The sequence below is a fragment of the Lachnobacterium bovis DSM 14045 genome (genome assembly GCF_900107245.1).
Taxonomy (GTDB): Bacteria; Bacillota; Clostridia; order Lachnospirales; family Lachnospiraceae; genus Roseburia; species Roseburia bovis.
On sequence record NZ_FNPG01000004.1, the window covers coordinates 115343 to 173013 of the forward strand.

Genomic DNA, 57671 nt, shown 5'->3' on the forward strand with positions numbered 1-57671 from the left:
AGATTTTGTTTTTTCAGCTGTAGATATGACAAAAGAAGAAATTAAAAAAATTGAAGAAGAATATGCAAAAACAGAAACACCTGTAGTTTCAAATAACAGTGCTCATAGATGGACACCAGATGTGCCAATGGTTGTTCCAGAAATCAATCCAGAACATATGGAAGTTATTAAATATCAGAAGGAAAGACTAGGAACAAAGAGAGGTTTTGTAGCCGTTAAACCTAACTGTTCAATTCAAAGTTATGCTCCAGTTTTAACAGCATGGAAAGAGTTTGAACCATACGAAGTTGTAGCAACAACATATCAGGCTATTTCTGGAGCAGGTAAAACATTTAAAGAATGGCCAGAGATGATTGAAAATATCATTCCTTACATCGGTGGAGAGGAAGAAAAATCAGAAAAAGAACCACTTCGTATTTGGGGACATATTGATGATCAGAAGAAACAAATTGTTCCTGCTGAATCACCAAAAATTACATGTCAGTGTATCCGTGTTCCAGTATTAAATGGTCATACTGCTGCTGTTTTTGTTAAATTTAAGAAAAATCCTACAAAAGAGCAATTAGTTGAAGCATTACGTAATTACAAAGGAGTTCCACAGGAATTAGAGTTACCAAGTGCTCCAAAACAGTTTATCCAATATCTTGAAGAAGATAATCGTCCACAAGTTCACATGGATGTTAACTTTGAAAATGGTATGGGTATTTCAGTTGGTAGAATTAGAGAAGATTCAGTTTATGATTGGAAATTTGTTGGATTATCTCATAATACAGTTAGAGGAGCTGCTGGTGGAGCAGTTCTATGTGCAGAACTTCTTAAAGCGCAAGGATATATTACAAAAAAATAATAGTGTAACGTATTTATAAGAAATCTTTTTAAATATTAAAAAGTTGTACCGATCTCTAAAAGTTTGATTTAAAAATCTAACGATTGGAGGTCGGTATTTTTATAAATAAAAAAATTTTTTTACAATAATATGACCAATATAGGAGTTGTCTCACAAATTAAAAAATGATATAATTTTTTCGATGGTAAATATAATTAATTTAGTAAATATAAACAGTAAGGTAGAGGAGGAGTAGAATGGCTGTTAGAACAAACATAATTAAAGAATTGGAAGAACAATACAGTCAAGAAAAAAACAAACTTGTTGTTTTTTATGGAAGTGAGGGATCTTGTAAATTTGATTTAATAAAAGAATTTGTAGGTGATAAAAAGTTCTTTTATTACAGAGCAAGACAGGCATCAGAACTAGAGCAAAGAACTTTAATGGGAAATGAAATTGCGAAGAAATATAGAGTTAAACTTACAAAGGGAACTTATGACGAGTATTTTACTCGAATCAAGAGCGGTGATGCTAGTAAATTAGTCGTTGTCATTGATGAATTTCAATATATCGCCAAAAAGAAAGATTCAAAAATCCTTGATAGTATAATTAAATTAAAAAATAGAAAACTATATCCAGGACCAGTTATGATTATTTTATGCTGTTCGTCTATTTTGTGGGCTGAACAGGACATGGAAAAGTGTTTTGGAGAGACAAATTACAAAAAAATTGATAAGATTATTAAAGTCGACAATTTGGAATTCCTTGACATTGTCAGAATGTTTCCTAAGTATTCTGTAAAAGAATGTATACAGTATTATGGAATATTAGGAGGAGTTTACAAGTATACAAAATTATGGAATCAAGAGTTATCTGTAAAACAAAATATTTGTAATTTAGTTTTAGATAAAAAAGGCGAATTATTTACAGAAGTAGAAAAACTTATCTCATATGAATTGCGAGAATTATCTGTATATAACACAATAGTTTATCATATAGCAAATGGAAAAAATAAATTAAATGATATTTATATTGCAACATCATATTCTAGACCTAAAATTAGTGTATATATGAAAAATTTAAGTCAATTTGACATCCTTGAAAAAGTTGTTTCCTTTGAAACAGGAGGTTGGCAGAATGCCAAAAAAGGAGTTTATCGAATAAAAGATACCTTTATTAATTTCTGGTATAAATTTGTTTTTCCCCATATGTCAGATTTATATATTATGGAGCCGGATGTATTCTATGATACATATATTGAACCGGAATTAGATGAATACTTGGAAAGATATTTTAGAAATGTTTGTATGGAATATCTAAAATTACTTGATCAAATAGGTAAGCTACCTTTCAAAATTCACAAAATCGGAACATGGGTTGGAAAAACAGGTACAATTGATATAATTGCACAAAGTTCTAATAGAGTTAATATTGTAGGAATGTGTAATTGGAATAAAGAATTTATAACAACTGAAATGGTTCAAAATTTGTTCGTTTTAATGGAAAAAGCTAAGATTTATTCAGAACATGTATATTGTTTTTCGGCAAAAGGGTTTTCAAAACAATTGATAGAATTATCTGAACAGGATGGAAGAATTATATTAATAGACATGAATGAATTGTAATTCTATTAATTTTTATAGTAGTCTGTAGTATGTAAATAACACATAATAGTATAATTATATATATTAACATGTATATAAGAAAAAATAATACAGTGTGTTATTAAGAATTATTATGTGATATAATGCTAGATGAAATTATTTTAATACAAGAATAAAAGTTAAAGATAGGAGCAAAATGGGTAAATCATTAATTATAACTGAGAAACCATCGGTTGCTCAGGATTTTGCAAAAGTACTTCATTTTAATTTTCAATCTAGCAGAAAAGATGGGTATTTAGAAAATGATAAATATGTTATAACATGGTGTGTAGGACATTTGGTGCAAATGTCCTACCCTGAGGCTTATGACGAAAGATATAAAACGTGGAGGTTAGAAGACCTCCCTTTTTTGCCAGAAGAGTATAAATATGAAGTAATAACGGATGTAAAAAAACAGTATAGTATTGTTCACAACATGCTGTTTAGAGAAGATATAGATCGAGTTTATTGGGCTGGTGATTCAGGAAAAGAAGGACAGACAATTGAAGAGAACATCCGAAACTATGGTGGTGTGCGTAAAGGCATGCAAGAGCTTAGAGTTTGGATAGATTCTCAAACAGAAGAAGAAATTAAAAGAGGACTTGATGAGGCTAAGCCTATGTCGAATTATAAAAATCTTGGTAAATCAGGAATAATGAGAACAATTGAAGACTATTCAATTGGAATAAATTTTTCAAGAGTAATGTCTGTAAAATATGGAAAATTAATAAATGATGCGGCTGGCAATAAAAAGTATAAGGCAATAGCTGTAGGGCGAGTGATGACTTGTGTATTAGGAATGGTTGTTATTCGAGAAAGAGAAATCAGAAATTTTAAAGAAACTCCATTTTACAGAGTATGTGGAAATTTTAAAAAAGATGATGATTCTGTAAATTTTTATGGTGAATGGAAAGCCATAGAAGGATCAAAATATTTTGAATCACCCGTTCTTTATAAAGAGAATGGATTTAAGAAAAGAGAGACAGCATTAGAACTTATTGATTATTGTCAAAAGGAAGTACCAACAGTTGATAGTATAGATATAAGCACTAGTAAAAAAAGAGCACCTTTGTTGTATAACCTTGCAGAACTTCAAGCGGATTGTACAAAACGTTTTAAAATCAGTCCAGACCAAACATTACAGATTGTACAGACACTATATGAAAAAAAATTAACAACATATCCAAGAACAGATGCAAGAGTTTTGACAACAGCTATTGCAAAAGAGATTTCTAAAAATATATCAAAACTTAAGAATTACGAACCAACTATTAAATTTGTTGAAAGAATTTTAAATGAAAAAAAATATGTAAATATAGCTAAAACACAATACACAGATGATACTAAGGTTACAGATCACTATGCTATAATTCCAACAGGACAAGTTACAGAATTTAACTCTTTGACATCAATTCAAAAACAGGTTTATGATATGATTGTCAGACGATTTTTAAGTATTTTTTATGAACCGGCTGAATTTGAAAACGTAAAATTGAAATTATGTGTAGGTTCTGAAAGCTTTTTTACATCAACAAAGGTTCAAACAAAAAAAGGCTTTTATGAAATAACAGGCCAGATTTATAATAAGAAAAACGATTCTAATGATGATAATAGTGAAATAGATTCAAAAGAGTTAGCAACATTTTTTAAAAAATTAAAAAAAGGCGATGAATTCGAAACTCTTTCATATGAGACAAAAGAGGGAAAAACTTCTCCACCAAAGCGTTATACTACAGGTTCTATGATTCTTGCAATGGAAAATGCAGGACAACTAATAGAAGATGATGAATTACGTGAGCAAATTAAAGGGACAGGTATTGGAACCTCAGCTACACGAGCAAATATTATCGAAAAACTAATTAAAATTAGTTATTTAAATTGTAGTAAGAATCAAGTACTTACACCTTCAAATTTTGGAGAAATGATATTTGAACTTGTAAATCTTACAGTACCTGCATTATTATCGCCTAAGATGAGTGCATCATGGGAAAAGGGACTAGAAGGGATAATAAACGGAAGCGTTTCGTTTGATATTTATCGAAAAAAATTAGAAGATTTTATTCGTAAAGAAACGCAAAAAATGATAGATCAAGATATTAGAACTAATGTTGTAGAAAGAATATCTGATTTTGCTGGAAAAAATGGAAAAGGTGCTGGAGCAAGACGTAAATTAGGTATCAAGTGTCCAATTTGTGGCGGCGAAATTGTAACAACACCGTTTGGTATAGGATGTTCAAATTATAAATCAGATAAAACTGGATGTAATTTTTGCATAGGAGAAATTGCGGGGATTGTTTTAAAAGAAGATGAATTTAAAGAATTATTAACGGAAGGTAAAACAAAAACAATTCGTGGTTTTAAATCAAAATCAGGAAAAAGATTTGATGCATGTTTAAAATTTTATGTAGATGAAAGTGGCAAGGAACATGTTGAATTTGATTTTGATGATGTTGAGCCAGAAATTATAGAAGGTATCAAATGTCCAAATTGTGGAGGTGATATCGTAAAAACACCATTTGGATATGGTTGTTCAAATTATAAGAAGGATAAACCGGATTCTTGTAAATTCAATATTGGTGAAATAGCAGGAAAAACCTTATCAATTGCTCAAATTAAGACTCTTTTAACGGATAAGAAGACAGATATTATTCGAGGCTTCAAATCAAAATCAGGCAAAAAGTTTGATGCTGTCTTAAAATTAATTAATAAATCTGCCGATACAAATGATGGTGTTGTGAATTATTCTGTAGTATTTGATTTTGAAGATATAAAGCCAGAAGAGGTAAAAGGAGCATTGTGTCCAAATTGCGGAGGACAGATTATAAAAACTTCATTTGGATATGGTTGCTCAAATTATAGGAAAGATGATCCAAATTCGTGTCGTTTTAATATTGGTGAAATAGCAGGAAAAATGTTATCAGCTACGAATGTTAGACATTTACTGTCAGATGGCAGAACAGACACTATACGAGGATTTAAGTCAAAATCAGGCAAAAAATTTGATGCAAGAATAGTTTTAAATAAAGATGAAACAACAGGAAAGGTAATAGGATTAAAATTTAGTTTTGATGATATTGAACCACCAAAATTAAAGGGAGTATGCTGTCCTCTTTGTGGAAGTGATATTTATGTCACTCCATTTGGATATCGATGCTCGAAGTACGAAAAAGATAATCCGGAATGTTGTAATTTTTTTATTGGAAAAATTGCCAGTGTAATGTTAAGTCCTACTCAAGTCAAAAAACTTATAACTGACAAAAAGACAGAAATTATTGAAGGATTTGTTGCACGTACAGGTATGAAGTTTGATGCACCTTTGAGACTTAATAAAGAGGGCAAAGTTGAATTTGATTTTCCTGAAAAACCTAAACCTGTAGAAACAGGTATTGAGTGTCCAAATTGTCATAAAAAGCTTTTAAAAACTCAATGGAGATTAGAATGTGAATGCGGATTTAAATTATGGCACACGATAGCAGGAGTGGAATTAAATGAGGAACAATTTACTCAATTGTTTACCGAAGGTAAAACAAAAGAAGTTATTAGTACATTTAAATCTAAATCAGGCAATGAATTTTGTGCTTATTTAGTTTATGATAAAGAAAAGAGAGAAATAGCGTTCGATTTTAATATACCTAAAGATAATAACAATGAGCAGGACACTAGTTTATTTTATGAAGAATTAGAAGAAAATCCGATTGATATTTCAAATTCAAAGTAATATAATATAGTGGTTGTGTTTAATGAAAATTTATTGTATTTTTTATTAAAATAATTACTCTGTTATAGAAAGAAGGAAAAATAGATGAATAATGCAAAAATTGCAAATTTATATAGTTTAGATCAAACTATTGCAAAAGATTTATTCGAAGGAAAACAATATCCTTGGGAAGTGTTACCATTGATTAGCGAATTTATAATTAAGTTAGGTAATACTTTAGATTTAGATAAATTTGAAAAAAGAGGAGAAAATATTTGGGTTGCAAAATCTGCAACTGTTGCTCCATCAGCCTATCTTAATGGTCCATTAATCATTGATGAAGGTGCTGAAATCCGTCATTGTGCATTCATCAGAGGTAATGCAATTGTTGGAAAAAATTCAGTAATTGGTAATTCAACAGAATTAAAAAATGTTGTTATATTCAACAATGTTCAAGTACCACATTACAACTATGTTGGAGACTCAATATTAGGTTATAAATCTCACATGGGTGCAGGTTCAATTACATCTAATGTGAAATCAGATAAAACATTAGTTGTAGTAAAAGATTCTTATGACACAAAAGAAGAAATTGAAACAGGTTTAAAGAAATTTGGAGCAATGCTTGGTGATCACGTAGAGGTCGGATGCAATTCTGTTTTAAATCCAGGAACTGTTCTTGGTAAGAATTGTAGTGTTTATCCTACTTCTAGCGTAAGAGGAGTAATTCCAAATAATTCAATTTTCAAAGATAAAGAGCACGTTATAAAAAAAAGATAAAATTTTTTTGAAAAATTCATGAAAAACACTAGACTAATTGATGATTTTGTGAGAAAATAAATGGCGTGTGTTAAATTGGTAACAATGTTTTTTACATTTAACATTATACAAATTTTTTAAGCGAAAGGAGTCTTAAAATGATTTACACTAAAGAAGTACAAAACATGTGTCCTATAGCTAAGGGCGCAAAACACGAACCAGCTCCTATCCCAGAAGAGGGCAAATGGGTTCACTCAAAAAAAATTGAAGATATTTCAGGATTTACACATGGTGTGGGCTGGTGTGCTCCACAGCAGGGTGCTTGTAAATTAACATTAAATGTTAAAGAAGGTATCATCGAAGAAGCATTAGTTGAAACAATCGGATGTTCAGGTATGACTCACTCAGCAGCTATGGCAGCTGAAATTTTACAAGGAAAAACAATTCTTGAAGCATTAAACACAGACCTTGTTTGTGATGCTATCAATACAGCAATGAGAGAATTATTCTTACAGATCGTTTACGGTCGTACACAGAGTGCATTCTCTGATGATGGTCTTGCAGTTGGTGCAGGTCTTGAGGATTTAGGTAAAGGATTACGTTCTCAAGTTGGTACAATGTACGGAACTAAAGAAAAAGGTGTTCGTTACCTTGAAATGACAGAAGGTTATGTAACAGATTTAGCTATTGACGAAAATAACGAAGTAATTGGTTACAAATACGTTTCTCTTGGAAAAATGACAGATTTCATCAAAAAAGGTGATGATCCTAACACTGCTTGGGAAAAAGCTAAAGGTCAGTATGGTCGTATTGACGATGCAGTTAAATTTATCGACCCACGAGTAGAGTAATAGAAAGGAGAGAAGTATAATGGCATTATTCGAAAATTACGAGGCAAGAATTAACCAAATTACTGCCGCTTTAAATAAATATGGTATTAAAGATATCCAAGAAGCAGAAAAGATTACAAAGGATGCAGGTCTTGATGTATATCACATGGTAGAAGGCATTCAGGGTATCTGCTTTGAAAACGCTAAATGGGCTTATACAGTTGGTGCTGCTATAGCTATTAAAAAAGGTTGTAAACGTGCTGCAGACGCTGCTGCTGCAATCGGAGAAGGATTACAGTCATTCTGTATTCCAGGATCAGTTGCTGATCACCGTAAAGTAGGTCTTGGACATGGTAACCTTGGAAAAATGCTTCTTGAAGAAGAAACAGAATGTTTCGCATTCTTAGCAGGTCACGAATCTTTCGCAGCTGCTGAAGGTGCTATCGGTATCGCTGAAAAAGCTAACAAAGTACGTAAAAAACCATTAAGAGTTATCTTAAACGGTTTAGGAAAAGATGCTGCTCAAATTATTTCACGTATTAACGGATTTACATTCGTTGAAACAAAATTTGATTACAAAGCAAATGAATTAAACATCATCTCTGAAACTCCATATTCTACTGGACTTCGTGCTTCAGTTAAATGTTATGGTGCTGATGATGTTCAGGAAGGTGTTGCTATCATGCATCATGAAAAAGTTGGTGTATCTATCACAGGTAACTCAACAAACCCAACACGTTTCCAACATCCAGTAGCTGGTACATACAAAAAAGAATGTATCGAGCAGGGTAAAAAATACTTCTCAGTTGCTTCAGGTGGTGGTACAGGTCGTACACTTCACCCAGATAACATGGCAGCTGGTCCAGCTTCATACGGTATGACAGATACATTAGGACGTATGCACTCTGATGCACAGTTCGCAGGATCTTCATCAGTTCCAGCTCACGTTGAAATGATGGGTCTTATCGGTGCTGGTAACAACCCAATGGTTGGTATGACAGTAGCTGTAGCTGTATCAGTAGAAGAAGCTGCTAAAGAAGGAAGATTCTAATTAGTTAGAAATATTCTTTAAAATATATTGCACTGAAAGTTAAGTAGGCTTTTAGTGCACGAGACACCATGTATGGTATATGCCGTGCATGGTGTCTTTTTTTGTAATCATTAGATTATAAAAAGTAAGTAGCAGGCAAGTAACAAGCAGGTAACTTACAATTACATTAAATTAAGAAAAAATATCAAGTGATAAAAAATATACTTAGTTGTTTCTGCTTAGAATTTGATTTTTTCTATTTCATTTATCAAATCAGAAATGTTACGGTGTGTATAAGTATTTTCAGTAACATCCGTTATTGCATGGCCAACGATTCTTTTTAGAACATATTCATCTATCTTATAATGTTTTGCAAGAGTAATGAAAGTATGCCTTGTGTCGTGTGGTCGGTGTTTCATTTCTAAAGAGTTCATAATTTTATCAAACCTATGTTTATATTTGTCATAATTCATTGTTTGACCTGTTTGGCTTGATGTGTCAAAGAATAGTGTATATGAATTGATTTCTTTAGATTTATTAAGAGATTCTCTTACGAGAGGGAGTATGCTGTGGTGAATTGGTACAATTCTATTTTTCCCAGCAGTTGTTTTATTACCGCCTATAATATATCGCTCATTTATATGTATGTTGTCTGCCTTCAAGGTTGCTAATTCTTGGGGCCTAAACCCAGTATATATTCCAATTAATATCATATCTACAAAAGGCAAAGATAGATATGTACATTTGGCTAAACATTTTGCTGAGACTGGCTTAAGTGAAAAGTATGTAGATGAAATAATAGATGGAATAGAGAATCCTAAGGAAATTTATTCTACAAAGGATATAAATGGTGCTATATCAAGATGCTATTTTACAGATTACATTGACCAAACAAATCCTCAAAAGAAATTGTGCATTTTTGCAAGAAATGATATAATAACTGCATATCATATGGATAATTCAAAGATAAAGAGACTACAGAAGGGTGGAAGATTTATATGGAAAAAATAACAAGAAAAGAAGTATTTTTTGGATATGATGACAGAGAATCATGCGAAGATTCTATTACAATTGAATTCCCAAATGTGTATCTTAGAAAAAGCAGTTGGTGTGAATATGAAGAGAATAAACATATGGATGAATATGAAGTAAATATGCAAACGGAAGATGAACATTTTAAAGGGTTGCCTTCATGGATGGAAATTGTAGATTATCCAGGATTAGAGCCATACATAGATGAGCCGGACTGTTTGCCTAACTTTACTTTCAGTTATGAAGGAGACGTGGTAACATTACGAGAATTCATGAAGAAGTATGTGTTTGGTGGATTGATTAGTGAAGCAGATCAAGAAGACCCAAGTTATTGGGAAGATTAAAGATTCCCACTTGCAGTGAATAACCCCAAGATGATAAAAGATATTGTGTAAAAGAATAATGACTCCTTGAAAATAATACTTCTGCCACTGGTGCCTGCTAGTGGTTTTTGATTGTTTTTTAACTCATTTTCCCTCACTTTCTAGTTTTTCTAAGTGACTAGAGTGGTGATACTTTTCCTATTTCTTCCTTATAAGGCTGATATCAGTAGATATTGGCCTTATTTTTTTAAAATTCTCTTTTAAACAAATGTAAGGCTAGTGATATATTGGATATCAATCTGTTAAAGATTATGGTTCGAATCCATGCTAGTCTTTTTTTCGTGTGGTAAACACGTTAAAAATTACCCAAGTAGAATCAACCAAGTGTGGTTGTAAAAAACAAACGAAAGGAAATGAAATAAATGTCTTTAGAAGAAATCTTAAAATCACAAGGCCTTACAGATGAACAGATTCAAAAAGTAGTTGGAGAGATGAAAAAGAACAAAATCTTTACAGCTGGCGAAGAAAATCTAGATATCAGATATTCAAAGCTTAAAGAGAAATACAATGCACTAGCTAACAAGCCTACTAGAGATGATGACACAAGCAATACAACTGTTGTTAATAAAGATTTAGCAGAACTTCAGAAAAATAGGTGGAAGTGCTAAAAATGTGTGTAATTGTCGTTGTGCTTTGCTCCAAAGGGCAAGATGGGCACTAGAATGGGATGAACTTCAAACATTAAAAGAACGCGCAGAGTATTTGGAATTAGACAAAACAAAGAGTTTTGAAGAGTTTAGAAAAAAATATAATGTTGCAGCACTGAAACTAGATTTGCAGATGTTTGCTAGGAAGAATGACACGTATATATCCAAAAGTAAAGTTAAAAAACTCTTAAAAAGAACATACAAAAATATGGTTACTCATATGAAGAGGTTGAACAGTGGAAAGATTATTTCGATAAAGAATTTGCAAAGGGTGTTAAAGACCCGCTATGGAAAATAATCTACAATAGGCAAAGATAGATATGTACATTTGGCTAAACATTTTGCGGAGACTGGTTTAAGTGAAAAGTATATAGATGAGGTAATAGATGGAATAGAGAACCCTAAGGAGATTTATTCAACTAAAGATAGACATGGGGCAGTATCTAGATGTTATTTTACAGATTATCTAAATCCGAAAGACTCAAAAGAAAAATTGTGTATTTTCGCAAGAAATGATATAATAACTGCATATCATATGGATAAATCAAAGATAAAGAGACTACAGAAGGGTGGAAGATTTATATGGAAGAAATAACAAGAAAAGAAGTATGGTTTGGATATGATGACTTGGAGACAACCGAAGATTCTATTACAATTGAATTTCCAAACGTTTCAGGAATGGGGTGGAAAAGTTATGACCATAAGCATCAACAAGAATATGATGTGAATTATGAAATGACAACTAATCATCCTTTCCCCCCATCATGGTTAGAAATTGTTGATTATTCAAATTTAGAACCATACATAGATGAGCCGGACTGCTTACCTAACTTTACTTTCAGCTATGAAGGAGACGTGGTAACACTACGAGAATTCATGAAGAAGTATGTGTTTGGTGGATTGATTAGTGAAGCAGATCAAGAAGACCCAAGTTATTGGGAAGATTAAAGATTCCCCCTTGCAGTGAATAACCCCAAGATGATAAAAGATATTGTGTAAAAGAATAATGACTACTTGAAAATAATACTTCTGCCACTAGTGCCTGCTAGTGGTTTTTCCCAAATTTTAAGCCATGATGTTGTCACATTAAATGTTGAATAGTCTCCTCTGTAATTATTAATAGATAAATATTTTTGCTAGGAACATTGTTTTTTAACTCATTTTCCCTCACTTTCTAGTTTTTCTAAGTGACTAGATTGGTGAGACTTTTCCTATTTCTTCCTTATAAGGCTGATATCAATAGATATTGGCCTTATTTTTTTGAAATTCTCTTTTAAACAAATGAAGAGGTTGAACAATGGAAAGATTATTTCGATAAAGAATTTGCAAAGGGTGTTAAAGACCCATTAGGAAAAACAATCTACAATAGGCAAGATAGATATGTACATTTGCCTAAACATTTTGCGAAGACTGGTTTAAGTGAAAAGTATGTAGATGAAATAATAGATGGAATAGAGAATCCTAAGGAAATTTATTCAACTAAAGATAGACATGGGGCAGTATCTAGATGTTATTTTACAGATTATCTAAATCAGAAAGACTCAAAAGAAATTGTGCATTTTTGCAAGAAATGATATAATAACTGCATATCATATGAAAAAGGATAAAATTAAAAAGTTAAAAGAAGGCGGAAGATTTATATGGAAGAAATAACAAGAAAAGAAGTATATTTTGGATATGATGACTTGGAGACAACCGAAGATTCTATTACAATTGAATTTCCAAACGTAACATATGGTTCTACATGTTGGACAGATTATTTTGAAAATCCACATTCAAATGAATATGATGTGCACTTAGAAACAAAGGATGAACATTTTTATGATGTTCCAGAATGGATGGAAATTGTTGATTATTCAAATTTAGAGCCATACATAGATGAGCTGGACTGTTTGCCTAACTTTACTTTCAGTTATGAAGGAGACGTGGTAACATTACGAGAATTCATGAAGAAGTATGTGTTTGGTGGATTGATTAGTGAAGCAGATCAAGAAGACCCAAGCTATTGGGAAGATTAAAGATTCCCACTTGCAGTGAATAACCCCAAGATGATAAAATATATTGTGTAAAAGAATAATGACTCCTAGGAAATAATACTTCTGCCACTAGTGTCTGCTAGTGGTTTTTGATTGTTTTTTCCAAGTTTTAATCCATGATGTTGTCATATTAAATGTTGAATAGTCTCCTCTGTAATTATTAATAGATAAATATTTTTGCTAGGAACATTGTTTTTTTACTCATTTTCCCTCACTTTCTAGTTTTTGTAAGTGACTAGAGTGGTGAGACTTTTCCTATTTCTTCCATGATAAGGCTGATATCAGTAGATATTGGCCTTATTTTTTTGAAATTCTCTTTTAAACAAATGTAAGGCTAGTGATATATTGGATATCAATCTGTTAAAGATTATGGTTCGAATCCATGCTAGTCTTTTTTTCGTGTGGTAAACACGTTAAAAATTACCCAAGTAGAATCAACCAAGTGTGGTTGTAAAAAACAAACGAAAGGAAATGATAAAAATGTCTTTAGAAGAAATTTTGAAATCGCAAGGCCTTACAGATGAACAGATCCAAAAAGTAGTTGGAGAGATGAAACAGAACAAAATCTTTACAGCTGGCGAAGAAAATCTAGATATCAGATATTCAAAGCTTAAAGAAAAATACAATGCACTAGCTAACAAGCCTACTGGAGATGATGACACAAGCAATACAACTGTTACTGATAAAGAGTTAGCAGAACTTCAGAAAAAAGTGAAAGAATATGAAGCAACAGTAAATGTTCAAACTCAAGCATTAGCAGAAGCTAAAAAAGAAAGTGCGATTAAGATGGCATTAGTTTCATCAAAAGCAAAAACTACAGATATTGACTACTTATGAATTAGTAATTCTTTTTTAATATAATAAAATGGGATAAAGAGTGATTCTTTATTCCATGCACAAGAGGCGTTATGTGTGATGATATATTACACGTAGCGTCTTTTTTTGTATTAAAGTATTTTTCTTATCTACAAGTAATGATATAATAAACTTATATCATTTATTAACTTTACAGGACAATATTTTTTAAAGGTTCTAAATTAATTTTGAACAGGAAAAAGGAGGACATTGGCCTATGAAGAGAGTGGGTATTATAAGACAGGGATTAGCGTTTCTCATATTAGTTTCTATTTTAGTGTTATTAGTGAAATTTGATTGTATTTTTGCAACAAAGGGTACCTCACAAGCAGTTGATACAGGTGCTTCAGAATTAGTAAGCAAGTTAAAAGTAGGTTGGAATCTTGGAAATAGTTTAGATGCTGTTTCAAAGAATCAAGGCTATAAATTAGATACAGAAACACTGTGGGGAAATCCAAAAGTCACAAAAAAGCTTATTCATTCTGTTAAAAAAAATGGTTTTTCATCAATTCGAATTCCTGTAACTTACTACAATCATCTTGATTCAAATGGTAAAATTGATACGAGATGGTTAGCAAGGGTTAAAGAAGTTGTAAATTATGCCTTAGCTGAAAAATTATATGTAATAATCAATGTGCATCATGATGCAGGGCTAAGTGATAAATATAGATGGATTTATTCAGATGAGGTTACATATGACATTGATAAAAATAATTTAATGAATTTATGGTCTCAGATTGCTAAATATTTCAAAAACGAGGGTAGCAGACTACTTTTTGAATCAACGAACGAAATAATGGACAGGGAAAAAAACTGGGCCTGGAGTTATAAACAAAATTTTGGTGTTACAGCAAAACTTCATAATGAATTTATAAAAACTGTACGTGCAACTGGTGGAAAAAATGCTACACGTTATTTTGTTTTACCAACATATGCCGCAAGCTCTGATGAAGAGGAAATAAGGCAGATACTAAATTATGAATACGAAGATACTCAGAAAAATCATCTTATAATGTCGGTTCATTGTTATAAAACAGATATTGATACAATAGCAAAAATAATGAACAGATTAGGAAAATACAGCAAGAAGTATAATGTTCCAGTAATTATGGATGAATTTGGTGTAAAAAATGATATAACAAGTTCAAAAGGTTTGTCACTTGTGAAAAAGTATCGAGAAAAAGCACTAGAAAATGGAGTAGTTTTGTTTTGGTGGGATAATGGAAGTGAATATGGATTATTTGATAGAACAACAGGAGAAGTTAAAAACAAGAAAGTAATTGATATATTAACAAAATAGGATTAAAACGTGAATTCTCATGAAAACATGCAACAAATTGACTACTATATTGCGATGAAATGACAAATTGGTAATTTTTCGAAAAAGATTCTTTTTTAAGTAAAGAATAAATTTTCGCTAGAAACTACGGAAATTAAAAAAACATTTTCTATTAGTCAATGAATTGCACAAGAAGAATTAAATGATAATTTCCAGTATAGACAAATACTGACGGTAATTATAACAAAAAATCACTCTTATATGAGTGATTTTTTTGTTAAAAACATGGATTTTAGTAAAAACATATAGCAATATAAAAAATATATGATATAATTTTGCATGTTGTAAGATTTGTTACCAATTTTACAATTATAAAATGGGATATAGAGTTATGTATAGCATGGGGATATTTTACAATTATATAAAGTACGCTCATAGGCGTAGTTATATTTTCATCGACTATAATTAGTTTGAAACTTTTTAAGTCGATTTTTTTATACATACTAAATACAAGTAAGGGGAAATTATGAAGTTAAAAAAGAATATTTGTTTAGTGCTTATATGCACGGTTCTTATTGGAATGTTCTTTTCGGAAAGAATTGAAGATTTGATTACTCCTTCAGAGCAAAGTGATCAGCTGCAGGTAACTCGTAAGCAGCAACATATTGAAGCAATGAAAAACGGAGCTAATCCAAATCTTGGACCAACAACTATTCCAAAAGATTACAAAATAGATAAGAATTTTGAAAGTCATCTACCTCTTATAGTTATTGATATTGGTAAAAAAGAAATACCAGTAACTAAAAGTTTTAAAAAGGTAGTTGATAAGGATGGGAATGAAGATGTAGTCATTACCAAAACCAAACAAGACCCATATGTAGAGGGTAATATTTCCATAATTGATAATAAAGATTACCATAATTCGTTGGCAGATGAACCTACGGAAGTTTCTAAAATGAAAATAAAGTATAGAGGTAATTCTTCAATCAAGTACAAGAAAAAGCAGTTTGGAATAAAATTACTTGATGAGAACGGCAAAAAAAGAAACGTTAACTGCCTCGGAATGGGAGCAGATAACGAATGGATTTTAAACATTTCAATGATAGACATGTCTTTGATTAGAAATTATATGTCATATAATCTTGGAAGTTCAATGTTTCCGTTTACACCAGATTGTAAGTATTGTGAGGTAGTTTTTAAAGATGATAATGGCTATAAATATCAAGGATTGTATTTAATGATGGAGAAGATAAAACAATCTAAAGATAGAGTAGACATTTCTAAATATAAACCTAAAAAGGATAAAGTTGTTAGTTATTTATTAGGTCGAGACAGAATAAATAAAGATGATTTGCAGTTAGATACATATGGAAATCAAAAGCGACTTACATATGGTCGACTTACAGTAATGTATCCTAAAAGGAAAAAACTCAAAAAGAAAGCATTTGAGTATATACAAAATGATATTGATAAAATAGATAGAGTTGTCTATTCGGACGATGTAAATGAGTTTTCAACCTGGAATAATTATTTAGATGAACAAGCATTTACAGATTATTTCTTATTTAATGAGTTGTTTGGTAATTATGACGCGGGTAATAATTCAACATATATGTATAAAGAGAAAAATGGCAAATTAAAAATGGGACCATTATGGGATTATGATGGAGCAATGGATAACTATCCACATGCATTAAATAACCCAGAAAATGTTTCTTTCCAAAATCATCCATGGTTTGATCGTTTAGTTAAATCCGAAAAATATGTTTCATTACTAGAAGATCGATATGCAATGATGAAATCTGGTATTTTTTCTGTGAAAAGTTTAGATAATTATATAGATAGTGTCTATAAATTTATTGGAAACGCAGGGAAACGTGATTGGAGCAGATGGCAAAGTGTTTATGGAAAAAATAGTAGAATGAAAGCCCAAAAGGACTCAGAAGGTTACATTGTTGATAGACATAGAAACACATGGAAAGAAGAAGTACAAAGACTTAAGGATTATTTTCATATAAAAGAAAAATATATGGGAAAAGGTCTTGAAGGTTTAGAAACTGGTACAATTGATACAAGTGTATCTGAGGGATCATATAAGGTTGTAGCAGTTGTAATCATTTTCTTTACTGGAATTGTTATGATTCGCAGAAAAGAATTATATGTGTAAAAAAATTTAAGGTGGTACAAAATGAATTTTTCAAGTTTAACCTTTTTATTATATTTTTTACCTATTTCGTTACTAATTTATATAATGCTTGGTTTTTCAATTAAATTACAGAATTTGTGGCTTTTATTAGTGAGTTTTGCATTTTATGCATGGGGCGAGCCAAAATATTTTGTTCTGTTTTTAGTTTCAATTGTAATCAACTTCGTATTTGGATTAGTGATTGATAGGTATAACATAAACGATGCAGACAAGAAAAAAGCAAAAGCTTTTTTGATACTTGGAATAATGTTTAACCTATTAATTCTTGGAACTTTTAAATATTTAGATTTAATTATTTCACAGGTTAATACATTATCTCATCATAATTTTGGAACAGTATTTAATTTTGTTATTCCAATAGGAATTTCTTTCTGCACTCTTCGAAATATTTCATATTTGGTAGATGTTTATAGAAATGATGGAACAGTTCAGCATAATCCAATAAATTTTGGATTATATACTGCTTTTTTTCCACAAATTTTTGCGGGACCAATTATAAAATATAAAGATGTAGAAGAATTTCTGAAAAATAGAAATTTCAAAAAATCTAATTTAGCCGAAGGAACATGGAGATTTTCTATTGGTTTAATAAAAAAAGTACTGATTGCTGATCATATTAGCATAATTGTTGATAATATATACAGATTAACCCAAACAGGTAGAGGGTTATATAGTGTTTCAAGCACAATGGCTTGGATTGGAGCAATTAGTTTTATTCTTCAAGTATATTATGACTTTTCAGGATACTCAGATATGGCTATAGGCTTAGGAAAAATGTTTGGGTTTGACATTAAAGAAAACTTTAACTATCCATTAGTCGCTAAATCATTTAATGATTTTTGGAAAAGATGGTACATATCTCTTGGTGAATGGTTTAAAGATTATGTTTTTATACCATTATGCGGAGATAAACCCAAAAATGCAGATGTTATAGTAAAAAGTATTTTTACAACATGGTTTTTAATTGGTTTATGGCATGGAGAGTCATTTACATTTATTGCATGGGCATTATTTAATGCAATACTAATCGTTATTGAGAAAGTTGTAAATTTTGAAGAATGGAAAATTTCGAAGTTTATTAAAATAATATACGTTGATGTTTTATGTATATTATTGGGAGTTATTTATAGATCGGGTAGTTTGGCTACAGCAAGAGAATATTTTTTAAATATGTTTTTGGCTAATAAAAATCCATTTATAAGTAATACTCCTATAATGATTATAAAAGAATATTATATGTTTTTTATTCCTGCATTTATTTTTGCAACACCTGTCGCTTCTATTATCAAAGACAAAGTTGAAAAAACAGATAGTGTTATAGCTATTATTTTATATAAAGTTTTTAGTATGATTTTATTAATGTTAGGCATGGTGCTTGTTATTTCAACTTTAACAAGAGGTAAGGTCAATCCGTTTATTTTTGCGAGACTTGGATAACAAATTTTTAATGGGAGGATAAAAGCAAAATGAAAATTGCAGATAGAATACAAAATATTGAAAAATATATCTATTGCATAGTATTTTTTGTTGGAATTTGTATTTTAGCATTTTTTACAACAAAACCTGCTATAAAGAGAATAGAACATTTAAAAGTATTTAACAAAGTGCAAAACACTCATGCAGAAAATGATATAGGAAAAAATGTTGACAATAGTATAGAAAAATCATTTTATAAAAGACAGAAGTGGTTTGAAACATATGCAAGCGTTAATCATTTAATTGGTAAGAAAGAAATAGATGGATTCTCGTATGCTTTAGATAAAAATGGGGCATTACACCCTTTAAACTTTTGGGTAAATGTTGAAAGTCATAATTATAGAAGATACGCGCAACAGGTCCTTACATTAAAAAATAATGTAAAAAAAAGTGGGGGAAAACTTGTGCTTATGGGTATTCCTAATAAATACAATGAATCATGGACTAATGGCTATCAAGGAATGCCATATAATGATTATAATAAGCAATTAGATGAATTATTCCTTTGGAGTAGACGTTACGGTATTGATTATATTGATTTTAGAGACACCTTGAAGAATTCAGGTATGAATATGAATAAGATGTTTTATAAAACAGATGAATACTGGACAGGAACAGCAGCATTTACTTCCTTTAAAGAATTAGTGGCACATTTAAATTTAAAATATAATGCAAAACTAGATTCTAATAAATATTACAGAAATTTTGATAATTACGAAGTTAAGAGTCATAAAAACGTTTTATTGGGTTCATATGGACGAAAAACAGGTAAATCAATGGTGCCTAGTGGATTGGATTCTTTTGAAACCATCATGCCTAAATTTGCTGGAAATATTACTTTTAATGGAAAAACTGGGAACTACAAGGACACTGTTTTAGATGAAGGTAAATTGACTTATGACTCTCCATATGAATCAAATCTATTTGGCTATTATATGAGCGGTATAAAAGCAACAGAAACTATTGTTAATAACAATAATCCTAAAGGACCTAAGGTTTTATGGATTAGAGATCCTGCTGCATCTCCATTAATTGTAGATACAATACCATTATTTAGCAAAATAGATTGTGTTTGGGGTAAATATGCAACTGATAGTTATATCAAAAACGTTCTAAAAGAAAAAAAATATGATTATGTATTTATTTCATATGAAACAGTAAATCTTGTTCCCAAATTTTTCCAGTTCTACAAGAATGATCATCCAAAAAAGGATACTGTTAATAAAGCACATTCTAAAAAGAAATAAGGGAGAATATGAATGTTAGATGTTTTAAGAGAAGAAAAGAAATATTATATGACTAGTAGTGAATTACTTTTAGTAAAGAGTAAATTAACAAAAGTACTTTCAGGCGATTCATTTAACGGCTTTAATAAATACTTAGTCAGATCATTGTATTTTGATTCTTATACGGATAGAGATTTAAATGAAAAAGCGGCTGGTCTTAGCGAACGTAAAAAAATTCGTTTGAGAATTTATCATACAGATGCTAAAAAGGCAAAGTTAGAGCTTAAGGCAAAAAGTGGTACTATGCAACGTAAAAGATCACTTACCATTTCAAAAGAAGATGCTATTGAGTTGATTAAGGGTAATTATTCTGTACTTTTAAAATATACCGAAAGTATAGCATTAGAGTTTTATGTAATAATGAGTAGTGAATTATACAGACCTAAATGTGTAATTGAATATGACAGAATTGCATTAATGGCACCAGAAAACAATATTAGAATTACGTTTGATACAGGAATTAGATCAAACGAAGGAAATTTTGATTTCTTTTCGGATACGTTAGATTTTTATAAAGTAATGCCAGATGATAAAGGTGTTTTAGAAGTGAAGTACAATAGATTTTTACCATCATATATTAAACTAGCACTAAATGTATCTGACAAATTAGAAACCTCTGTAAGTAAATATGTTTTAGCTCGAAGATATTCAGGAGGCAGTGAATAATGAACGATTATAAAGAAATAGTATTAGCAATGATTGTTTCTGGTTTCTTTGGAATTGTTCTTGGAAAAGTGTACAAATATACTCATTCAAGAGCTGTTGATTCAGAGTCTATGGAACGCTCATTTGTTATTTACAGTATATTAATTACCATGTTGCTTTTCCTTAATTTTGATATTGGTGGGCTAGCGGTTATTGGTTCAGTAACTATTAATCGTTTCAGAGGACCGCTTAAAGACCATAGAGATATTGTGTATATTATATGGTTAGTTTCTTCTGGTTTTGCAATAGTGTCACATCAATATATGATATTAGGAATTGGAAGCGCAGTAATTATTTTATTAATGTATGCAACTGGTTCAATGAAAAATTATAATAGAGTCCTTTTAGTAATTAGAGGAGAATTTGATTTAGAGGAAACGGTAGTTGCTAGAATTTCCCAAAAATACGGAAATGTATTAAAAATGAAATATAATAATTCCGCTGAAGGTGCTGGAATGGAAATTATTTATGAAATTAACTCCAAAATTGAAAATCCATTCAAAAAAGCTTCTATAATAAAGGGTGAGCTTTATGAAAGTGGAAATGTAAAAGAAGTAAATTGTATTTATCAAGAAGATGATATGGCAATTTAAAAATACGATTTATAGTCAGAAAAGTATTTTTAACTTATAGACTATAATTAGGGAGTAAAAATAAAGGAGAAACGATGCGAAGTGATAAATTTAAGAAATTCATAGTATCTGTTGCTACAATAAGTTTGGTCATTTATATTATTTGGCGAATTTTTTGGACAATGCCATTTAAATATGGTGTTATTCCTATTATTTGTGGTTTTATAATGCTGTTTGCTGAAATATCATCTGCATTTGAAACAATAATGCATTATGTAAGTTCATTAAATATTAGCGAACCAGAATTACCAGATATTCCAGACGAGTGGTTTCCTGAGGTTGATGTTTTTATAGCTACCCATAATGAACCATTAGATGTTTTATATAAAACGGCGAATGGATGTAGACATTTAAAATATCCTGACAAAAATAAAGTACACGTATGGTTTTGTGATGATGGAAATAGACCAAGTGTTGCTAAATTGGCAGAAGAAATGGGAGTTGGATATCAAGGATTAGCAAATAATAAATTGGCAAAAGCAGGCAATTTGAATAATGCTTTAAGTAAAACATCTGGAAAATTAGTTGCAACATTTGATGCTGATATGATACCGACTAGAGATTTTTTGCTTAAAACTGTACCATATTTCTTTTTGCCTAAAGTAAAGAAAACTGCAGCAGGTAAATGGGTTGAAAGAAAAGAAAACGAGATTGATCCAAATTACAAAATAGGGTTTATTCAAACACCTCAAAGTTTTTATAATCCAGATTTATTTCAATACAATTTGTATTCCGAAAACTTAGTTCCAAATGAACAAGATTATTTCTTTAGAGAAATAAATGTAAGTAGGAATAGTTCGAATTCGCCAATTTATGCAGGTTCTAATACTGTTATTTCAAGAGAAGCATTGGAATTAGTTGGCGGAATTGCAACAGGAACAATTACAGAAGATTTTGAGACAGGAATACACATTCAGGATGAAGGATATACTTGTTATGCCACTTCAAAAGCATACGCACATGGTCTTGCACCAGATGATTTAGAATCATTGATAAAGCAACGTGAAAGATGGGGACGTGGATGTGTCTTTTCTTTGAAAAGAATTAATGTATGGAAAGATAAGCGTATGTCATTAGCTGCCAAATTGAGCTATTTTTCATGTAAATTATATTGGTGGTCGTACTTGAGACGATTAATTTTTATGTTTATACCATTAATATTTGTGTTATTTAATGTTCCGGCAATTGTATGTGAACCATGGCAGATGTTTGTATTTTGGGTTCCAGCATATGTCTTAGGAGAGTTAGCAACTAGAGCTATTTCTAGTGATATTAGGAACTCTAGATGGAGCAATATTGTTGATACAGTACTTTGTCCATACCTTATTATTCCAATTTTTATGGAAACAATTGGTTTTAGAAAAAGAGGATTTCATGTTACAGATAAAACAAGAACTGTTAATGCAAAATCAGATATACAATATGCATTTCCGCATATGGCATTATTAATTATGTCAATATTTGCAATTTTAAAAGCAACATGGCAGATGGTAGCATATAAAACGGCTGGACCTGCAATTATATTATTCTGGCTATGTTATAATTTAAATTCATTAATAATGTCTATCTTTTTTATGTTAGGCAGAGTTAATAAAAGAATGTCAGAAAGGTATAAAGCGACAATTCCTGTCGAACTCAAAACAGATAAAAACACTGTTTATGAAGGAGAAACAATTGACATTTCAGAAAATGGTTTTGCAATTCTCTTAAAAAAAGAATTAGATCAGGAAGAGATAAATGAATCTGAAAATAATATTTTTTCAGCAACAATTACAACACATCATTATGAAGCCAACATGAAAGCAAAGCTTGTTTATAAGAATAAGCTTAAAGAAGGATACAAATATAGCTTCAATGTTGTAGAACTAGATGAGGCTAATAAGGGCGAGTATTACCAGATAGTATATGATAGAAAAATTTCTCTTCCTACAATAATAGAGGAAGAAGATAGTGTCTTTGGAAATATCAAAGAAAATATTATTAGGCGTACTCAAATAGATGGGGTTTAAATATATAATTTAAAATAACTTAATAAAAAATAAAAGTAGATCTAGGAGGAAGATCATGAGACATAAAATGTTAAATTTGCTTAATGTTAGCTCAACACATTTAAGCACAAACCAAATAATTTTAAATTTTGCGATTGCAACAATATTAGGACTTGTTATTTATTTATCATACAGAACAAGTCATACAAGAGTTGTATATAGTGGACGTTTTAACGTATCTTTACTTATGATGACAATGATTACAACGTTAGTAATGAGCGTTATTGGTAACAACATAGCTTTATCACTTGGTATGGTCGGTGCGCTTTCTATTGTTCGTTTCCGTACAGCAATCAAAGATCCTAGAGATACAGCTTATATTTTTTGGTGTATTGGTATAGGTATTTGTTGTGGTGTGTCTGAATTTTTAGTAGCAACAATCGGCACAGGATTTATTTTTGTAACATTAGTAGTATTTGGGCTTGTTCAAGATAATTTTAGATATTTACTTGTAGTAAGATGTGATAGAAATAAGGAAAAAGCTGTATTAGCTGAAGTAAAGCAATTCTATAAGGGAAAAGCTGAATTAAAGGTAAATAATTCTACAGTAGATAAATCAGAATTCATTTTTGAACTTACTCATAAAATTATTAAAAAAGCAAGTTCTCAAGAGTCAAATATTAGCGATAGATTATATGATTTAGGTGGAATTGACTCAGTTAATACAGTTTGTCAATCAGATGAAATGAGATAATTGATAAAGATAATAAATAAAGATATCTAATAATAATATCAAATAAGATTATTTAATAGTGTAATTTAAAAATTTATACATTATATCATTATAGACGTAGTAACATACTTGTGTTTTACAATTGTTACTGCGTTTTTTTTACATAATTGAGTATTCTAAGCTTTTTCGGAACAACAAATATAAAAATATAAACAACTATAAATACTCTATTTTAATCCTAGTATTATTCAAATATCACAAGAAAAAACCGAAATAGTAATAGATTCAATGTCAATTCTGAACATATTTGATTATGAACTCAAAAAAACATATAATATATAATATAAGTGTGACTAAGTTAAAATGTGCTAGAATTTGACAGTTTAGGAGGGTAATTTGAATGAAAGTTAAAATTAAAAAAACATCTATAACTATGTTGGTTTTATTAGCAATATTCTTTATTGTTTTTTTTATAGCATTAAATTGTGTATATTCTAAAAGTAAAGATACCTCTGCTAAAAAAACAACCAATAATCAAAGTAACAACATCTCAAAATCAACAGATAAAATCGTAAAAATTAAAGATGCACCTAGGAGTGTTTGTAGTGTTCCAAGTAGTTATAAAAAAGAAGCAAAAAAACAGGGTGAATTACTTACTTTTTCTTATAAAGCTAAAATGACAGATAAAAGTAAAAGGATAGTAGATAAAAAAGCAACTATTTATTTACCTCACGGTTATAATGATAAAAATAAATATGATATCATTTATTTGTGTCATGGTTATGGCGCTAATGAAAATACTTTTTTAGGTTCTCCTGATAATCCTAGAGAATTTAAAAACATTCTTGATAATATGATTGAAAACGGAGAAATAAAGCCTGTTATAGTTGTAACACCCACGTATATTGATAACTATAGCAATTATTATGATAAGCTTGACGGAATGACAGATGAAATTGTAAATGATTTGATACCAGCAGTTGAAGGAAAATACAGTACGTATGCTAAAAATACATCACATGATGAGATAATTAAATCACGTAATCATAGAGCTATCGGTGGATTTTCAATGGGAGGTTGTACAACCTGGAGAGCCTTTAGAAGACATTTAGATTGTTTTAAATATTATATGCCTATGAGTATGCCTATGTATTATTATGAACCAGGTTATAATAAATTACAAAATGATAAAACGGCACCTACATTAGCCGAGGCTGCTGCAAATTCTGGATACAAACCAGAAGATTATGCAATTTATGCTGCATCAGGTGATAAAGATTTTATGAATGAAGCAACAAAACAAGTTGTTGAAAAACTTAAAGAATATCCTGATCAGTTTAAATACACTACAACTAATTTTTCTGATGGAAATTTGATGTTTACTACATTTTCAGGATACCATCGTTATTATTTTTCAAATCCATATATGTACAATGGTTTGAGGAGATTCTTTAGGGAGTAGTGAATTTATAGAAAGTTTAAAATAACTTTAACGCATTATAGAAGTATAAATATTCTAAATATGTGATATAATGTATTTGTTTTGCTATTTTATAATATGCAAAAAGAGAGTTTTCACAAGGAGGATATTTCTACGTTTATGGATACAAATAAGGATTTGATGACAGAAGGATCTATCAAAAATAAAATAATCGTGTTTGCTATCCCTATTTTTTTAGGTAATCTATTTCAACAATTATATAATGCAGTAGATTCTGTTATTGTTGGAAATTATATTGGAAGCAATGCTTTAGCTGCTGTAAGCTCAGCTGGTAATCTTATTTTTATGATAATTGGTTTCTTTAACGGAATTGCTATTGGTGCAGGAGTGATAATCGCTAGATATATAGGTGCAAAAGATCAAAAGCGTACTTCATTAGCTGTACATTCGACAGTAGCTTTAGGTATAGTTTTTTCAATTGTATTAACTGCAGTAGGTGTCTTAATGACTCCGTTCATCTTAAACTTAATGAGTACACCTAAAGATGTTTTAAGCGATTCGATAGTATATTTTCAAGTATATTTTGCAGGTTCTATTGGATTTGTAATGTACAATACTTTTGTTGGCATATTGCAAGCAACAGGGGATTCAAAACATCCATTGTATTACTTGATGCTTTCATCCATTGTAAATATAGTATTAGATTTAGTATTAATTGGAAAGATGGGGTTTGGCGTTGGAGCAGCTGCATTTGCGACAGCAATTTCACAATTGTTTAGTGCGATTTTGTGTATAATTCATCTTACAAAAACTGAAGAAGCATATAAATTCAGATGGAAATTGATTAAGTTTGATAAGGAAATAACTTCACAAATTATTAAATATGGTTTACCTTCAGGCCTTCAAAATTCCATAATGTCTTTTTCGAATGTTGTAATTCAATCATATATTAACTCATATGGACATTTTGCAATGGCTGGAATAGGAGCATATGTAAAAATAGAAGGCTTTATTTTTATTCCAGTGACAAGTTTTACAATGGCAATAACAACATTTGTCAGTCAAAATATTGGAGCTAAACAAATAGAAAGGGTACGTAAAGGCATTAGGTTTGGATTGTTATGCACGTTATTATCAGCTGAATTACTAGGTCTTGTGCTTTTTAGTTTTGCACCTATATTTATTTCCTTTTTTGATACAAACAAGGCTGTTATAGAATATGGGTCTCAAAGAGCACATATTGTATGTTTGTTCTTTTTTTTATGTGCATATACACATTTTATGTCTGCTGTTTTAAGAGGTATTGGTAGACCTATGGTTCCAATGTTTGTTTTTTTGTTTTGTTGGTGTGTTGTAAGAATTATTTTTTTGGCGATTATTAATGTTTTTGTACATACAATTTATTCAACATATTGGATTTATCCAATTACATGGATTCTTAGTGCTGTAACACTTACAATTTACTATAAAAACTTAAAATTAGAGGAAGCAATTTATAAAATATAATGATTAAGCTTGTAAATATATTAATTTGTAAATATATTAATAAATAATCAAGAAATAAATAAGGAGAAATTAGGATGGAAAAACGTGAAAAAGAAATAATTAAAACGAGTACTATTGGCATAATAACTAATTGTTTTTTAGCTTTGTTTAAAGCTATAATAGGTGTTTTAACTAATTCCATAGCAATAATTCTAGATGCAGTTAATAATTTAAGCGATGCAGTATCATCTATTATTACAATTGTAGGCACAAAACTAGCAAATAAGGAACCAGATAAAAAGCATCCTCTAGGCTATGGAAGAGTGGAATATTTAAGTGCAACAATAATTGCATCTATAGTTTTGTATGCAGGAATAGCATCTTTTGTAGAATCAATTAAAAAAATTATTTCTCCAGCAAAAACAACTTATTCATATTTAAGTATAATTATTATTTTTGTCGCCGTAATTGTAAAAATAATTCTTGGAAAATATGTCAAGAAAAAGGGTGAATTATTGAATTCTGATTCATTAATCGCTTCAGGTGTTGATGCAATATTTGATGCAATTATTTCTGCTTCAACCATTATAGCTGCGCTGGTATTCATTTTTTTAAAAATAAGTATAGAAGCCTATGTTGGTGTAATTATTTCAGTGATTATCGTAAAATCCGGAATTGAAATCTTAAAAGAAACAATCAGCAAAATATTAGGTGAAAGAATAGAGGCATCTTTTACAAAAGATATTAAAAAAACAGCAAATAGCATTGATGGTGTTGAAGGAGCATATGATTTAATTTTACACAATTATGGACCAGATAAATTCATAGGTTCGATTCACGTAGAAGTAAAAGATACTCTAACAGCAAAAGACATAGATCGAATTACTAGAAAGGTACACGATAAAGTACTAGAAAAACATAATGTTTTTCTTGAAGGTGTTGGAATATATGTTATAAACACTAAAGATGAAGATGTAATAAACCTACAACGTCAAATCGTAAAACTAGTTCGTTCCATCGAGGGAACACTGCAGATTCATGGTTTTTATGTTGATTTTGACAAAAAAATAGTATATTTTGATACAGTAATATCATATGATGCCAAAAGTAAAAAAACTATTTTACAAGAGATTAAGGAAATTCTAGAAAAAGAAATTCCAGATTACACATATGTAATAAACATTGATAGAAATATTTCTGATTAGGAAGAAGGGAATTATTAAAATGAGTTTAACACAAGAAAAGGTAGAAAAATTAGACCAATTATTTAAATTTTTTACTATTATAGATAAAGAAAAAGAAATTTTTCGCCAAACTTATTTGGCTGATGGCACAAGAAAGGAAAATGACGCCGAACATGCTTGGCATATGGCAATAATGGTAATCCTCCTTAAAGATTATGCGAATGAACCAATAGATGAATTAAGAACAATTGAAATGCTGTTAGTGCATGATCTTGTTGAAATCTATGCCGGTGATACTTACGCATATGATGAAGAAGGTAAAAAAACTCAACGAAAACGCGAATTAGAAAGTGCTGATAAATTATTTGGTATATTGCAAGAAGAAGAACAGAAATTAATTCGCGGTTTATGGGATGAATTCGAAGATTATGAGACTCCTGAAGCTAAATTTGCACATACTTTAGATAACCTTCAACCAGTACTGTTGAATGCAGCTTCGGGTGGAAAGGGATGGTTAGAGAAAAAGCCAAAAATCAGCCAAATAATGGAAAGAAATAAAAAAACTGCAGATGGTTCTATAGATTTATGGGAGTATGTTGGGAAAAAATATATTCGTCCTAACATAACTCCTGATAAAATCCAAGAAGATATCGAATTTGATTTTTAAAGTATTCAACAGATCTTTTTATATTCTTTTGGTGTCAGAGAAGTGTATTTTTTAAATATTCGATTGAAATGGTTGATATTTTTAAAACCACACTTTTCTGATATTTCATAAATCAGCATATTATTATTTTTCAATAAATATTTTGCATAATCAATGCGGGCCTTTGTTAAATCTTCCTTAGGTGAAACTTTAAAAAACTTTTTATAATAAATATAAAACTGACTTTTTCCCATGTTGGTACATTCACACAATTTATCAATAGTCCATTTTTTATCAAGCTGATTAAGCATTCTAAGTCGAAGACTAGCAAACGAATCATAAACCGAAGAGTATTTATTATCTTCACTATTATGATTTTGTGGTGCAATTTTTTCATTGTCAGTTATATTTGCTATCAGTTTTATATTATTTTTTGGAGTTATAGATCTCTTTAGTTCCACAAAAAGTAAATTCATAAGAGCAGTACACATTTCATTTTTTAAAACTCGTTCATTAATAAATTCATCTTGTATCTTTTTAATAATTTGCAAAAGATTTAATGTATTATCCGGGTAAAAAATAGTGTTAAGTGGAATATCATATTTTTCAAATATTCCTTTTTTACATGAAAAATGAATAAAAGAATTACTAAATTCTTTTTTTGCTTTATAATAGTGCATTTGATTGGGTGTATATATAATACAACAATTTGGTTTAGATAAAACTTCCGTAAGTGTTGGATTACAATTTTCTGTATAATTAGCCATAAATGATGAACTCGAACAATCCATATTGACATGTTTTCTTTTATTAGTAATACTTTTTTCTGTTTTAAAATAAAAATACATCGGATAATCCATAAGTAATAACAAATAATCACCCGTTCCTTTTGGTCTATAAATAGTATCATAGTCCGGATTGTGCACATTGTACCCACAATAATTTATTGTATACATCAAAAATCTCCTATCTGTTATTTTATATATATTTGTATTATTTATTTTTACATTTTTGCTTTTTTTGTAAAATGAGTCAGTATTTAATGTTTAGCTATAATAAATAATCATCATTTCTTAATAAGATACATTAATAACTATATAGTATTATCAATCGGACAAAAAGTCAATTCTATCGGAAAGAAGTGTATTGTTTGTTTTTAAAAAAATTAGTACGATATAGCTGAAATATTATTGAAAACCATTTTTTTGGCAAGAAATGAATATAGCAGTACTTTTAATTATTTAATTCGAAATTATTGTCTAAAAATTAATTTCTATCCTTCCTATAAATAATTATTAGTGTATTCATTTTTAGATAATATTTTTTTCATTCAAAATCTTATGTTTTTTATAAAATACTAGATATTTTTAAAGTCCACATTTTTTAGTATTGAAAAGTGTGGATTTTTTTTATACAATTAAGGGGTATGAATATTTATTATGATATTTATAACCTAGTAAATTGATTAGAGAAAGGACACGATAGTATGAATAATCAAATTATTAAAGAAAAAGTTTGGTCATATAAAGACGAAATGTTAAATAGACTTGATAAATTAGTTTCAATACCAAGTGAAATGTCAGCACCAACAGAAGATGCTCCTTTTGGTGAACAACCATTACTTGCACTTACAGCAGCATTAGATATGCTTAAAGCAGATGGTTTCGAAACAAAGAACGTAGATAATTATGCAGGATATGCTCAAATGGGTAACGGTGATGAATTAATAGGAATTATCGGACATTTAGATGTTGTTCCAGCAAAAAAAAGCGATGGATGGGATTCTGATCCTTATACATTAGTTGAAAAAAACGGGGTTCTTTATGGAAGAGGCGTTTCTGATGATAAAGGTGCTGTAGTAGCTTCTATGATAGCAATGAAGGTTATCAAAGATTTAGGGATAGATGTTAATAAAAGAGTTAGACTTATCATGGGAACTAATGAAGAAAACGGATCTCGCTGTCTAGAACATTACGTTGAAAAAGAAGGTCACGTTGATTATGGATTTACTCCTGATGGAGATTTTCCAGCTATTCATGGAGAAAAAGGTATCATGCAAGGAAAATATGTCGCAAAGACAAGTAAAATCCTTGATGTTGCAGGTGGTACAGTTGCTAATGCTGTCCCTGGTAAAGCTACCATTAAAGTTGTTAAGGGATCATATTCATCAGAAAAATTGGATGCTTTCTTCAAAACAAATAATATTAAATATTCTGTTACAAGTAATGCGGACTGCGATGTGATTGATGTAATGGGTGTAGCAGCTCATGCTTCAACTCCAGAACTAGGTGTTAATGCAATCAGTTACATGCTTGTCGGTTTAAAAGAGGCTGGAATGGAAGATAGTTTTGTTGATTTCTATTGCTCTCACTTTGGATTAGAATTAAATGGAGCTATGTTAGGGGCCAATTTATCAGATGAATACGGTAATTTAACACTTAACTGTGGTGTTATATCTATGGTTGAAGGAAAAGTTCAAGGAACAGTTGATATTAGATTCCCTGTAACACTAACAACTGATAAAGTTTTAGCTTCTATGGAAGGCCACTTAGAAGATGAAAACGGAACAATCACATTTGACACATTAGTTAATCCATTATTCTTTGCTCCAGATTCTCCATTGGTATCATCATTATATGATGCATATGTTGAGGTAACAGGGGATACTGAGAACAAACCAATGGTAATTGGTGGTGGTACTTATGCCAAAGAGATTAATAACACAATAGCATTTGGATGTGCTTTCCCAGGTAATGATTATAGAATTCACAATACTAACGAATGGGTTAAAATTGATGAATTATTATTGCAGGCTGAAATTTATGTACATGGTATATTAAAATTATTATCAATCTAATTTAAATATAGAAAAATTGCATACTTTAAAATTGTATGAAGTTCATGCAAACTTTAAAAAGATCGTTTTTGAATGTATTATTCTTAACTTATAAGAAAGAATAACATTTATAACGGTCTTTTTATTATTATATACATTTTTTCTTCCGATAAATGCGATAGGAATATAAGTGTAAGTAGGAGGAATTAAATGAATAAACGAATAAGAAAAAATCAAAAAAAGTTATGTTTAATTTTATCATTTGTAATATTATTTGCTCTAGTTGGATGTAAAAGTGATAGTTCAATAAAAAAAAGTAGTAAAAGTGATAAAACAATAACTTTATTCAGTAACAAATCTGAGGTAGAAAGTCAATTAAAAGAATTAGCAACTCTTTATAAAAGTAAAACAGGTATAACTGTAAAAATAGAATCTGTTCCTGCAGGAGTAAATGCACAGTCTGTTTTAAAAGGGTATTATTTATCTGATAAAATGCCTGATATTATAGTATGCGAATCATCGGGATTTAAAATTTGGAATGGATTGTTACAAGATATGAGCAATTGTTCTTGGACAAAGAAAACAGATTCAGCTTATTTAGATGAAAACGGAAAAATTTTAGGTTTTCCATATACGAAAGAAGCTGTTGGTATCACATATAATGCAAATATTCTAGATAGGGCTGGGATTGATCCTAAAAGTTTAACTTCTCCAAAAGCTTATGAGGCAGCTTTTTCAAAATTAGATTCCATGAAATCACAATTAGGAATAACTGCAGTTGTAGGATATTGTGTTGAGCCAAAAGAATTATATTGGTCAACAGGTAACCATATTTTTGGACAATATTTAGATGCAGGCTTAAATCGCGATGACACCAAATATATAGATCTTCTTTCCAATGGCGGAAAAATAGATAAAGAAAGATTTACAAAATTTACAAGTTTTATAGAATTATTAGGAAAATATTCCGATAAGAATTTACTTTTACAAGGTACATATGATCAACAGGTATCTAATTTTGCGGAAGGTAAATATGCATTCGTAACACAAGGTTCATGGATTGGCTCATCAATCAATAGCACATACAAAAATAAATATGATACAGCAGGTAGTTTTAAAATTGGTATTGCACCATTTGCATTTGAAGACGGAATAGACACTATTTTAACAAATGCACCAGCATATTGGGCAGTTCTAAAAGAGGGAAATTCAAAAGAAGCAATTAAATTTTTAGAATGGTGTTCAAAAGATTCCGCACAACAAATTTTGGTTGAAAAAGCTGGATTTACTAGTCCATTCAATGATTGTAAATATGTTGCAGACGATCCTTTTGCCAAAACAATCTCAGAGTATGACTCAAACAAAAAAGAATCAGGCTGGCATTCCATGGAAATGAAAGAAAATGCTGGAAGATATGCGATTGCACCATATTTTTATAAACTAGCAGCGGGAGAGTTAAATTCAACTACATTTATAGAACAGATAACTCAGTCAATAGAAAATTACTACATCAATTAACATTTATAAATCAAAGGGGGATATGAATGAATAAAAGGGGTAAAGTTTCATTAAAAGATACTATTCTTTTTCAAGTAGGTAGTTTGAATATTTTAATGCTTATAGCATTTATAATAGTTATGGTTCTCGTTGTGGGTGCAATGAACAAAACAACATCTACAAGCAAAGAAATGTTTCATTATGTTGTGAAACTAAATAATTGTGAGGCAAAATTAAAAAATGATTTGATGTCATTATATGATCAAACAACAGGATATGTTTTTGCTGATGCTCAAGAAACAAAAAGTGCTTTAGGGCCACAAATAGACACTGCCCAAAAAGACATACAAACGGATATAGATTCATTAAACAAAATATTTAAAAATACAAGTAATAAAAAGGTTATTACTCAATTAAAAGAAATAAAAATACAAAATACAAATTTAAATGAATTGATTAAACTATCAATGAAACAATCAGATGAAAATAAAAAAGATAGTGCATTTAAAACACTTCTGGATGAAGCCGAGATTCAAAAAGTGGCGATTTTACATTCTACTAAAGTTATAGATAATGCTATAAGTGATTCGGTTGAAGAGACAACGACAACCATGCAAAATCTATATAATACTGGTATTAAAATGGCTTTATCAGGTATCGTAATTTTTATTATAATAATTATATTTAACTTTGTTAATTCATACATATCAATTATTAATAAGATTACCAAAATATCTGGTGAAGTCGAAAATATAATTAAAAAGATTGATAATGAAGACGGCGATTTAACTTTACGAATTAATACAAATACAAAATCAGAATTAGTTTATATAAAAGATGGAATTAATTTGTTTATTGAAACATTGCAGAAAATAATGAAATCTGTAAAAGATGGGAGCATTGTATTGACTAAATCAGCAGAGGAAGTAAATACTCAAATAACTAATACCAATGATAATATAACAAGTACGTCTGCAGCATTAGAACAACTTTCGGCAAGTATGGAAACTGTGTCAGTAACAGTAGATGTGATCAATGAAAAAGTATCAGATGTTAAACAAGCAGCAGATGACATTAGTTCTGAGGCAAGTAACGGAAATGATAAAGCTATGAATATAAAAGAAGAAGCAAATATTATTAAAACAAGCATTCAAAGCAAGAAAAATGAAACAACAAAAAATATGAATACTTTGAGTACTATTTTAAATGACTCCTTAAAGGATAGCGAAAAAGTAGGACAAATAAATGAATTAACAGATGTTATTTTAGATATAGCAGACCAAACAAATTTACTTTCTCTTAATGCTTCTATTGAAGCAGCACGAGCAGGTGAAGCTGGAAAAGGTTTTGCAGTAGTAGCATCTGAAATCAGTTCCCTTGCCGCTAACAGCAGAGATACGGCTAGTCGTATACAAAATATTAGTACAGACGTAACAAATGCTGTATCTGCACTCGCTGTAAATGCTCAAAAAGTGCTAGAATTTATAAATACTACGGTATTAGCAGATTATGATCAATTTGTTGAAACGGGCGAGAAATACGAGAATACAGCAATAATCATGACAGAAATGTTAAAAAAATTCAATGATAAAGCAGAAAACTTGGATATAATTATGACAGATATGTTGGATTCTATAGGAATGATTATAAGTACGATTCAAGAAAGTACAGAGGCAATAAATATGTCTGCTCAAAATTCAACAGAGATAGTAACTGGTATGCAGGAAATTTCTGAAGTAATTGAAGAAAATACCAGAGTTACACATGAACTTAGTGAGCAGACAAAAAAATTTACCATTTTATAATTTATAAGTGTTTACAGCTGCTTCTTTCAATTAATTGATGAGGCACAATTATCTTTGAATTCTTTTGAAGCGGGTTCTCTATGTGGCTAATTAGCTGAGAAGCCGCTTCAATTCCTAGTTGTTTAGAATTAATGTCAATTGATGTAAGTGGAGGCGAAGAAAAAACAGCTAATGGTGAATTGTTAAATGATACAATTGATAAATCATTTGGTACGCTCAACCCACATGCTAATGCCGCCTTTTTCATTAACATTGCATATGTATCATTACAAGCAATCAAAGCAGTTGGCGGATTGCTCCCATTTAATAACTTTTGAATTTTGTCATTAATAAATTGATCACTTAAATCATAATTTATAATATAATTTGGATTAATATCAATACCATGTTCCGCTAATGATAAAAAATAACCTGATTTACGATCATTTGAATACATAAGATTATTACCAGCACCTATATATGCAATCTTTGTATGTCCTAAGTTAATCAAATAATTTGTTCCTTGTCTAGCTGCCATAATATTATCATTATCAATGTAAAAAATAGAATCATCATCATTTTCCGGTTTACCAATCATAGTAAATGGCATATCATGATTTTTTAAATATTTAATGATTTTATTCTGAGAAATCGAATATGGAAAAATAATTCCATCCAAAGCATCATAAGATCTTAGTCTTCTAATTTCAGTAATTATGTCATCTGCTTCTGGATAAGAAATAATTATAGTACTGTATCCCTTTTTGCTACAATAATTATTAATGCCCAAAATTGCATTAATAATAAAAGTATTAGTATCATTTAATTCAATTTCTGAATTAATGATTATCCCTATAGTTTTAAGAAAACTTCTTTTTTTGTTTTTAAAATTTTTTCCACCATAACCAAGTTGTTCTATTGCATTTCTAACTTTATTTTTTGTTTTGATGCTTATAGCTGGATTATCAGCGATTACACGAGAAACTGTAGAAGGAGATACCCCAGCTAATTTCGCAACATCTGTAATAGTAACGTTCATATTTTTTTACCTTTACCTTTTTCCTTTATATTAATTTTATATTGCAAGTATAGTTTAATTATTTTTTTGAGTCAATAGAAAGAAAAAAAGATATGAAAAATTTGCACTATTATGCAAAAACTATGCAAAACAATATGCATTATTTACAAAAACTTTTTTGCATAATTGTGTAAAAAAGAGAAAAGCGAAAACATTCGAAAAATGCCTTGAAAATGCTTTTTCTATGCGTTATATTAATGTCGTCGAAGGAAATATAACAATAAAAAAGGAGGAAGGCAAAATGGCAAAACTTGATATTGTTTCTCCAATTAAAGGAAATGCAATACCCCTTAATGAGGTGCCAGATGACGTGTTTTCACAAAAAATCTTAGGTGATGGAATTGCAATTGAACCAGTGGATGGAAATATTTATAGTCCAGTTGATGGCGTTATTGTGACAATTCCAGAAAGTTTACACGCTTACGGAATCAAAACAAAAGAAGAGGTTGAAGTAATCGTTCACTTTGGTCTTGATACAGTTTCATTAAAAGGGGAAGGTTTTTCACCAAAGGTCAAAGTAGGAGACGAAGTAAAAAAAGGAGACCTATTATGTGAGGCTGATGTAGATTTAATAAAATCTAAAAACTTAAAATTAGTTTCACCTGTTATCATTTGTGGAGGAGCAAAATTAGAAACATTAACAACTTCAAATGGTGAAGTTAATGTTGGCGATAAAATCCTTTCAATTGAGCCTGAAAATTCAGTTGAAAAGAATGCAAATACTGATGCAAATAATTCTACAAAAAAGAAAAAAACAAAGAAAGCATCAAAATTTAATTTTGAGTTTTTACAAAAACTTGGAAAAGCATTAATGACTGTTATTGCAGTTATGCCTGCAGCAGGTTTAATGATTAGTTTAGGTAACGTTATTACAATGTTTGCACCAGCTAGTGGAGCAGTACATTCAATTATGACTGTGACGGGCTCTACAATGGCTGATATTGGTTGGGCAGTTATTAATAACTTACATTTATTGTTTGCAGCAGCTATCGGTGGTTCATGGGCAAAAGAAAGAGCCGGTGGTGCATTTGCAGCAATCTTATCATTCTGTTTGATTAATGCCATCACAGGTGTTGTTTTCGGAGTACAAACAGACATGTTAACAAATGACAGTGCAACAGTTACAACAATATTTGGAAAGAGTATTTTAGTAAAAGATTACTTTATTAACGTATTAGGAAAACCTGCATTAAATATGGGTGTATTTGTTGGTATTATAGCAGGTTTTGTTGGTGCAACAGCATACAACCGTTTCTATAACTTTAGAAAACTTCCTGATGCATTATCATTCTTTAATGGTAAACGTTTTGTTCCATTAATGGTAATTGTTTATTCTTCAGCAACAGCTTTATTTATGAGTATTGTTTGGCCATTAGTTCAATCTGGAATTAATTCATTTGGTTACTGGATTGCAAACTCTCAGAAGAGCTCACCAATACTTGCTCCATTTATTTATGGTACATTAGAGCGTTTGCTTTTACCATTTGGTTTACATCATATGCTTACTATTCCAATGAATTATACTCAATTCGGTGGTATCTATCATCAATTAACAGGTAGTGGTGCTGGAAAAGTTGTATATGGACAAGATCCTCTATGGTTAGCTTGGGTTACAGATTTAATTAATTTGAAAAATGCAGGCAGAACAGCTGAATATCAACATTTACTTACAACAGTAACTCCAGCAAGATTTAAAGTAGGTCAGATGATTGGAGCTACAGGTTTATTAATTGGTATCGCAGTTGCAATGTACAAACATGTTGATTCTGATAAAAAGAAAAGATATCGTTCTATGTTTGTTTCAGTAATTGCTGCTGTATTATTAACAGGCGTAACAGAACCAATTGAATTCATGTTTATGTTCTGTGCTCTACCATTATATCTTGTATATGCTGTATTACAAGGTTGTGCATTTGCTTTAGCTGGTATAATCCACTTAAGATTACATTCATTTGGAAATATTGAGTTCTTAACTAGAGTTCCAATGGCAGTAAATGCAGGTTTAGCATTTGATATTTTGAATTTTGTAATTTGTGTTGTGGCATTCTTCGCAATCGGATTTGTTGTAGCAAATTATATGATTCCAAAATTTGGTTTTGCTACACCAGGTAGATTAGGAAATTATGAAAAAGATTTACTTGAGCCATCACAGGAAAAAGGTACATCTAATTTAGAGGGAGTTCCAGTTGCAAACGGACAGGCTGCAAAAATAATCGAATTATTAGGCGGACGCGACAATATTGATTTTGTTGATGCATGTATGACTCGTTTAAGAGTAACCGTTTATGACGCATCTAAAGTTGCTTCTGCTGAGAAATGGAAAGAAGAGGGCGCTTTAGGATTAGTTGTAAAAGATAACGGAATACAAGCAATATATGGTCCAAAAGCAGATGTTATCAAATCAGACATAAATGATATTTTAACAGCCTAATACTAACACGCGAAATTATTTAACATTTTTAAAAAGTAATAAAAACACATAAAACATATAAAACCTTAATTGTATGAAAATCAACGATTAAAGATAAACAGTAGCTAATAAAACAGACACAAATAGAACATAACAACTTGTAACAACAATTAAAACATATAAGCCTATATTTTCCTAAATCACGTAATGTTATATATGTTACGTGGTTTAGGTGAAAATATTTATATTTTGTATAAAGAAGTGTGAGGAATAGCGTTATGAGATTATTGACATTAAATATTAATAGTCATAGCAGTAAACATGAAAAAGAAGAATATAAAAGAATTATACATGAATTTGCAGATTACGTTGCAGATGAAGATATAGAATTATTTGCCATTCAAGAATGCAGTCAAACTCATAATGAAGATGTTGTAGATGAAAAAAAACTAAAAAATTTTGTTGCGTCAGATAACCAGGTTCCCATAAAAAAAGACAATTGTGCGTACTGTATAGATAAAATACTAAAGGAAAAAGGATTAGAGTATGAGTGGACTTGGACTGGTGCTAAGTTTGGTTATGATATTTATGATGAAGGCTTAGCAATTTTTTTTAAAGGCAAGATAAAACAGGCAAATGCCTTTTATTTTTCAAAATCCCATAATTATAACAATTGGAAATCACGTAAAGCGCTATGTGTAAAATGTGTAGCAGATAACAAAAATTTTATATTCTATAATTTACATATGGGATGGTGGAATGATCAGGATGAGCCATTTGATAAACAATTTGATTTTTTGCAGGAATACTTTAAAAATCATAATAAAGATGTTGATAATGTATTCTTATTAGGTGATTTTAACTCTCCAGCCAATGAAAAAAATGGTGGCTATGATTATGTAAAAAACTTTGGATGGAAAGACACTTATGAACTAGCTCAAAAAAAAGATAATGGTTTGAGTGTTTTAGAAGAAATTGACGGATGGAGAGATAATGAAGTAGATGGTATGCGTATTGATTATATCTGGTCTTTAAAGGAAATTACTGTTACCAAAAGTGAAATTGTTTTCAATAATATTAATAAGCCAAAGATTTCAGATCATTGTGGCGTAAAAATAGAAATACAGTAAATATAACTAATTATAATATAAAAATAAATTAAGGAAATATTATTTAGAATAAAGGAGATGGAAAAATGAGAGCAAATGGAATACTACTATCAATAAGCAGTTTACCTTCGAAATATGGAATAGGATGTTTTTCTAAGGAAGCTTATGATTTTATAGATAAATTAAAAGAAGCAGGCCAGCATTACTGGCAAATTTTACCACTTGGACCTGTAAGCTATGGAGATTCTCCATATCAGTCTTTTTCTACTTTTGCAGGCAATCCATACTATATTGATTTAGAAACATTAATTGATTATGGTTGGTTAAAAAAAGAAGATGTAGATGCAGTAGATTTTGGAGTTAATAATCGTTTTGTTGACTATGAAAAACAATACTTTCAACGATATAAATTATTACGCAAAGCATATAACCGAAGTGCAATTGAATTAAATTATAAATTTATTGAATTCATAGAAAAAGAAAAAGAATGGCTCGATGATTATGCATTGTTCATGACATTAAAAGAAGTGAATAATGGAAAACAATGGAGCTTATGGGAAGAAGGATTAAGAAACCGTAACGATGAAAGTATAAAGAAAGCAAAAGAACAATACAAAGACGAAATTTTGTTTCAGAAATTTTTACAATTTGAATTTTACAGACAATGGAAAAAGCTAAAATCATATGCCAATAAAAACAACGTAGAAATAATTGGTGACATTCCAATATATGTATCTTACGATAGCTCAGATGCATGGGCAAATAAAGAACTATTTTGTTTTGACAAAAATGGAATTCCAACAGCTGTAGCAGGATGCCCACCAGATGGATTTTCAGCAACAGGACAGTTATGGGGAAATCCTTTGTATGATTGGGATTATCATAAAAAACAAAATTATGAATGGTGGCTCAAAAGAATAGAAGCATGTTTAAAGCTTTATGATGTAATAAGAATAGATCATTTTAGAGGATTTGATGAGTACTATACCATTCCATATGGAAATAAAGACGCAGTAGATGGAAAATGGGTAAAAGGACCTAATATGAGTTTATTTAACGCAATAAATGCTAAGTATCCTAATATCAGAATAATAGCAGAAGATTTAGGTTACGTTACTGATTCTGTGAGAAAACTTGTAAATGATAGCGGCTTTCCGGGAATGAAAGTATTGGAATTTGCTTTTGATAAGCGTGATTCTGGTTCAACGTCAGATTATTTACCTTTTAATTACACAAATAACTCTGTAGTTTATACAGGAACACATGATAATGAAACAATAGTGGGATGGTTTAATGAAAGCCTTGATGATGAAGAAAAGGATATTGTACGTAATTTTTTAGGTGATTACACAACTGATGATAAAGAAATTAATAAACCTCTAATTAGACTTGCTATGTCAAGTGTAAGCGATACATGTATTATTCCAATGCAGGATATTTTAGGTTACGGAAATGTTGCAAGAATGAATACTCCATCAACAACAGGCGAAAATTGGAAGTGGAGATTACTAGAAAACGAATTCGATAAAGACCTAATTAAATGGATGTTTAATTTAACCAAAACATATGGTAGAATTGTATTATAAAAATATTTTACATATGGGGTGAAGATATGAATTTAGGTATTATTGGAACAGGTAAAATAGTTGAAGAAGCATTGTTTGCCATTCACGACATGGATGGTATTAATTTAAATGCAATCTTCGCAAGGCCACATAGTTTGCAAAAAGGAGAAAACTTAGCAAAAAAATACGCAATTAAAACGGTTTATACCGATTATGACCAGTTACTTGATGAATCCCAAGTTGACACGGTATATATTGGTTTGATTAATAATGTTCATTATGAATATGCTAAAAAGGCTTTACAAAAAAACAAACATGTAATTTTGGAGAAACCTTTTACTGTATCATATGAGCAGGCGTATGATTTAGTTGAATTGGCCAGAGAAAAAAATTTATTTATTTTAGAGGCGATTACAATTCTTCACAGCAACATTTTTGATGAAATGAGAAAAAATTTATCAAAATTAGGACCAATTAAAGCAGTATTATGTAATTATTCACAGTATTCTAGCAGATACGATAATTACTTGAACAAAATAGTCGATCCTGTATTTGATCCTGATTTAAACGGTGGAGCTTTATTAGATATTAACATCTACAATATTCATTATTGCGTAGGATTATTTGGAAAGCCAAAATCTTCTACCTATTATGCAAATCGTGGTTTTAACGGTATTGATACATCTGGAACGCTAATTCTTGAATATGATGGTTTTACAGCCGTGTGTACAGGTGCTAAAGATTCAGATAGCCCATGTTTTGTCAGTATCCAGGGTGAAAAGGGATATATGTATATATCGGGAAAACCAAATATTCCTCAAAAATTAACTATAGTTTCTGTAGATAATGATGGTAGCCTTCAAAAAGATGCAGCAGGTGCCCTTCAAAGAGCAACAAATACTATTGAAATTGATTCATCAACATCTCAACATAGAATGGTCGATGAATTTAAGGATTTTGTAGATATTATTGATAATAATAAAGTTGATGATGCTATGAAATATATGAATGAAACGTTAGAGGTAATGAAAACAATTGCCTAAAACTTTATAAATAAAACAAAATAAAAATATATAAATCAGATGTAAATATATAAAACAACTAAATATGTGAAAAATCATAAATGTACAAAAAGAAAGCACCTAGAGTCTATAATGCAAACGCATATTACAGATCTAGTTGCTTTTTTCTTTTCATTTTCTTATTTTTTCTCTTTTTCACATTTAGGTGTATACATAAAACTTTTACAAACATATTCATTTGTTTATAGCAATAAACTAATCTTCACGACGTAAATGCACAAATTTTGCGGCCATTTTTCGTCTATCCTCATCAATTGCAGCGTAATGACGTCGAGTTGTATTAACATCTTGATGACCTAAAACATCTGCAACTAAGTATATATCACCAGTTTCTCTATATAGATTAGTACCATACGTACTACGCAATTTATGAGGTGTAATATTTTTTACACTTGTCACAAGACGTGAATATTTTTTTACAAGATTTTCTACAGCACGGACGCTAATTCTCCTGTTTTGTAAAGAAAGAAACAGTGCATCTTTGCTACCTTCCTGTGGTTCAATCATTCTTCGCTCTTCAAGATAATTATCAATTGCCTCTCGTACTTCATCACCGAAATAAACCATTACTTCAGTTCCACCTTTACGATGAATTTTTATTCCGTTATTTTTAAAATCAATATCTGTAATATCAAGTCCTACACATTCAGAAACACGAATTCCCGTACCTAATAGTAATATTAAAATTGCAAAATCACGCACCTTAGTACGCTCATGATATTTTTGTTGACGATCCGTTAATTTGGCTCCACTTTCTGTTTCATCTAGCAATTGAACAACTTCATCAACATCTAATCTTACAATATTTTTGTCATGAATCTTTGGCATAGAAACTTTTACAGTTGGATTTTTATCAATCATATCTTTTTTAAAAAAATACTTATAAAAAGAACGAAGAGCAGCTAATTTACGCTTTATACCACGAGAATCATTAGTATGTGTCACTCCATCCTTCGTATAATATTTAAGATAGTTTAAATATGCTTCGACTTCTAATGGCGTAATATCATCTAAAAGCGAAATTGGATAATCTTGTATTTTCATTTCCATAAAACGTGGAACATTCTCATGCAGATAATCAAAAAAACATCCTAAATCATATGCATATGCAATACGCGTTCTTGATGATGTCGTTGGTTCGATTCCAATAAAGAATTGTTTACTGTATCTAGGCAAATTGCTAATAAGTTCACGTAATTTTATTTCATTTTTTATGTTAATATCTTCATAGTAAGCTCTGTCTGACATATAATATGGGTTAATCCCTACCTCCTAGCTGATTGTATATCATTATCCTGAAAATTTGTTCTATTAAATTTTAACATACAGCAGAAGGTGTATCAAGAGCCATTGTCTTTCTGCCATCCCTCAACAGTAGAAGAGCAAAGTGCACTAAACATTTTCTTTTTGGCACCTGGATTGTCTTTATTTATTTGATTTAAAAGCTCTTTTACATATTCACGTTTAGAATGTCCATCCTTGGGACACCTATTCTTTTCAACCGGTAAATCATATTTGTTTTTAAATCCTTTAATTTCAGCTTCTGTAACGTATATTAATGGTCTAATTACAGAAATATCACAATTTGATAGATAAGTTACGGGTGGAAAACAGTAGTAATGTCCCTCAAAAATTTGTGACATTAATGTCGTTTCTACTACATCATCTTGATGGTGTGCATAAGCAACCTTGGTACAATTTAATTCTTTGGCTTTTGAATTCAAAGCACCTTTTCTTAGTTTTGCACATAAAGAACATGATATATTTTCATCGCTAATGCCATTATTGTTTATTGCTAAAATTTTAGAAATTTCAGTTTCAACAATGTATAATGGGACATTTAACTGATTACATAAATCTTTAATCTTTTTTGTTTCAAAACCGTCATATCCAAGATTTATCATAATTGCTATCAAATTGAATTTATGAGTGTAAAATCTTCGTAATCCACTTAAAGCATACAATAATGCAAGAGAATCTTTTCCACCAGAAATTCCTACTGCAATAGTGTCATTTTCATCAATCATATTGTAATCATCAATTGCTTTTCGTACTCGACTATATAATAGCTGTAATTTCATATTATTTTTTCCTCGCAAACCTAAAATTTAATATTATAAAAATAGTTTATTTGATATCATATACGATACAATAAAAAAAACAATATCGCAAATAGTAAGATTATTTTAAAATAATCACTCAAAAAGTCATACATAAAAGCAAAAAATTTAAGTAGTTTATTAAATAAATAAATATTTATAAACTATGACTGAGCTGGAAATTATTAACTATCACCTATCTTACATTATAGAATGAAAGAAGTAACTTTATTACTAATATCAGTATGTAATGTGTAAAAAGGAAACAATTGCCAAAATTGTCAAAAGTTTTCTCAGGAATTGTTTGTTAATAATGTTTTTTTCGTGTTATAATAGTATCGATTATGATTAAAGATAGGGGAACAACGCATGGAAGCAATTCAAAATGATACATTGTTAGTTGGCAATGTGAGTTATTTAAACGCCGATGACATTAGAAACATGTTATTAGATAGACATGTTATTGTTTGTTCTGAAAGCGCTCCAACTAAAAAAAAGAAAGGAAACATCAAATGGTATTCTGTTGGAATTTTCAACAAAAAGTTTGAAAAAATTTTTAAATCACACGATTTTGCAAATGTTATTTATTTTTCAGATTATTTATCATATTATTCTAAACCTGAAAATGAATTCGAACAGATTCACGAAGTTTTAGAATGCTGTCGTAAAAATAAAGTTGAAAATTTTGTTTACATCACATCTCAAGAAGTATGTAAAGAACGTGAGACTTCAATCGCTAGAATGCAGAAATCAATTGAAGACTTATGCAACTATTACTCGGAAAACGAATTAATTAATATTAAGTTGATTCGCTCTCCATATCTGGTACAACCTGAGAATAAAGCTGATTATTTGAACCAACTTTTTTCTAAAGCTGCAAAAAACAAAAAAGTTGAAATAGAGAATAAAGCAGAAGATGTACCAAATTTTATTGATGTTAGAGATTTAGCAACATTTGTATATCGATTATTTGATAACTTGCAAGACTCTCAAGAAATTTCAATATTTAATCTAAGACCATATCAAAACCAATCTTACAAAGATTTAAAGGTTAGAATGTTAGATTATTTTCCAGATACAGCAATTGATTTTGTTGAAAAAACAGGTGGTGACAAATTACAACTTGGTGATGATAACGCTAAGAAGGAATATAGTTGGCAAGCAAAATATGGTTTAATACGCAATTTTGATTTGTACTATAATGAATGGAACAATTCAAAGCAGAAAAAACAGAATATTTTCAGTAAACTTGCCGATAAACTTCAATCTGAAAGTCCACTTGTTTCACTCTCTGAAGTAGTGGTAGGTGCTTTATTTGTTGAATTATTAAACAAATTATATGAAGTATCTGTTCAATTTAAATATATTGATTTTAGATTGTTATTTGTAATTATAATAGCTACAATTTATGGTACAAAGCTTGGTTTTATTGCTGCTTTGATCGAAATTGTTTCGTTAGGATATGCATTTACATGCACAGGTGCTAAATGGGAATTATTATTATATGAGCCAAAAAACTGGTTACCATTTTTATTTTTCATAATTGCTGCCGGTGTATGCGGTTATGTTAAACAAAAAAATGATGATGACTCTCAATTTTCAGGCGAAAGAATTAAAAGTTTAAAAGAACGTAATGATTTCCTTGAAGAGTTATACAACGAAGCAATGCAATATAAAAACGAGTATAAACAAGAGTTAATAGAAAGCCGTGATGGTTTCGGTAGAATCTTTGATGTTGTAAAAAGATTAAGTAACACTGTACCAGCTCGTATTTATGCTGAATCAATTCCTGTAATTGAAGATATCCTTGATACAAAAAGTATTGCAATCTTTTCAATTCAAGATCCAAAGGCTAGATTTGGTCGTTTAGAAGTTGCATCTCAGGGAATCAGAAACAAAGTTTCAAAATCAATTGAATTATCAAACTATAAGTCAATTATAGAAGAAATTGATAAGTCTGAAATTTGGGTTAATAAAAAGTTAGAAGAAGGATATCCTTTATATATGACAGGTATCAAAGAAAATGGACAATATGTAATGCTTATTGCTGTTTACCAGACATCATATGTTCATATGAGTTCATACTATGCTAACTTAATTAGAATTTTACGTGGCTTATTAGAAAACTTCCTAGTTAAAGCTTGGGAATATCAAAAAGCTTATGAAAATGAAATCTATATTGATGGAACATCAATTGTAACAACTAAATATTTTATTGAACAGTTACAAATTCAAAGAGATATGGCAGATAGACATCTAACACACTTTAGATTGATTAAAGTACTAAGAAATGGAATGGATATTGAACAGATAAATGCCATTTTACAGACAAGTACAAGAAGTAATGATATTATCGGTCTAGGAGCTGACAAAAACATTTATATTTTAGCAGCACAGGTTGATCATAATACAATCTCATATGTGCTAGATAGACTTGCAAAAGTAGGGTTAGAGTGTAAAGTAGTTAGTGAGATAGGAGAAGAATAGTAATGGGAGCAGTAGTTCTTTTATCGGTGCATTTATTGTTTGTACTATTATTCTTTGTTTTAAGTTATAAGGATATAGTTGTGAATAGCAGATTAATGTTGGCTTTAGTTATATTTATACCTGTTGTGGGAGCTATTACATTTATAGCAATTGATTATCTTTTAGTTCAAGTACATTTAAAAGGTAATATAAAATTTTCTCTATCAGGTAAAAATATAAAAGAAAATGAAGCGATGAGCAAAGATAACAGTGTTTCAGAATATAGTTCTTTGAGAAACGCTGGTTTGTCAAATGATGATGCTGTTCCATTAGAAGATGCATTGATTATGGAGGATAGAAAACTACGTCGAAGCGTTATGCTTGACGTACTAATGGATGATTCTAAAAATCATTCACATTCAGCAATAATTAATAAGGCAAGATTAAATGATGATGTTGAAGTTGTACATTATGCTACAGCTGCAACAATTGAAATAACAACAGATTACGAAAATAAACTTGCTGAATTAGACAAAAAATATAAAGAAGCCACAGATGATAAGAGAAAGATCGTTTTAGATGAATATATCAATGTTATTGAAACATATATAAATACTGGTATTTTACAAGGTAGAATGCTACGAATTCATCAGGCAACATATTTTCAATTACTTGCAGAAAGAATTAATTATTTAAATGATATTGATGATTATGAAAAACTTGCAAATAATTATATAAAAATGAAACAGTATGACTTAGCTGAAGGTGTCATTTCAGACATGGCAGAATTATGGCCTAATTCAGAACACACTTGGTTAACTCAAATTCGTTTATTTAGTACATTAAAACGTGGAAAAGATTTACACGAATTAATTACAAGAATTAAAAAAGGTAGTTTTTATAAATCAAGAAAATTACAAGAAGTAATAGACTTTTGGGATTATTAATTACAGAACATTTAAAGTTTTATATGATTTGTAATTCTAGAAAGTTTAAAAATTAATATATAGGTTAAAAATTTGAAGGGGATCTTCATGAAAAAGACAAGATTTTATGATGTAATAAAAGTTTTTATTGGTTTTATACTAATATTTTCATTGTTACTTGTTGAAAGAAATGGTATTTTATACAAGTCTCATGAAAATACAGAACCATTACTAAAAGTTACTAATGTAAGAAATAAAATCGCAACTGGTGAAAAAAGTTGTGTATTAATTACAGATACATCTGATAAGAATGCTTCTAACTCACTCATACAGTTTAAGCAAATTCTTACCGATATGCGTGTTCCATATGAGCTTTATGATGTGGCATCAAAGACAAATTTAGATATGTCACATTATAAGACAGCTTTTATAGGTATTCAAAACTATGATTCGATAGAAGATAAGTTACCTATGATGTGGGATTGGATTAAAAAAGGAGGACGTCTGTTACAAGCTCTTCCAGTGTATAATACCAATGTATTTAGAGATAATGCTCAAAATTTAGGTGTAAAAGATGCTAAAAAAGGTTTCTTTTGCTTAGAAGACTTTAGATCAAAAGATGGATTTATGTTAGGATCACAAAAAACATACCCAATCGTAGATCCATATGAGTCATCAATGAATGTATCAGTTCAAGATGATATAAAAGTTTATGCAACAAATGGCGATGAAAGTTTACCTGTGATATGGACGAAGAAATTAGGTGAAGGTAAAGTTGTTGTATGTAACTTTGGTTATGTAACAAAAGCATATAGAGGTATCTTTGCTTCTGCATATTCGTTACTTGAAGATGTATGTGCTTATCCAGTTATTAATGGTTCATCATATTATCTCGACGATTTTCCATCACCAACACCTCTTGGAGATGGTAAATATTTAAAAAGAGATTATAAAATGGATATTGCAACATTCTATTCAAGTAGATGGTGGCCTGATTTGTTAAAATTTGGTGATAAATATGGTAATAAATATACCGGTTTAATTATTGAATCTTATAATGATCAAACCAAAGGAAAATTACCAAATAATAAAGATACATCATCATATGAATATTTTGGTAATATGTTATTAAAACAGGGTGGAGAAATCGGTATTCACGGATATAACCATCAACCTTTATGTTTGCAATCATATACATATAAAGTTGAAAAATACCATAAGTGGAATAGTTACAAAGAAATGAAATACTCCATTAATAAAGTTAAGAAATTTACTAAAAAGCTCTTCCCAGAGTCAGCATGTAGCGTATATGTTCCACCATCAAATGTTTTGTCTCAAGATGGTAGAAGACTGCTAGGCGAAGATAAAAATATACAAGTAATTGCGAGTACATATTTCCCAGGTGGAGATGTTTATGAACAGGAGTTTGAAGTTGCTAAAGATGGTGTTATTGAAACACCTAGAATTATCTCAAGTTGTATCTTAGATGATCATATGAGATTTTCTGCATTTTCAGAAATTAATTTCCATTATGTAAACTCTCACTTTATGCATCCAGATGATCTTCTTGATGTTGATAGAGGTGCAGCAATGGGTTGGAAAACATTAAAAGGTAGATTTGACAATTATATGTCATGGCTAAAAACTTCCGCTCCAACACTTAGAAACTTAACTGGAACAGAGATGGGTGGCGCAGTACAAAGATTTTGTAACATTTCTGTTGAAAAAAATATTACAAAAGAACAAGTTGAATTTGATTTTACAGGATTCAAAGATGAAGCATATTGTTTTGTAAGAATTAATGATGGTGATGTTTCAAGTATTAAAGGTGCTAAATTAGAAAAATTAACAGGCAACCTTTATCTTATGAAAGTTAAGAACAAAAAAGTTACTATGAAACGAACGGGGGTAATTTAAATGAGAGTATGTTTAATACTAGAAGGTAGTTATCCATACACTAATGGTGGTGTATCATCATGGATGAACCAATATATTAAAGCCATGCCTGACATCGAGTTTGTTTTATGGGTTATTGCAGATAAAGCAGAAAAAAAAGGAAAATATAAATATGAATTAGCTCCAAATGTTGTTGAAGTTAATGAAGTATTTTTAGATGATGCTTTAAAAATGAAAGCAGGGAAGGAAGTAAAATATAATTTTACTCCTTCTCAAAGAGAAGCTTTAGCTAATCTAATGGAATGTAATTCAACCTCATGGGAAGATTTATGTTATCTTTTCCAAGATTTAAGAATTAATCCAAGTGAGTTTTTAATGAGTGAAGATTTCTTAAGTATTTTAACAGAGTTATGCGAAAAGAATTATCCAAACGCTGCTTTTGCAGATACATTCCATACAATCAGATCAATGATGATACCGATTTTCTATTTGTTAGGAAGAGAAGTTCCTAAAGCTGATATATATCATACAATTTGTACTGGTTACGGCGGATTGCTTGGTGTTTTAGGACATTACAAATATAAGAAACCTTTGATTTTATCTGAGCATGGAATCTATTCTCGAGAAAGAGAAGAAGAGATAATTCGTGCTAAATGGGTTCAACCAGCTTTCAAGAAACAGTGGATTAAGTTTTTCTACATGCTTTCAGATGCTGTATATAAACGTGCAAAATATGTAACAAGTTTATTTACAAATGCTCGTATAGCTCAAATAGAATTAGGTGCTGATCCTGATAAATGTATTGTTATTTCAAATGGTATTCATTATGATAGATTTAAAGATATTCCATTAAAAAAAGAGAATGGAATTATTGATATTGGTGCTGTTATTAGAATGGCACAAATTAAAGATGTTAAAACAATGATTTATTCATTTGCAGAATTAACTCATATGATGCAAAATGTCAGATTACATATTCTAGGTGGAGTAGATGAAGAAGACTACAATATTGAATGTCATGAATTAGTTAAACATCTAGGTTTAAAAGAGGGAGAAAATATTCTTTTCCCTGGCCAGGTTAATGTCGTTGAATATATGGAGCAACTTGATTTTACTATTTTAACAAGTATTTCAGAAGGTCAACCATTATCTGTTTTAGAATCAATGGCTGCTAGACGTCCATGTGTTACTACAGAAGTAGGATGTTGTCGTGAACTATTAGAGGGCGCACCAGGAGATGATTTAGGTATTGTTGGATTTTGTGTTCCACCAATGCATAGAGAAGCTCTAGCAAATGAAATGTATAAAATGTGTCAAAATAGAAAAATGAGACTCGAGATGGGAGAAATAGGTCAACGACGTGTTGATTTATACTACCGACATCCAGAAATGATAGAGAAGTATAAAAAACTATATTATAATTAAAAAGGAGTAACACAAGTGGCTGGAATAGGCTTTGAATTAAAAAAATTATTTGAAAAAAAAGGTGTGCTTTCTAAAATGAAAGCATATGGATATACAGGTATCATCACCACAGGTCCAATGCTTTTAGGTTTTGCCTTCTTGCTAGGAATAAACTGGGTTGGCGAATGGTATAAACTTGATACACATTCAAGAGATTTGTTTGTAAGTATGGTAACATATTCATTATTTGCCTCATTAGTTTTTACTAGTCTTTTTTCAATGGTAATAACTAGATATGTTGCTGATGTCGAATATGTTGACAAAAATTCTTCAGAAAAGGCTCAATTAAAACAACATCGTATGATTTTACCATCATTTGATGGAATACTATTTGTTATGCTTCCAATTGGTGGAATTTTATATGCAATCTTTTTATATTTTGCAGGTATTTCTTTAGTAGATGCTGTTCTAAATTTCATTATTTTTGAAGAACTACTTGTCGTATGGACACAAATGACATATTTAACAGCTGTAAATCACTATAAAGAGATTATGCTTACTTATGTAGTAGCAATTCTATTGGCATTTATAATTGCTGTTTTATTAAGTGCGTTTGCAGGTGTTTCATTAACATCATTATTAATAAGCGTTTGTTCTGGATATGGAATAATGGTTTTGGGAAATTTATGGGCTTTATATGACTTTTTCCCTGCAAATATTGAAAAAAACTGTATAGAACATTATGATTATTACAACTTACAAAAAAATAAATCAACAAGAAAGAAAAAAGACAAGAAGGAAATTTTACTATCTTATAGACACGAAGACCAAGGAGCTTTTGAGTACTTAAAATGGTTTGATGAATATAAAAGCTTAGTAACCATTGGTTTTTTCTCAACCGTAGGTTTATTTGCACATTTAATAATAGCTTGGTTTGGTCCAATAGGAATTCATGTACAAGGACTATATTATGCAGCACCTCAGCATGACGTTCCAGCATTATTTGCATTTTTGACAATTATAATAACAACAATTAACTTTGTAACATCTGTTGAAGTTAATTTTTATCCAAAATATGCTAAATATTATCAACTTTTTAATGGACAAGGATCAATTAAAGAAATCGAACAAGCTGAAAAAGAAATGCTAACTGTTCTTGAGAGAGAAATAGGATATACTTCAAAAAGGCAATTGTATTTTACAGCGGTTATGATTTCCGTTGGATTAATTATATTAACTCAACCATGGACACAACTTGGTTTTACAGCTCTTATGGGCGGTTATTTTAGAACCTTATGTGTTGCGTATGGTATTTATGCAATTGGAAATATCCTAATGCTTATGCTTTTATACTTTACTGATTATAAAAGTGCAGCATTTGCTACTGTAGTATTTGCTGTTATTTCAGTTGTAGGTAGTGTATTATCAAATATTTTCTTAGATACTAAGTTTTATGGAATAGGTTTTGCTGTAGCATCGATTTTCTATTTTGCAATTTGTCTATATAAATTAATCAAATTTACAAATAGATTATCATACCATATATTAAGTAAACAACCATTACTAAGAGAAGAAAAAATTGGATTTTTCACAAAAGCTTCTGCTTTTTTAAATCATACAACAAAGGAAATAGATTACAAATTACACTTTGCTTTTAACAGAAGAAAAATCAAGAAGTATGCAGAGAGCAAATCACAATATGATAAAATAAACAAATAAATACATATAATTAAACAACAAATGATTATAAAGGTCCCAAATATAATTTTGGGACTTTTGTATTATATTCATTAGTATTAATGAATCATAATAAAATAATAGTCTTAAACTAATAAGCTATAGAAAAATATAAAAATGGAGAAAAATACAAATGAAATTTTTGATACAAAGAGTAACTCATGCAAAATGTACAGTAAATGGAGAAGTAACTGGGGAGATAAATAACGGTTTATTAGTTTTTATTGGCATTGGTAGAGGAGACACAACTAAAATAGCCGATAAAATGATATCTAAACTAATCAATATGCGAATTTTTGAAGATGAAAACGAAAAAATCAATCTTCCGTTAGAAAATGTAAATGGAGAATTATTACTAATTTCACAATTTACGTTGTATGCTGATTGCAAAAAAGGTAATAGACCATCATTTATTGAAAGCGAAGCTCCACAAAAAGCCGAAATGATGTATGAATATATAATTAACCAATGCAATCAAAACAATAAAGTCAAAAAAGTAGCAACTGGTATTTTTGGAGCAGATATGAAGATTTCTTTAGAAAATGATGGTCCGTTTACAATAATACTAGATTCTAACAATTTATCAATATAAATAATTATATCAATATAAATAATCATATCAATATAAATAATTATATGTATTTTTTATATTATAATATAAAATATGTTATAATATAATCAGATAGAGAATTGTACTATTTATTGTGTTTAAAATACGTTTTATGGAGGTATTATAAATGGAAGAGTATAAAGATATATATACAATTGGGCGAGAATTTGGAAGTTTGGGTAGTGCAATAGGATATAAATTAGCTGAAAAACTCGGAATTAAATGCTATGATAAAGAATTACTTCAACAGGCTGCAAAAGAATCGGGCTTTTGTCAAGAAATCTTTGAAACACATGATGAAAAACCAACTGCTAGTTTCTTATATTCATTAGTAATGGATACATATTCTTCAATGAATTATTCAAATGCTCCATTTATGGATATGCCATTAAATCATAAAGTGTTTTTGGCGCAGTTTGATGCAATAAAAAAAATTGCATCTGGCGAATCATGTGTAATTATTGGTCGTTGCGCAGATTATGCTTTAGAAGATAATCCAAAAACATTGAGTATTTTCGTTCATTCAGAATTAGAAGATCGAATAAAAAGAATTAGCAAACGATTAGATTTATCTGAAAGAAAAGCTAAAGATACAATAATTAAAAAAGATCGTCAGAGAGCAAATTATTACAATTATTATACTTCAAAAAAATGGGGTGAAGCTAGAAGCTATGATTTATGTTTAAACACAAGTAAATTAGATATAGATGATTGCGTTGAAGTAATTCTAAAATATAGAGAAATGTTAAATAATTAAAAAAATTAACACTAAAAGATATAATTTAAATGTACTGTATGATAAAACAAACAAAAAATAATGGTAAAATAATAATAATAGATCGTTTTTCTTTTAAAAATATAGCCCTGCATATGTAGTATTATATATATGCAGGGTTTTATGTATGATATCACTTTTAATAAAAATTCTTAAATAACTCCAAAACACATAATAACAAATATTTTTTGAAACTAATAATAAATAATAAATTAAAAATAAAATAGAATATGTGTTAAATAAGATTTATAAAATTATTTATAAAATAAAAAGTATTCTTATTTGAAATTTGTTTGAATTTGATAATTAAAAAGAGAGAAGAAGTAATATAAATCCAGAACAAATAGATTGAATTATCAGACATATTTTACAATATAGAAAAAGTACTAAAATACAGGAAAATAATTTTTTTACATGTAACTATGCGTTAAACTTGTGTTTTGCGAATAACTTCGTGGAACTTTTTAACCTGCTTTCGCAGGCTTTTTTATTGTCACACTATTATTTAATTTTAAAACAATAAATATATTATGCTCTTATTCTCTTGAAAATATCTTTTCATCACCGTACACTTTATTTATTGTTAAGTTAAATGTATTAGACATAATTAAAAATAAATAAAATACAATATTAATAATATATTTATCATTTTTGTATTCTGTGTTTATAATTTTATTTCTTATGTATTATATATATCTATATTATATATATTTGTTATATTCTTTTAATTTCTTTAAATATCTTTATGTTCATTAATTCTCAATGTGTTTAATAATTTGTCCAAATACTCTGGAATTGGAGCCTGAAATTCAACATACTGATTTAAGGTAGGATGAATAAATCCAATTGTTCGAGCATGTAAACATTGTCCCTCTAAATGTTTAAATTTACACTTTTTGTTATTTGAATAAATATCATCTCCCACTAATGGGTGACCAATACTTGCCATATGAACTCTAATTTGATGCGTTCTACCTGTTTCTAATTTGAATTTTACAAATGTATACTCGTTAAAACGTTCTAATACTTTATAATGTGTTATAGCTGGCTTACCATTTTTATAATTAATGGCCATTTTTTTCCTATCACTTGGATTTCGACCAATCGGTCCTTCTACAGTTCCTTCATCATTTGCTAAACGTCCATATACTAAGCCAACATATATTCTATTAACACTATGCTCTTTAATTTGTTCTGCAATTTTAGTATGACTAACATCATTTTTACATATTATTAAAGAACCAGTAGTATTCATATCAATACGATGAACTATTCCTGGTCTAATAATGCCATTAATTCCACTTAAAGAGTCCTTACAATGAAACATTATAGCATTAACTAATGTATGAGAAAAATGCCCAGCTGAAGGATGCACAACCATATTTTTTGGCTTATTTACAATTAAGACATCATCATCTTCATATAATATATCTAATGGAATATCCTCCGGCTCGATTTCTAATTCAATAGGATCTTCAATGTTTATTTCTATTTTATCATCTAATTTTAGTTTATAATTTGATTTGAAATCCTTACCATTCAGTTTTATTTGGCCATTTTTAATAGCTTTTTGAATAAATGAACGAGTAAAATCTGGAAAACGAGTAGCCAAAAACTTATCTACTCTTTCGTTCTCATCTTCTTTTGATACAATTAAAAAATCTTGAAACATAAAAACTCCTTATTTATTTTTTATGTTCGACATTAATGTGCCTAAATCATCTTCATTAAATAAAAAAACAATTATACAACACATCATAATTGCGCCGATTGTAATATATATATCTGCTACGTTAAAAATAGGAAAATTGATTAGTTTAAAATAAAAAAAATCAATTACATATTTTCTACAAACACGGTCAATAAAATTTCCAACAGCTCCTGAAACAATTAATAATAAGCTAAATTTTAACCAAACATACTTATAATCAATAATTGGAATTCTATAAACTATGTATAACATTACAGAAACAACCACTATAGTAAAAACAACAAAAAAAACAAACTTAGCTGTAGTAAAAGCATTAGGATGATTTGTAAAATATTTGAATTTAAAAATTCTATTCAAAATTGTTATTGGATCTATTCCAAATGCTGCACTTCTATTTTCAAGATAATTCAATTCAAAAACATCTTTAAATACAACAACCGCTTTTTTTCCTTTAAGTTGTAACAAAACAGTATATTTAGAAATTTGATCAATTACTATTAGTAATAGAATACAACATATGCTTTGTATAATATCATTAATATTTTTTTTATTGCTCCTAAAAATTAATCCTTCTTTTCTCATCTTTCTCCCCTACTACACAGTTTTTATTGATAAAATTTAAAAACAGCCTTTATTTTTCCTTTTTTCGACAAACCCTCACTTTTTGAAAAAACAAACCTACCACATCCTCTTACAGATATAATATCGTTATCATTACACTCTTCACTTATTTTATTAACTATTCTGCCGTTAATAAAAACCTTTTGAGCTAATATATATTTCTTCGAGTTCTCACGAGAAAAGTGATATGCCTTTGCAATAACTACATCAATCCTATTAGATACAATCAATTCATTCACAGATTTAAAAACTGGTTTCAAATCTTCAATATCAACATTCGTTTCTTTATCATCCATCGAAATCTTTTGAACAATGACCCTAGTCCTTTTAATTTCTGTTAAATTATTAATTATAAATTCACTCATTTTCCTATCACAAAATATATAAATATTTGTTTGATCTTCTTTTTCTCTAACAATTATATCCCCAATAACATCTCTGTTAAGTCCCAAAGACATTATTGTGCCTAAAACATCTCTATGTGTAATACTTTGTGAGAATCTTCTTTTAGATAAACTAATTTTTAAAAGATCTATTGGAAAATTTGATAAATCATGAAATGTCTCATCTGGAATAAATGCTACCATCTGTCTTTCAGCAAAAGTATATCCACCAAAAAGCAAATAACTTGTAGTTAATTGTTTTTTGATGGAACACAATATACTTTGTCCATTCAAATTTAAAAATTTTGTAAATACTATAACGTTTTTATTATAAGATATTCTAGATTGCTCAATGAATTTCTTTTTTAATAATTCATTATCTAATGTTGTCATTCTTTTTCCATATTATTCTTCTACTGAATATCCTGGCAAATGAAAAGCATCCATTATATTCTGCTGAAAATCACCTGAAATATCAACATTCGCTGGTGTGATAATAAAAATATAACTAGATATTTTCTGTAAATTACCACTTATTGCAAAACATGAACCTGATGAGAAATCAATAATTCTTTGAGCGACATCCACATCTAATCCTTCAACATTAAGTACTACTGTACGATCACTTAACAGTGTCTCTGTAATCTCTCTAGCATCATCCATTGATGTTGGTTTAATAACACAAACTTCCATTCCTGTTCCCTGCTTTCTTGCTCTACTTATTGGTGTAATCTTTGGTGCTGTTTTAGAAGATTTATCTCTATATGAATTGCGTTCATCCTCCTTAGCATCACTTTTCTTGTCACGCACAAAATTATGACGTGAGTTCTCTTCAACATGTTCATCGTCTATTTCATCGTCTTCGATAAAATCCTCGTTTAGC

Annotated in this window: 50 protein-coding genes (2 of these 50 running past the window's edge); 41 read left to right on the top strand and 9 right to left on the bottom strand. The window is 29.7% G+C overall.

Going from position 1 to position 57671, the window contains the following annotated elements:
• The 6 genes from asd to BLV79_RS00590 all read left to right on the top strand — a co-directional run.
• Nucleotides 1-847: the 3' portion of an aspartate-semialdehyde dehydrogenase gene (gene asd, locus BLV79_RS00565; RefSeq protein WP_074714994.1), read on the top strand. The gene continues 245 nt to the left of window position 1, outside the view; 847 of the gene's 1092 nt are visible here — the last part of the coding sequence; the start codon falls outside the window, past its left edge; its stop codon occupies nucleotides 845-847.
• 236 nt (nucleotides 848-1083) lie between these two features.
• Nucleotides 1084-2451: an ATP-binding protein gene (locus tag BLV79_RS00570; RefSeq protein ID WP_074714998.1), complete on the top strand. Its 1368-nt coding sequence runs from the start codon at nucleotides 1084-1086 to the stop codon at nucleotides 2449-2451.
• A 175-nt stretch (nucleotides 2452-2626) separates the two neighbouring features.
• Nucleotides 2627-6187, top strand: coding sequence for a DNA topoisomerase (locus BLV79_RS00575; protein WP_074715001.1), 3561 nt, complete (start codon nucleotides 2627-2629; stop codon nucleotides 6185-6187).
• Nucleotides 6188-6271: 84 nt separating this feature from the next.
• Complete coding sequence (locus tag BLV79_RS00580) at nucleotides 6272-6946, top strand: LbetaH domain-containing protein (protein ID WP_074715004.1); 675 nt, start codon at nucleotides 6272-6274, stop codon at nucleotides 6944-6946.
• A 137-nt stretch (nucleotides 6947-7083) separates the two neighbouring features.
• Nucleotides 7084-7776 (top strand): iron-sulfur cluster assembly scaffold protein, encoded by a 693-nt coding sequence (locus BLV79_RS00585; protein WP_074715007.1) that lies wholly within the window; start codon nucleotides 7084-7086, stop codon nucleotides 7774-7776.
• Nucleotides 7777-7795: 19 nt separating this feature from the next.
• The gene (locus BLV79_RS00590; RefSeq protein ID WP_074715009.1) at nucleotides 7796-8806 is read left to right on the top strand and encodes a GGGtGRT protein; all 1011 of its coding nucleotides are present in this window, start codon (nucleotides 7796-7798) and stop codon (nucleotides 8804-8806) included.
• Between the two features lie 218 nt (nucleotides 8807-9024).
• Here the strand turns inward: BLV79_RS00590 and BLV79_RS00595 are convergent, their stop codons facing one another.
• Nucleotides 9025-9498 (bottom strand): tyrosine-type recombinase/integrase, encoded by a 474-nt coding sequence (locus BLV79_RS00595; protein WP_074715011.1) that lies wholly within the window; start codon nucleotides 9496-9498, stop codon nucleotides 9025-9027.
• A gap of 31 nt (nucleotides 9499-9529) precedes the next feature.
• Here BLV79_RS00595 and BLV79_RS00600 point away from each other — a divergent pair, with 31 nt between their 5' ends.
• The 21 genes from BLV79_RS00600 (at nucleotide 9530) to BLV79_RS00700 (ending at nucleotide 28820) form a co-directional block, all read left to right on the top strand.
• Nucleotides 9530-9796 (top strand): hypothetical protein, encoded by a 267-nt coding sequence (locus BLV79_RS00600; protein WP_074715014.1) that lies wholly within the window; start codon nucleotides 9530-9532, stop codon nucleotides 9794-9796.
• Nucleotides 9784-10161 (top strand): hypothetical protein, encoded by a 378-nt coding sequence (locus tag BLV79_RS00605; protein ID WP_074715019.1) that lies wholly within the window; start codon nucleotides 9784-9786, stop codon nucleotides 10159-10161. The genes BLV79_RS00600 and BLV79_RS00605 overlap by 13 nt, the downstream gene beginning before the upstream one ends.
• Before the next feature lie 401 nt (nucleotides 10162-10562).
• Complete coding sequence (locus BLV79_RS00610) at nucleotides 10563-10808, top strand: hypothetical protein (protein ID WP_074715022.1); 246 nt, start codon at nucleotides 10563-10565, stop codon at nucleotides 10806-10808.
• Between the two features lie 4 nt (nucleotides 10809-10812).
• Nucleotides 10813-11145, top strand: coding sequence for a hypothetical protein (locus BLV79_RS00615; protein WP_074715025.1), 333 nt, complete (start codon nucleotides 10813-10815; stop codon nucleotides 11143-11145).
• Between the two features lie 30 nt (nucleotides 11146-11175).
• On the top strand, nucleotides 11176-11442 hold the full coding sequence (locus tag BLV79_RS00620) for a hypothetical protein (RefSeq protein ID WP_074715028.1): 267 nt from the start codon (nucleotides 11176-11178) through the stop codon (nucleotides 11440-11442).
• Nucleotides 11430-11795, top strand: coding sequence for a hypothetical protein (locus BLV79_RS00625; protein WP_074715030.1), 366 nt, complete (start codon nucleotides 11430-11432; stop codon nucleotides 11793-11795). Before BLV79_RS00620 ends, BLV79_RS00625 begins: the two co-directional genes overlap by 13 nt.
• Nucleotides 11796-12235: 440 nt before the next feature.
• Nucleotides 12236-12421, top strand: a complete 186-nt coding sequence (locus tag BLV79_RS00630) for a hypothetical protein (protein WP_074715033.1) — start codon at nucleotides 12236-12238, stop codon at nucleotides 12419-12421.
• Between the two features lie 66 nt (nucleotides 12422-12487).
• A complete protein-coding gene (locus BLV79_RS00635) occupies nucleotides 12488-12865 on the top strand; it encodes a hypothetical protein (RefSeq protein ID WP_074715036.1) in 378 nt (125 codons plus the stop codon).
• Between the two features lie 498 nt (nucleotides 12866-13363).
• Nucleotides 13364-13720 carry a phage scaffolding protein gene (locus BLV79_RS00640; protein ID WP_074715039.1) on the top strand — a complete coding sequence of 119 codons (357 nt, stop codon included), beginning with the start codon at nucleotides 13364-13366 and terminating at the stop codon, nucleotides 13718-13720.
• Nucleotides 13721-13955: 235 nt separating this feature from the next.
• Nucleotides 13956-15038, top strand: coding sequence for a glycoside hydrolase family 5 protein (locus tag BLV79_RS00645; protein WP_074715042.1), 1083 nt, complete (start codon nucleotides 13956-13958; stop codon nucleotides 15036-15038).
• A 505-nt stretch (nucleotides 15039-15543) separates the two neighbouring features.
• On the top strand, nucleotides 15544-17184 hold the full coding sequence (locus tag BLV79_RS00650) for a CotH kinase family protein (RefSeq protein WP_074715044.1): 1641 nt from the start codon (nucleotides 15544-15546) through the stop codon (nucleotides 17182-17184).
• Between the two features lie 21 nt (nucleotides 17185-17205).
• Nucleotides 17206-18660, top strand: coding sequence for an MBOAT family O-acyltransferase (locus BLV79_RS00655; RefSeq protein WP_074715047.1), 1455 nt, complete (start codon nucleotides 17206-17208; stop codon nucleotides 18658-18660).
• A gap of 29 nt (nucleotides 18661-18689) precedes the next feature.
• Nucleotides 18690-19946, top strand: a complete 1257-nt coding sequence (locus BLV79_RS00660) for an alginate O-acetyltransferase AlgX-related protein (protein ID WP_074715050.1) — start codon at nucleotides 18690-18692, stop codon at nucleotides 19944-19946.
• A 12-nt stretch (nucleotides 19947-19958) separates the two neighbouring features.
• Nucleotides 19959-20651, top strand: coding sequence for a polyphosphate polymerase domain-containing protein (locus BLV79_RS00665; protein WP_074715053.1), 693 nt, complete (start codon nucleotides 19959-19961; stop codon nucleotides 20649-20651).
• Complete coding sequence (locus BLV79_RS00670) at nucleotides 20651-21283, top strand: hypothetical protein (RefSeq protein WP_074715055.1); 633 nt, start codon at nucleotides 20651-20653, stop codon at nucleotides 21281-21283. The genes BLV79_RS00665 and BLV79_RS00670 overlap by 1 nt, the downstream gene beginning before the upstream one ends.
• 74 nt (nucleotides 21284-21357) lie before the next feature.
• Nucleotides 21358-23331, top strand: coding sequence for a glycosyltransferase family 2 protein (locus tag BLV79_RS00675; protein ID WP_074715057.1), 1974 nt, complete (start codon nucleotides 21358-21360; stop codon nucleotides 23329-23331).
• Nucleotides 23332-23386: 55 nt separating this feature from the next.
• Entirely contained in the window at nucleotides 23387-24064 is a 678-nt protein-coding gene (locus BLV79_RS00680; protein ID WP_074715059.1) for a DUF4956 domain-containing protein, read from the top strand.
• 379 nt (nucleotides 24065-24443) lie between these two features.
• Complete coding sequence (locus tag BLV79_RS00685) at nucleotides 24444-25505, top strand: alpha/beta hydrolase (protein WP_074715062.1); 1062 nt, start codon at nucleotides 24444-24446, stop codon at nucleotides 25503-25505.
• A 138-nt stretch (nucleotides 25506-25643) separates the two neighbouring features.
• Entirely contained in the window at nucleotides 25644-26990 is a 1347-nt protein-coding gene (locus tag BLV79_RS00690) for an MATE family efflux transporter (protein ID WP_074715065.1), read from the top strand.
• A 74-nt stretch (nucleotides 26991-27064) separates the two neighbouring features.
• The gene (locus BLV79_RS00695; RefSeq protein WP_074715068.1) at nucleotides 27065-28174 is read left to right on the top strand and encodes a cation diffusion facilitator family transporter; all 1110 of its coding nucleotides are present in this window, start codon (nucleotides 27065-27067) and stop codon (nucleotides 28172-28174) included.
• 19 nt (nucleotides 28175-28193) lie between these two features.
• Entirely contained in the window at nucleotides 28194-28820 is a 627-nt protein-coding gene (locus BLV79_RS00700; protein ID WP_074715070.1) for an HD domain-containing protein, read from the top strand.
• A 5-nt stretch (nucleotides 28821-28825) separates the two neighbouring features.
• Here the strand turns inward: BLV79_RS00700 and BLV79_RS00705 are convergent, their stop codons facing one another.
• Nucleotides 28826-29755 (bottom strand): AraC family transcriptional regulator, encoded by a 930-nt coding sequence (locus BLV79_RS00705; protein WP_074715073.1) that lies wholly within the window; start codon nucleotides 29753-29755, stop codon nucleotides 28826-28828.
• A 530-nt stretch (nucleotides 29756-30285) separates the two neighbouring features.
• Between BLV79_RS00705 and BLV79_RS00710 the strand changes: the two genes are divergently transcribed.
• The 3 genes from BLV79_RS00710 to BLV79_RS00720 all read left to right on the top strand — a co-directional run bounded on the left by BLV79_RS00710 (nucleotide 30286) and on the right by BLV79_RS00720 (nucleotide 34937).
• Nucleotides 30286-31656 (top strand): Sapep family Mn(2+)-dependent dipeptidase, encoded by a 1371-nt coding sequence (locus BLV79_RS00710; RefSeq protein WP_083354385.1) that lies wholly within the window; start codon nucleotides 30286-30288, stop codon nucleotides 31654-31656.
• 189 nt (nucleotides 31657-31845) lie between these two features.
• On the top strand, nucleotides 31846-33153 hold the full coding sequence (locus tag BLV79_RS00715; RefSeq protein WP_074715076.1) for an ABC transporter substrate-binding protein: 1308 nt from the start codon (nucleotides 31846-31848) through the stop codon (nucleotides 33151-33153).
• 26 nt (nucleotides 33154-33179) lie between these two features.
• Nucleotides 33180-34937 (top strand): methyl-accepting chemotaxis protein, encoded by a 1758-nt coding sequence (locus BLV79_RS00720; protein WP_074715078.1) that lies wholly within the window; start codon nucleotides 33180-33182, stop codon nucleotides 34935-34937.
• A gap of 1 nt (nucleotide 34938) precedes the next feature.
• On the opposite strand, the gene BLV79_RS00725 is transcribed toward BLV79_RS00720, so the two are convergent.
• Nucleotides 34939-35955, bottom strand: a complete 1017-nt coding sequence (locus tag BLV79_RS00725; RefSeq protein ID WP_074715080.1) for a LacI family DNA-binding transcriptional regulator — start codon at nucleotides 35953-35955, stop codon at nucleotides 34939-34941.
• A 280-nt stretch (nucleotides 35956-36235) separates the two neighbouring features.
• Here BLV79_RS00725 and BLV79_RS00730 point away from each other — a divergent pair, with 280 nt between their 5' ends.
• From BLV79_RS00730 to BLV79_RS00745, 4 genes are all read left to right on the top strand, one after another.
• On the top strand, nucleotides 36236-38425 hold the full coding sequence (locus BLV79_RS00730; protein WP_074715083.1) for a PTS transporter subunit IIBC: 2190 nt from the start codon (nucleotides 36236-36238) through the stop codon (nucleotides 38423-38425).
• A gap of 257 nt (nucleotides 38426-38682) precedes the next feature.
• Entirely contained in the window at nucleotides 38683-39534 is an 852-nt protein-coding gene (locus tag BLV79_RS00735) for an endonuclease/exonuclease/phosphatase family protein (protein WP_074715085.1), read from the top strand.
• 65 nt (nucleotides 39535-39599) lie between these two features.
• The gene (gene malQ / locus BLV79_RS00740; protein WP_074715088.1) at nucleotides 39600-41099 is read left to right on the top strand and encodes a 4-alpha-glucanotransferase; all 1500 of its coding nucleotides are present in this window, start codon (nucleotides 39600-39602) and stop codon (nucleotides 41097-41099) included.
• A gap of 26 nt (nucleotides 41100-41125) precedes the next feature.
• Nucleotides 41126-42121: a Gfo/Idh/MocA family protein gene (locus BLV79_RS00745; RefSeq protein WP_074715091.1), complete on the top strand. Its 996-nt coding sequence runs from the start codon at nucleotides 41126-41128 to the stop codon at nucleotides 42119-42121.
• A gap of 234 nt (nucleotides 42122-42355) precedes the next feature.
• Here BLV79_RS00745 and BLV79_RS00750 read toward each other — a convergent pair whose 3' ends face one another.
• Both BLV79_RS00750 and BLV79_RS00755 read right to left on the bottom strand, forming a co-directional pair.
• Nucleotides 42356-43408, bottom strand: a complete 1053-nt coding sequence (locus tag BLV79_RS00750) for a tyrosine-type recombinase/integrase (protein WP_074715093.1) — start codon at nucleotides 43406-43408, stop codon at nucleotides 42356-42358.
• A gap of 92 nt (nucleotides 43409-43500) precedes the next feature.
• A complete protein-coding gene (locus tag BLV79_RS00755; protein ID WP_074715096.1) occupies nucleotides 43501-44241 on the bottom strand; it encodes a tRNA lysidine(34) synthetase in 741 nt (246 codons plus the stop codon).
• 387 nt (nucleotides 44242-44628) lie between these two features.
• Here BLV79_RS00755 and BLV79_RS00760 point away from each other — a divergent pair, with 387 nt between their 5' ends.
• From BLV79_RS00760 to BLV79_RS00790, 7 genes are all read left to right on the top strand, one after another.
• Complete coding sequence (locus tag BLV79_RS00760; protein ID WP_074715100.1) at nucleotides 44629-46746, top strand: hypothetical protein; 2118 nt, start codon at nucleotides 44629-44631, stop codon at nucleotides 46744-46746.
• Between the two features lie 2 nt (nucleotides 46747-46748).
• Nucleotides 46749-47672 carry a hypothetical protein gene (locus BLV79_RS00765; protein ID WP_074715103.1) on the top strand — a complete coding sequence of 308 codons (924 nt, stop codon included), beginning with the start codon at nucleotides 46749-46751 and terminating at the stop codon, nucleotides 47670-47672.
• A gap of 87 nt (nucleotides 47673-47759) precedes the next feature.
• Nucleotides 47760-49568 carry a DUF2194 domain-containing protein gene (locus tag BLV79_RS00770; protein WP_074715106.1) on the top strand — a complete coding sequence of 603 codons (1809 nt, stop codon included), beginning with the start codon at nucleotides 47760-47762 and terminating at the stop codon, nucleotides 49566-49568.
• Nucleotides 49569-50972 (top strand): GT4 family glycosyltransferase PelF, encoded by a 1404-nt coding sequence (gene pelF / locus BLV79_RS00775; protein WP_074715108.1) that lies wholly within the window; start codon nucleotides 49569-49571, stop codon nucleotides 50970-50972.
• 15 nt (nucleotides 50973-50987) lie between these two features.
• The gene (gene pelG / locus BLV79_RS00780) at nucleotides 50988-52670 is read left to right on the top strand and encodes an exopolysaccharide Pel transporter PelG (protein ID WP_074715111.1); all 1683 of its coding nucleotides are present in this window, start codon (nucleotides 50988-50990) and stop codon (nucleotides 52668-52670) included.
• A gap of 151 nt (nucleotides 52671-52821) precedes the next feature.
• A complete protein-coding gene (gene dtd / locus BLV79_RS00785) occupies nucleotides 52822-53280 on the top strand; it encodes a D-aminoacyl-tRNA deacylase (protein ID WP_074715114.1) in 459 nt (152 codons plus the stop codon).
• 145 nt (nucleotides 53281-53425) lie between these two features.
• A complete protein-coding gene (locus BLV79_RS00790) occupies nucleotides 53426-54055 on the top strand; it encodes a cytidylate kinase-like family protein (RefSeq protein WP_074715117.1) in 630 nt (209 codons plus the stop codon).
• Between the two features lie 751 nt (nucleotides 54056-54806).
• Here the strand turns inward: BLV79_RS00790 and BLV79_RS00795 are convergent.
• The 4 genes in view from BLV79_RS00795 to BLV79_RS00810 are tightly spaced (at most 23 nt apart) and all read right to left on the bottom strand, a layout consistent with a single transcriptional unit that may run on beyond the window.
• The gene (locus BLV79_RS00795) at nucleotides 54807-55745 is read right to left on the bottom strand and encodes an RluA family pseudouridine synthase (protein WP_074715120.1); all 939 of its coding nucleotides are present in this window, start codon (nucleotides 55743-55745) and stop codon (nucleotides 54807-54809) included.
• A gap of 9 nt (nucleotides 55746-55754) precedes the next feature.
• Nucleotides 55755-56366 carry a signal peptidase II gene (locus BLV79_RS00800; protein ID WP_083354386.1) on the bottom strand — a complete coding sequence of 204 codons (612 nt, stop codon included), beginning with the start codon at nucleotides 56364-56366 and terminating at the stop codon, nucleotides 55755-55757.
• A 23-nt stretch (nucleotides 56367-56389) separates the two neighbouring features.
• Entirely contained in the window at nucleotides 56390-57181 is a 792-nt protein-coding gene (locus tag BLV79_RS00805; RefSeq protein WP_074715123.1) for a YlmH/Sll1252 family protein, read from the bottom strand.
• A gap of 12 nt (nucleotides 57182-57193) precedes the next feature.
• Nucleotides 57194-57671 carry the 3' portion of a cell division protein SepF gene (locus BLV79_RS00810; protein WP_074715126.1) on the bottom strand. Its footprint extends 65 nt past the window's final position, so 478 of the gene's 543 nt are visible here — the last part of the coding sequence; its start codon lies beyond the right edge, outside the window; the stop codon is at nucleotides 57194-57196.

Excerpts from the sequence above, each read along its gene's own strand:
- BLV79_RS00765 (WP_074715103.1), top strand. The coding sequence starts at position 46,749 with ATGGGAGCAGTAGTTCTTTTATCGGTGCATTTATTGTTTGTACTATTA.
- BLV79_RS00705 (WP_074715073.1), bottom strand. The coding sequence starts at position 29,755 with ATGTATACAATAAATTATTGTGGGTACAATGTGCACAATCCGGACTAT.
- BLV79_RS00755 (WP_074715096.1), bottom strand. The coding sequence starts at position 44,241 with ATGAAATTACAGCTATTATATAGTCGAGTACGAAAAGCAATTGATGAT.
- BLV79_RS00580 (WP_074715004.1), top strand. The coding sequence starts at position 6,272 with ATGAATAATGCAAAAATTGCAAATTTATATAGTTTAGATCAAACTATT.
- BLV79_RS00690 (WP_074715065.1), top strand. The coding sequence starts at position 25,644 with ATGGATACAAATAAGGATTTGATGACAGAAGGATCTATCAAAAATAAA.
- BLV79_RS00800 (WP_083354386.1), bottom strand. The coding sequence starts at position 56,366 with ATGAGAAAAGAAGGATTAATTTTTAGGAGCAATAAAAAAAATATTAAT.
- BLV79_RS00760 (WP_074715100.1), top strand. The coding sequence starts at position 44,629 with ATGGAAGCAATTCAAAATGATACATTGTTAGTTGGCAATGTGAGTTAT.
- BLV79_RS00645 (WP_074715042.1), top strand. The coding sequence starts at position 13,956 with ATGAAGAGAGTGGGTATTATAAGACAGGGATTAGCGTTTCTCATATTA.
- BLV79_RS00650 (WP_074715044.1), top strand. The coding sequence starts at position 15,544 with ATGAAGTTAAAAAAGAATATTTGTTTAGTGCTTATATGCACGGTTCTT.
- BLV79_RS00610 (WP_074715022.1), top strand. The coding sequence starts at position 10,563 with ATGTCTTTAGAAGAAATCTTAAAATCACAAGGCCTTACAGATGAACAG.
- BLV79_RS00695 (WP_074715068.1), top strand. The coding sequence starts at position 27,065 with ATGGAAAAACGTGAAAAAGAAATAATTAAAACGAGTACTATTGGCATA.
- BLV79_RS00720 (WP_074715078.1), top strand. The coding sequence starts at position 33,180 with ATGAATAAAAGGGGTAAAGTTTCATTAAAAGATACTATTCTTTTTCAA.
- BLV79_RS00605 (WP_074715019.1), top strand. The coding sequence starts at position 9,784 with ATGGAAAAAATAACAAGAAAAGAAGTATTTTTTGGATATGATGACAGA.
- BLV79_RS00715 (WP_074715076.1), top strand. The coding sequence starts at position 31,846 with ATGAATAAACGAATAAGAAAAAATCAAAAAAAGTTATGTTTAATTTTA.
- BLV79_RS00635 (WP_074715036.1), top strand. The coding sequence starts at position 12,488 with ATGGAAGAAATAACAAGAAAAGAAGTATATTTTGGATATGATGACTTG.
- BLV79_RS00585 (WP_074715007.1), top strand. The coding sequence starts at position 7,084 with ATGATTTACACTAAAGAAGTACAAAACATGTGTCCTATAGCTAAGGGC.
- BLV79_RS00730 (WP_074715083.1), top strand. The coding sequence starts at position 36,236 with ATGGCAAAACTTGATATTGTTTCTCCAATTAAAGGAAATGCAATACCC.
- BLV79_RS00750 (WP_074715093.1), bottom strand. The coding sequence starts at position 43,408 with ATGTCAGACAGAGCTTACTATGAAGATATTAACATAAAAAATGAAATA.
- BLV79_RS00655 (WP_074715047.1), top strand. The coding sequence starts at position 17,206 with ATGAATTTTTCAAGTTTAACCTTTTTATTATATTTTTTACCTATTTCG.
- BLV79_RS00790 (WP_074715117.1), top strand. The coding sequence starts at position 53,426 with ATGGAAGAGTATAAAGATATATATACAATTGGGCGAGAATTTGGAAGT.
- BLV79_RS00685 (WP_074715062.1), top strand. The coding sequence starts at position 24,444 with ATGAAAGTTAAAATTAAAAAAACATCTATAACTATGTTGGTTTTATTA.
- BLV79_RS00665 (WP_074715053.1), top strand. The coding sequence starts at position 19,959 with ATGTTAGATGTTTTAAGAGAAGAAAAGAAATATTATATGACTAGTAGT.
- BLV79_RS00640 (WP_074715039.1), top strand. The coding sequence starts at position 13,364 with ATGTCTTTAGAAGAAATTTTGAAATCGCAAGGCCTTACAGATGAACAG.
- BLV79_RS00805 (WP_074715123.1), bottom strand. The coding sequence starts at position 57,181 with ATGACAACATTAGATAATGAATTATTAAAAAAGAAATTCATTGAGCAA.
- BLV79_RS00595 (WP_074715011.1), bottom strand. The coding sequence starts at position 9,498 with ATGATATTAATTGGAATATATACTGGGTTTAGGCCCCAAGAATTAGCA.
- malQ (WP_074715088.1), top strand. The coding sequence starts at position 39,600 with ATGAGAGCAAATGGAATACTACTATCAATAAGCAGTTTACCTTCGAAA.
- BLV79_RS00680 (WP_074715059.1), top strand. The coding sequence starts at position 23,387 with ATGAGACATAAAATGTTAAATTTGCTTAATGTTAGCTCAACACATTTA.
- pelF (WP_074715108.1), top strand. The coding sequence starts at position 49,569 with ATGAGAGTATGTTTAATACTAGAAGGTAGTTATCCATACACTAATGGT.
- BLV79_RS00725 (WP_074715080.1), bottom strand. The coding sequence starts at position 35,955 with ATGAACGTTACTATTACAGATGTTGCGAAATTAGCTGGGGTATCTCCT.
- BLV79_RS00735 (WP_074715085.1), top strand. The coding sequence starts at position 38,683 with ATGAGATTATTGACATTAAATATTAATAGTCATAGCAGTAAACATGAA.
- BLV79_RS00670 (WP_074715055.1), top strand. The coding sequence starts at position 20,651 with ATGAACGATTATAAAGAAATAGTATTAGCAATGATTGTTTCTGGTTTC.
- BLV79_RS00710 (WP_083354385.1), top strand. The coding sequence starts at position 30,286 with ATGAATAATCAAATTATTAAAGAAAAAGTTTGGTCATATAAAGACGAA.
- BLV79_RS00625 (WP_074715030.1), top strand. The coding sequence starts at position 11,430 with ATGGAAGAAATAACAAGAAAAGAAGTATGGTTTGGATATGATGACTTG.
- BLV79_RS00770 (WP_074715106.1), top strand. The coding sequence starts at position 47,760 with ATGAAAAAGACAAGATTTTATGATGTAATAAAAGTTTTTATTGGTTTT.
- dtd (WP_074715114.1), top strand. The coding sequence starts at position 52,822 with ATGAAATTTTTGATACAAAGAGTAACTCATGCAAAATGTACAGTAAAT.
- BLV79_RS00795 (WP_074715120.1), bottom strand. The coding sequence starts at position 55,745 with ATGTTTCAAGATTTTTTAATTGTATCAAAAGAAGATGAGAACGAAAGA.
- BLV79_RS00745 (WP_074715091.1), top strand. The coding sequence starts at position 41,126 with ATGAATTTAGGTATTATTGGAACAGGTAAAATAGTTGAAGAAGCATTG.
- BLV79_RS00700 (WP_074715070.1), top strand. The coding sequence starts at position 28,194 with ATGAGTTTAACACAAGAAAAGGTAGAAAAATTAGACCAATTATTTAAA.
- BLV79_RS00575 (WP_074715001.1), top strand. The coding sequence starts at position 2,627 with ATGGGTAAATCATTAATTATAACTGAGAAACCATCGGTTGCTCAGGAT.
- BLV79_RS00675 (WP_074715057.1), top strand. The coding sequence starts at position 21,358 with ATGCGAAGTGATAAATTTAAGAAATTCATAGTATCTGTTGCTACAATA.
- BLV79_RS00570 (WP_074714998.1), top strand. The coding sequence starts at position 1,084 with ATGGCTGTTAGAACAAACATAATTAAAGAATTGGAAGAACAATACAGT.
- BLV79_RS00590 (WP_074715009.1), top strand. The coding sequence starts at position 7,796 with ATGGCATTATTCGAAAATTACGAGGCAAGAATTAACCAAATTACTGCC.
- BLV79_RS00660 (WP_074715050.1), top strand. The coding sequence starts at position 18,690 with ATGAAAATTGCAGATAGAATACAAAATATTGAAAAATATATCTATTGC.